Below are 55,956 nucleotides of genomic sequence, written 5' to 3' on the forward strand. Positions count from 1 at the left end.
TATGCGACCAGCCACATCGGATTGCGGTTCGGAACGTCGGCGTCGCGGAACAACGGTGTTTCGACAGATAGGACGAGAACATGAGTACTCCGGAACCGATCGTCATCATCGACGGTGCACGTACCCCGGTCGGCAGTTTCGGTGGGGCGTTCAAGGACGTTCCCGCCCACGAACTCGGCGCGACGGCGGTACGCGCGGCTCTCGAGCGTGCCGGGGTCGCCCCGGAGAACATCGACGAAGTGATCATGGGGTGCATCGGCCAGGTCGGTGCGGACGCCTACAACGCGCGCCGGGTCACCCTCGCTGCGGGACTGCCGGTCGAGACGCCCGCGCTCACCGTCAACCGGCTCTGTGGGTCCGGACTCCAGGCCGTGTGGTCCGCCGCTCAGGAGATTCGCTGGGGCACCGCCGACATCGCCGTCGCCGGTGGCGACGAAAGCATGTCCCGCATGCCGTTCTACGACTTCGGCGCCCGCAACGGTTACAAGCTGGGCAATCGCGAACTCGTCGACGGCACCGTCGGCATGCTCACCGACCCGTTCAGCAACCTCCACATGGGTGTCACCGCCGAGAACGTCGCCCGCGAATACGGCGTCACCCGCGACGAGCAGGACGCCTTCGCTGTCGAATCGCAGCGCCGCGCCGCCACCGACGCCGCCAAGGCTGCCTTCGCCGAGGAGATCACCCCGGTCGAGATCGGCGGACGCAAGCCCGTCACCGTCACCGAGGACGAGCATCCCAAGCCCGGCACCACCGTCGAAACCCTCGGCAAGCTGCGGTCCGCCTTCATCAAGGACGGCACGGTGACCGCAGGTAACGCCTCAGGTATCAACGACGGTGCCGCTGCCCTCGTGCTCGCACGCGAGTCGGTGGCACGCGAGCGCGGCCTCAGCGGCTCGGTGGTCCTCGAAGCCGTCACCACCGCGGCGATGGATCCGCAGCTCATGGGCTATGCGCCGACGTTCGCGCTGCGCAAGCTGTTCGCGCAGACCGGTACCTCCCCGGCCGACATCGGCATCGTCGAGCTCAACGAGGCCTTCGCGTCGCAGGCGATCGCCGTGATGCGCGACGCGAAGCTCGATCCGGAGAAGACGAACCCGTACGGCGGTGCGATCGCCCTCGGTCACCCCGTCGGCGCGACCGGCGCGATCCTCACTCTGCGTGTCGCGAAGGATCTCGTTCGCCGCGACCTCGAACTGGGCGTCGTCACGATGTGCATCGGTGGCGGGCAGGCGCTCGCTGCGCTGCTGCGCCGTGTGAACTGAGGAGAGAGCTTCACAGACCGGGGCCGGGCGACGAGATCGCCCGGCCCCGGTCTGTGTCACGACTCGGCGGGTCGGACGAGGCGGTTGCGTCCGTCCCAGTGCACCCGGGTGGTGACCGCCGATCCGTCCTCGAGCCGGCGCACCTCGTAGATGTCGAGGGCCGGCACACCCGGCACGCAGCCCCACAGTGCGTGCCCGGTCATCACGAAGTCGATGTCCTGGCGCACGAGCAGTCCCATGAGCTCACCGATGGTCGGTTCGTCGATCTTCGCGAAGGCATCGTCGAGCAGGACGAGCCGCAGGGCCAGATCGGTGTCGGGCAGACCGGACAGGTAACCGTCCGCGGCGGCGAACAACGAGACGTACGAGACGAACCTGGTCTCACCCTGGGAGATCTTGGCGCGGGTGGAGATCCTGCGTTCTTGATCGGGTTCGGGGCCGACGATCGTCACCTCGACGGTGTGCCACTTCCGGTAGTCCAGTGCCTCCGACAGATGCGTGGCGTATCCGGCCGACGGATCGGTCGCGTGCGACGCCTCAACCCGACGGCGCAGCAACTCGAGCAGTTCTTCGCTGTCGCCCGGTGACCGCGTTCCGGTCAGCAGACGGGTCACGAGCGCCGCGTCGGCGTCCTCCCGCACCGGACGCCACGCGATCCGCACTCCGATCCCGTGGGTCGTGCGACTACCAGCCAGGCTCGTGTTCATCGCAGCGACGAGTTGTTCGGCCTGGGTGATGCGCCGGCGTAGTTCGTCGGCGACGCCGCCCAGCACGAAACCGGTGAACACGTCGCGTTCACGCTGGGACAGCGCGCGGCTCTCGTCCTCGGCCCGCTTGGTGAGTTCCGCCAGCACCCCGGTGGGCGTGGAGTCGTCGCCGACGCCGCCGATCCCGACCACGTGCGCGGACTCGGTGACGGTGTGCCGGACTTCGAGGCGGTCGGAGATGTCGCGGTCGAATCGTTGCAAGGCCGCGAGAATCCGGTTGTCGCCCGTCCCGGTGCTCGCCGGCAGTACGTTCAGCAGTGCCTGGGCGGCGGTGCGGACGTGGTCCGGGTCGTCGAGGTGGGCGAGCGGTTCGGCCGGAACGTCGGCGGCCGCACTGATCTCGGGCAACTGCACCTGCGCCGACAACCGGCCCGCGGCCGCCGTGAGTTCGTCGCGGTCGCGGCGGAGACGTTCACGCACGGTCGCGCATCGTTGGAGGACTTCGGCGACGGCCTTGCCGAGATGTTCGCGGTGGGTGACGGTGCGTCGGCACTGCTCTTCCGTGCGTGCGCGTTCGGTGTCGGAGTTGCGCAGTTCCCGAGCGAGATCGGCCGTATCGACGTCGAGTGCCTCGGCCTGTGCGGCAACGACCGCAGCCTTGCCGTGCCACTCGTGCCAGCACGATTCGGCGTTCTCCTCCGCCTCGACCCGCACGCCGGAGGCTGATGCGAAACGGTCGACGGCGAGAGTGAACCTGGCTCGCGCGGAAAGGACCTCACCGATGTCGCGCGCCAACTCCAGGCAGGTCTTCTCGGCGACTGCGCAGGTGTCGACGACCTCCTCGAGATCCGGCACGTCTCGCGGCAGCGCGAAGTGGAGGCAGGTGGCGCGGTGGGTGTCGAGGTCGGTGGACCATTGGCTCCGCAGCGTCGCGGCGTGTTTTCTGAGTTCGGTCGCGGCGGCGGCGCTGCTGCGCGCACGCCGGTCGGCCTCCCGGTAGCGGTGTAGCGCCTCGTCGAGGGCGCCGGTGGTGGGGGCGGACGACGTGTGCGCGTACCACCGTGACGGATGTGCCGTCGCGTCACCGCGTCCGGCTGTCCGGACCTCCTCGGCCAGATCCAGTGCGGCGAGATCCGCGGTGATCTCGTCGATCCGGATGCGCCGGGCCGCCGTCGCGGCGTCGCGGGCCGCGGCGCCGATGTACCGGGTGGACTCGGCGGTGTGCCGGCCACGCAGTACCCCGTTGTGCCAGCGACCGTCCCGCGACACCGACGCGACCGCAGCGGCGTCTTCGAAACCGATCGCGGACAGCACAGCCGTGATCGCGGTGAGCGGTACCTCCGTGTCAGGGCTGGGGACGAGCACCGTCGACAGCGGTTGCCGCGGCAGTTCGCCGCGGGGAGAGACGAGTACCTGACCGGTGTGCGCGCGCAACCGGCCTTCGCCGTCGACGGTCGCGGTCAGGAAACCGGCTGCGAGCAGTGCCGCTTCGATGCCGATGCGGTCGTCGTCGCCGAGGGTGTCGGCGAACTCGACTGCCTGCCAGAGAGGTACGCCGTCGCTCTCGGATTGCCACGGCGCGCCCTCAGGCGTCCCGTCGTCGCTTTCGAGTGCTGCCTGTTCTTCTGTCAGTGCGCGGCGCCGGGACTCTGCCACGAGGTTCTGGGGAGGCGCGACCGCGGTCTCGCCCAGGACTTCCGGCGCCGCATCGGCCGCGGCGGCCGGGAGTGCGGCGAGTTCCGACAGGATCGGATCGGCCCGGCTGCCGGGGTCGGTATCGATGTCGGTGACGGACTCGAGGTGCGCCGACAAGCGGCGCATCAACGTCACGGCGTCGAGGTCGGGCAGGAGCGCGGACGTCGAATCCGAGGTGAGCCACTCACGCCACCCGTGCCGCAACGAGAGTGCGGCGTCGTCGAGCCTGGCCGCGGCGTCGGCTCGCGCAGCGGCGTCGCGTTCGGCTTCCCCCGCGGCTCGCTCGGCGGTTGTCTCCGCCTCGCGTACGCCGCGCCCGGAGAGATCGAGCCGCCGCGCTTCGCCGAGTCGGCGGGTGGCCTGTTCGCGCCGGCGCCTGGCTGCCGCTGCCGCCTGTTCGGCTGCCGCACGGGCATCCTCGCAGTGCTCGGGGACGAGTTTGACCCGGGCGACCGTCGGGCGCGGCGCGGACTCGGGTGTCGCGTCACGGTCGGTACGGATCGGGTGCAGGCCCGAAGCCTCCCGCTCGATCTCGAGACGGATGTCGGCGGGAAGCGCGCCGTGGGGAACCGTGGCGGTGGTGAGTTCACGTTTCGCCAGCGCGAGCCGCTCGGTGGCCTGCCCGACCGCCGCCGACAACTCGTCCAGAAGTTCTCCGGCACGGTCGGATTCGAGGCGCTCGTGGGCACGTGCCCGCGAGGCCGCGGAAATTGCCTGATCCGCGGCGAGTCCCAGAGCGTCGACGGCGAGCTGACGCTGGGCGAGATCGTCTGCGGTGCGGAACAGCTCGTGTGTCTCGAGTCCGCGCATCGCGCGCTCGAGTTCGGCGAGCTGATCGCGGCGTTCACGGAGTCGTGTCTCGGCCGCGGCGGCCTGGGTGTCGAGATCGGCAGCGTCGGCTTCGGCGGCCGCAAGTTCACGTTCGGTGTCGGACACCCGGTCGGCCGCGGCGACCGCAGCTTCGGCACTCGCCCGCAGCAGGTCGGCGGCGTAACGGCGGTAGACGGCGTGGAACTGGCGTACCCGCGTCAGAGACGCCTCGAGCTGCGCTTGCGCCCGGCGGCTCTCCCCGAGCAGATCGAGTTGGCTACCCGCTTCCAGCAGCATGTTGTCGGCGAGCGGAGGAAGGGCGTCCGAGAGGATCTGAGGCAGCCTGCCCTCGTCGATCCGGTTGCCGACGTCGGGTGACCGCAGCGTGTGGAGCAATTGCAGCAGCCCGGTGTAGCGATCGCGCCCACCTTCGCCGCGCAACCCGAAGACCAGGTCGCGGACGGTGTCCCGATGCCGCTCGGGTTCGCGGGTGAGCCTGTCCGCGCCGATCCGGCCGGCGAGATCGTCGCGCGAGAGCGGGGACCGGAGATCGTCGACGAGTTGCAGGTCGTGCCCGACACGAAGGTCGCTGGTGAAGAAGTGCACCTCGCTGCGATGCGCGGTCGCGCTGTACCGGATGTGCGCGCCGATGGTGAGATGGCCGGCGGGACGCGCCAACTCGATCCACAGGTACCCGATCCTGTTGGTCTGCCCGCCGGAGCCGGTGCGCATCAGTTCGTCGAGGTCGACCTTTGCGGCGCCGGTGGCATCCATCCGCTTGCGGTCGGCGTCGAGAAGAAACGGCAGGAGCATCTCGAGGGCACGCGACTTGCCCGAACCGTTGGTGCCGCGCAGGATCATCCGGCCGCCCGACAGCGCGAACTCGGTGTCGAGGTAGTGCCACACGTTGACGATTCCCGCTCGCGACAGGCGCCAGCGATCGGGACGGCTTACCGGAACGCCTTCGTCGAGAAGGAGAGCCTCGGAGGAATGGGTCATGTGGCAGATCTTTCGGCGGCAGTGGGGCGGTAACGGGCGGCGGGGGCGGCCAGCATCAGTCCGTCCTCGAAGGGTCGGGCGAGTCCGAGCCGCGCCAGCAGCGACGTGACGTCGCGTCGGAGCAGCGGGACGTCACGGACGTAGTCACGACGCCACGTGCGTGCATGTGTCGCCGCGAGTTCGCCGAGGACGGCGTCGAGGGTGCCGGTGTCGACGTGGAGGTCGTCACCCGGCTCGGTCTCGTACCGGTCGGTGAGTTCGGAGACCAGCAGCAGCGCCGCCTGCTCCAGCGTGCCCGCTCCGGGAAACGGCACGTCGGTGAGTTCCCCGTCGGGGTCGTAGGCCAGAGCACCTTCGGTGCGGACTTCGAGAACGAGTCCGAAGTCCTCGTCGAGGAGGCGTGTCAGCTCGGCCCGGTCGCGTACGAGCACGTCGAGAGCGTCCGCGTCCAGGTCGGCCCGGGCCACGAACGGGTTTTCCACCAGGCGGCGATACAACCGGCGGGTCGGCGGCTCCGGCACCGGTGACGACAGCACCGCTGCCGGTCCGGCTGCCTTGTGCAACGGACCCGACAACAGGTGGGGGAGCAGCGCCCGGTCCACTGTCAGCGTGACCTCGCCGGGGACGTCGGCCTCGTGGCCACCGTCCCCGTCGGACTCACCGAGCACGCCCCACTCCTGAAGTGTGTGCAACGCCGACACCAGGTGCCGGCGTTCGGACAGGGTGTCGCCGAGTTCGATGCCGTGTTCCTCCGCGTCGACGCGAATCCGGTCGACGAGGTTCGAGACGAGAACACGATCCTCCGTACCGGGCGCTAGGAGGGCCGCACACACCAGCGCCAGATACATGTACGCGGTGGCGCCGAACTCGTCCCCGTTGCCTCGACGCAGTGGACGGCTCGGCGCCGACCCCTCGATGGGTGCCTTCGTCAGCCGGACGAACGAGGTATCGACGACGAGCGTGTATCCCAGTCTGTCGGCGAACATGGACTTCAACGACGTGGCGTGCCGTCGGACGAGTTCGAAGGTCTCGGGGTCCTGCGCGGCGGTGAGTATCGGCTGCTGGAGGAGCACCCGGGCCGCGTGACGCCGGCCGGTGGTGTCCTGGGCGACGGTGCCCGTCGAGGTCGTCACGGCATCCCCGTTCTCTGCGAGTCGCTGTCGGTGTGCGCACGGGTACCGCCGGACTCCGAAGCCCGCAACGAGAGCGAGTGCACGGTGAGGTCACCGCTGGGGGAGTGCACCACGGTGTCGGTACCCGGCTCGGCGGTGAGCGAGAAACCGAGATCGTGATCGTCGACGTGCACGGTCCCGTCGACGGATCGATAGCGCGCGAGGAGCGCACCGAGAGCGTCGAGCAGCAGATCGCGGGCGAGATCGGAGATGTGCGCGCCGTTCAGGTCGCCCGCCGTGCAGAGTTCGTGCACCGCCTCGGCCCTCTCCCGCGATTCGCGTGCCGCGAGTGCGTCGGCACGCGAGCGATCGGGCGCCGGATCCGGGATGCGCGCGGTTCGCCCCCGGGGCGAACGGTCGCCACGTTCCCGGAGTGACACCGGGATCTGCACGGGATCGGCTTCCCACCACGAGGTACCCGGTCCGACCCGCGGGTCGGGTTCGTCGGGCCCGAGAAGCAGATGGCGGCTGGGGTACGCGCCGAACGTCGCTGCGAACAGCCGATGGGCCTGCTCGTCGGACGACTCGGCGAACCACCCGGCGAGGCGGAGGAGATCGGCGCGGTGAGAAAAACCCGGCGTCGCCGACGTGAGCCGCCGGGTGTGGATCAGCAGACGGCTCAGCGCGTGCGCCGCCGCGTCGCGCAACCGGCGCGGTCCCGAATCCTCGTCGAACCATTCGGCGAGTTCGTCCCAGTCGCTGCGGCTGCGCCCAGGCGACCTGACGACGCCCGCGGTGTCGGGGAGACCGGTGGCGGGCAGCGCGGCGAGGACCAGGTCGAGCCGGGGCATCAGATCGCCCAGCCGGGTGGCGACGACCGGAGCGTGCTTCGCGACGTCCGAGGTGACGACATCGAGATACTCGAGCAGCAGCAGCTTGAACTCGGTGTACTCGTCGTCGGACAGATCCAGCCGGGCGAGGACACCGCCGAGGTAGGTATAGAAGTCGGCGACACTGTCGGTGAAGTTCCGGTGGTGCGCGAAGAGCCCGGTGACGTGCCCGGCGAGTGCGTCGGGGTCGGCCACGGCGCCCGACTCGCCGACGAGGTCGTCGATGAGGGCGAGGGCATCCGCGATGCAGCCGAGGGATTCGCGCGCGACCTCGCGTGCTCCGTCGCGCGACGACGCCAGCACCGCGGCCTCGCGGTGTACCCGTGCCCCGGAAACGGTGGTGCGGTACCGGGCACGCGCCCGGACGAAGTCGGCGACGGCGTTTCCGCTGGGGTCCCGGCCGGAGGTCGCGAGATTGCCCCAGTGGACGAGTCGGCGGCAGCGTGCCTCGACCACGTCGGCGTGGAGCGGTGTGCCCTTCGAGGCGAGGACCGAGGTGATGTCCGCAGCGGAGAGTTCTGCGAGCAGCAGATCGGAGAAACAGTCCATCACCGCGGTGTAGTCGTCGGCTTCTTCGGCGACCAGATATCGGAACAGGTCTCGGCTGCCCCCATCACCCATCCGAACCCTCCTGTACCTGCGCCGCCACGGTACGGACAGGCTAGCGGTGGGCACCGTCCGGCCGGTGCTCGCCCGGCACCGCCTCGAGACGCGTGACAACGCGTGGGGTTCTCTTCACTACTCCTCGTGGGACGATCGCGGCGACGAGGCCTACCGATTAGTGTCGCAGCACACCCCCCGCTTATAGTTGCCCTGTGCAACACGAGTGGCAGGCCGGGACGCCGGCCCAGACCGAAGTGGCGCAGGTCTACGAAGAGTTCGTGCACCTCGTCCGCTTCCTGACAGCCGGAGAGCGTGCACACGGCAACGCTCTCAGCCTTGCCCAGCACTCCCTGCTCGGATTCATAGCCCGTCATCCGGGCTGCCGTGCCACCGAAGTGTCGGTGAACTTCGGTGTCAACCGCTCGACAGTGTCACGCCAGGTGCGGAACGCCGTCGACGCGGGATGGGTCGAGGCGGAAGCCGGACCGGTAAGGACCGGTAACCCGCTACGGCTCACCGAGCGAGGTCGGGCGATCCTCGACGACACCGTGGTGCGCAGGCACAGCGAGATCCGGGCGGGTCTCGCCGAATGGGAACAGGAAGATCTCGACCGGTTCGTGCACCTTTTGCGCCGCTTCCGAAGCCGCGTGGAATGGGGCACCGCCCGGACTCCCGACCAGAACGATGGAGATATCAGTGCGTGAGTACTCGACCCCTGCCCAGTACACCATCGGTGAGGACGAGTCCGTGGTCCACACGGTCTTCGAACACGCGGAGAAGACCCCGCACCGAGTGATGTATTCGCGCCCGGTGGGCGACGAATGGATCGCCGTGACGGCGGGCCAGTTCGGGGAGCAGGTCAGTGGCGTCGCGAAGGGCCTTATCGCCAACGGCGTCCAGCCGGGCGATCGTGTGGCTCTCCTGTCCGCGACCCGCTACGAGTGGTCGTTGTTCGACTACGCGATCTGGGCTGCCGGTGCCGTGTCGGTGCCGATCTACGACTCGTCGTCGACCGAGCAGATCCGGTGGATCCTCGAGGACTCCGAGGCGTGCCTGGCCATCGTCGAGACCCCGCGACACGAAGCGTTGTTCGTCGACATGCCCGACAGCCTGCGCCGGACCGTGCAGATCGAGGCGGACGCGATCAACATCCTGATCGCCGAGGGCGCAGAGGTCGACGACGCCGAACTGAAGGCGCGTCTGGCGGGTATCCGCTCGGCCGACCTCGCGTCGCTCGTCTACACGTCGGGCACCACCGGACGGCCGAAGGGATGCATGCTCACCCATGCCAACTTCCTCTCCGAGGTGCGCGCGATCCTCACCTCGACGGTCGGCGCCGTCGCGAAGCCGGGGAACCGCGGACTGACCTTCCTGCCGCTCGCCCACGTGCTGGCCCGCGCGGTGTCGCTCGCACTGTTCGAGGGGGGCGCTGCCCAGGCCCACTGGGCGGATTTTTCGACCGTCGCGGGGCAGTTCACCCGCTACTCGCCGAACATCATCCTCGGCGTGCCGCGCGTGTTCGAGAAGGTCCGAGACAGCGCCGCCGCCAAGGCTGCCGCCGGCGGAGCGCTCAAGGGCGGCATCTTCGCGTTCGCCGAGAATACCGCCGTCGCGTACAGCGAGTCCCTCGACCACGGCGGCCCGACCCTGCTGCTCAAGGCCAAGCACCGGCTGGCGGACAAGCTCGTCTACTCCAAGCTGCGTGCAGCGATGGGTAACGAATGCTGGTACGCCATCTCGGGTGGCGGTGCGCTGAGCCCCAAGCTCGGGCACTTCTTCCGGGGTGTCGGCGTCCCGATCTACGAGGGTTACGGTCTGACCGAGACCACCGCCGCGCACAGCGTCAATACGCCCGGGGACCAGAAGATCGGCACCGTCGGCCGGCCGATGGGCGGCAACGCTGCGCGCATCGCCGCGGACGGCGAGATCGAACTGCGCGGGAACGTTCTGTTCAACGGTTACTGGCGCAACGAAGAGGCCACCGCAGAGGTGTTCGACGACGGCTGGTTCCGTTCCGGAGACCTCGGGTCGATCGACGACGACGGCTACGTCTCGATCACCGGACGTAAGAAGGACCTCATCATCACCGCCGGGGGCAAGAACGTCTCGCCCGGTCCTCTCGAGGACCGGATGCGGTCGCACACCATCATCTCGCAGGCGGTCGTGATCGGCGACGGACGCTCGTTCATCACCGCGCTGCTGACCGTCGACCCCGACGTCTTCGAGAACTGGAAGACGGAGAACGGCAAGCCGAGCACGGCCACGATCGCCGATCTGCGTCACGACCCGACGCTCCGCGACGCCCTGCAGACCATCGTCGACGACGCGAACACGATGGTGTCGCACTCGGAGTCGATCAAGAAGTTCGTCGTCCTCGAGCGGGATCTCACCGAGGAAACCGGTGAACTGACGCCGACCCTCAAGATCAAGCGCAACGTCGTCACCGAGCGGTTCGCCGCCGATATCGAGATGCTGTACCGCAAGTAGTAGTCCGGCCACCGCGCAGCCACCCGATCCGGTGATCGGGTGGCTGCGTTGTCAGGACGACTGTTCGGCGGGCGGTGAGAGTGCCGCTGCGAGCGTCGCGAAGCGCTTGTTGTCCGCCAGATCGTCGAGCAGCACCGCCTTGCCGTGCTCGTCGGCGAGCGGGACCCGCCAGTTCGGGTACTCGTCGACGGTGCCGGGCTGATTCTGGCTGCGTCGCTCACCCACCGCGTCGGCGAGCGAAAGTCCCAGCAGTGCAGACGGACTCGTGGCGATCAGCCGGTGCAACGACTCCACCGTGACGGCGTCGCCGGGCTCGTCTCCGGAGACCGGGAATCCGCGCTCGGACGCGAGGCGCAGCACCGCATCACGCGCGACCGCCTCGTCGGCAAGTTCGGTGGCGAGGTCGCGCTCGAGCAGGCCGAGCGCCGACCGCAACGTGATGTGTTCGGCAGCCAGGTAACCGGATGTCGGCGGAAGGTCGTGGGTGGTGACCGAGGTCAGGCACAGCCTGCGGTACGTCTCCGGCGCGCGAGGAGTGTCGCCGTCCTTCTCGAACCACAGGATCGACGTGCCCGCGATGCCGCGCCGGAACAGATACTCCTGCACCCATTCTTCGAACACCCCGAGATCCTCACCGATCACCACAGCGTCGGCGCGTTGCGCCTCGAGCGCGAGAATGCCGATCAAAGCCTCGTGGTTGCTCCGCACATAGGCACCGTCGGCGGGGGAGAACCCCTCGGGCACCCACCACGTGCGGAACAGACCGAGAATGTGGTCGACCCGCACGCCGCCCGCATGACGCAGTGCCGACCGGACCACATCGCGGTACGGGCGGTAACCCACTTCCGCGAGGCGGTCGGGTCGCCACGGAGGCTGATTCCAGTTCTGCCCGTTGCGGTTGAAGTCGTCTGCGGGCGCACCTCCCGTGACACCGGAGGCGAGGACATCGCCGAGTGTCCACGCGTCGGCGCCGTCTCGTCGTACCCCGACTGCCAGGTCGTGCACGATCCCGATCCCGAGCCCGGCGGCGTGTGCGCTCTCCTGCGCCGAGGTGAGTTGCCCGTCGCACACCCACTGCAGCCAGCGATAGAAGTCGATCCGGCCGGCCAGTTTCTCCCGCAGTTCTTCGATGCCGGGGTGGTCGGGCGACGGTGCGTGGGTGCGCCACTGCGACGGTCGTGAACCGAACTTCTCCGCCAGCGCACACCACAGCGCGAAATCGTCGAGCGCTGTGCCTCTTTCGGCGCAGAAGGCGTCGAACCGTGCTTGCCGGGCGGGGCCGCGGGGAACGCGGTACACCTGCTCGAGCACGTCCAGCTTCGCCCGATACGTGGTGTCCCGATCCAGTTGCGTCGCCTTCTTGTTCACCTTCGTGAAGCGCGCTGCGTTCTCGTCCAGCTTGGCGCGCTGCTTGCGGGGCAGGTACGCGGATTCGGGAACGTCCTCCACTCGCACGTACAGCGGGTCGACGAACCGGCGTGACGACGGAAGGTACGGCGACGGCTCGTGCGGAGGTACCGGTTCGGCGGCGTGCACCGGATTGATCAGCACGAAATCTCCGCCGTACCCGGCAGTGACGGCCGCGAGATCGGCGAGGTCTGCGAAGTCCCCGATCCCCCACGACCGGCGCGATCGCACCGAATACAGCTGAGCTGCAAGACCCCAGCGTTGCCGTTGCAGGATCCGGTCGGCTGTCGCCAGACGAGTCGGCGTCACCACCAGAGTCGCTGTGCCCTCGATGTCGTTGCTGCGGGCATGCAGCGTGTGCCAGCCGAGAGGCAGCCGCGGTACTGCGAAGGTGGCGCGGCCGACGAGCCGGCCGTCCACGACGCGCGGGTCGACCCAGATATCGAGTTGTTCGGCCTCGATCTCGTCGCCGTCCTCACTGACGACCCACACCGAGACAGGGTCGCCGTGCGGCACGTGGACGGGAAAGGAGCGTTCCTCGTGCTCCGTGAGCACCAGGGACGGCGGCAGCATCTGCCGCCACGGCCGGTCGGGCACATCGGCGAGCGACGCGGCGATCTCCTCCGGGGTGCCGGCAGGTATATCCAGAGCAGCGAGGATCCGTTGCAGCGTCTGTTCGGAGACGTCGTGCTCGTTACCGTCCCAGCCGACGTAGGTGGTGGAGATCCCGTGGTGGCCGGCCAGTTCGCGCAGCTTTTCCGTCGACGTCACGATGACGAATCATGCCAGCAAAGCGGGCGCGTCGCAGACGCGGACCCGTTGACCTGCCCCGGCGTTCACTCCCCGAAACCGTCGAACAGGGTCGGTTCGTCGGGGTTGTCGAACAGGGCGGGCTGGTCGGGCGGAAGCGGCTTCGAGCGGGCGGCACGCTGCTTGGGATCGTCGCCTCGCCGCTCGACGAGTTCGAGTGCCGCCACCAGCGATCGGCCGGTGAGTTCCCATTCGTGCGCCTTCGCGTCGGCCTCGGCCACCCCGTCGTCCATGCCGGACGCGGCGCGCGCCAGCGCTTCGCTCGTCCAGCCGACCTGCTGTTCGTTGCTCAGGTCGAGGAACTGCCGCAACTGCTCGGCTTCCCAGTCGCCGATTGCCGCGACCGTCTTGGCGGGCACATCGATTCGGCCCTCGAGGTGGAAGTCGCGCAGTGCCAACAGCGGCAAGGGGAGATCCTCTTCCCCCTCGGGCGTCCACGGCGGATCCTCGAACGACTCCGGGACGCACTCATGGTCGGGTACCTGTTCGCGCAGCAGCATTCCGCCGACGTGGGAGGCGAAGCCGTTGTCGACGGTCTCGAGGAACTGGGCCAGCCCGTCGAGCGCCGACACCAGGTGTGCGGGCACGAACGGTGAGGCGGGCAGGTGGTTCACCACCGCGACGCGGTCGTCGACGAGGACGAATTTGAGGTGGGGCCATCGCCGGTTCAGATCGGACACCACTTCCGCAGCGCGGGTGCGGCCGGTGATGGAGTGGACGATCGGTGCGAACAGGTCGACGGTCGCGCCGCCCGGACCGACACCGACGAAGACCAGAACACCGTCGATCTTGAGGACCAGATCGCCGTCTTCGTCCCACGCGGGGCACTCGCCGATGCGGTCGTGCACGGTGGATTCGATCAACTCGCGGATGTGCTCCTCGCTCGCGGGCTCGACGGCGAGCTGGGGATGCGCAGCCGGACGGGCCTCGGGCTGGGGGCCGGGTGGATCGAACACCGGTGTGTGCCCGGCACCGAAGGTTTCGGACCGCAGGAACAGCGGGTGCGGTACGCCCCAGACCTCGCGCAGCGCGCGAACGGAGAGCTCTGCCAGCTGATCGGACCACGACAGCGGGCGGTCGATCCAGAACGCGGGAGAACCACCGTCCTCCGGGTCGTCCGCACCACGTGACGGTGCGTTCAGACCGAGATCGAGCAGGAACGCTTCGTCTTCCGGGCGCAATCGGCGGTCGTGCGCGAGATGGCTGTTGGACGGCACCTCGCAGCGCACCTGGTCCTCGTTCCACGCGTAGAACTGGACGCAGGGTCCGGCGGGCCCGGCCGACTCCTCGGCGAGCGGTTCGAGCACCAGGCCGTCACCGTCCTGCATTGCGGCGACGTGATCGGCCAGCCGCGCGCGGAATCCGCGCCACGCCAGGTCCACGTCGCGGTCGAACCGGTTGTGCGCCTCGGCCATGATCGGCCCCCTTCCTTGCTCCGGTCCCTTCTCAGGGCTTCGACCCGTGCCAAAAAACACTAGTCGCCCCCACCGACACCGTGCTCGGCACACCGGACGAAGCGCAGAGCGGAGCCGGAGGGTCCGGCAGCACACGATCCCTCACACCGGCGCGACCCGCCACCGGGACGGCGACGGAACGCGCCGGACGAGTGAGGATCGTCAGGCGAGGGAACGAACGAAGCGCCCGATCTCGGAGATCGCGCGGCCGCCCTCGGGGACCGCTCCGGCGGCAGCCTGGAACACGTGGATCTGCTTCTCCCAGACCTGCACCTGCGCGGGAACCCCCGCCGCCTCGAGTCGCTCGCCCATCGTCACGGCGTCGGTGTACACCATCTCTTCGGATCCGGTCTGGATGAGCGCGGGAGGCATGCCCGCGAGGTCGAGATCGACGGGCGAGGACACCGGTTCGTATCCGTCACCTCCGCGGCGCTCGGCGCGCCGGACGAGGGTGAGCAGAGCCGGGACTGCCCGACGCGGAAACAACGCGCACCGGTAGGAATTGGGATGTTCCATCTTGGGGAGCGGGTCGAGGTCGGTGAGCGGTGACAACGCGACGGTGCCGGCCACCCGCCCGAGCCCGAGGCGCAATGCCTCGTGCGCAACCGCGAAGGTGAGAAAGCCTCCCGCAGAGTCTCCCGCGACGACAATCCGTTCGATCGGATATCCGTGGGACATCAACCAGCGCAGACCCGAGATTCCGTCCTCGACCGCCCGGCGGATGGGATGCCGGGGAAGCATGCGGTAGTCGACGGCAAGCACCGGTGCCCGGGTCGATGCCGAGATCCTGGAAACGAGGTTGCGGTGGGTTGCGAGGCCGCAGCACACGAACGCGCCGCCGTGCAGATAGAGGATCGCCTGGTGCTCGCCCGCGTCGGGGGTGTAGAGGAACTCCGCTGCGCACTCGGCCAACCGGACGCGGTGGCGACGGGTGCCGTGAACGGGCCGGACCGTGACGGCGGCCCGGTCGACCAGCGGTGCCGGCCACGGCAGGGACGGGGTGACCGCCCATGCCTCGATGAACGGCCGGATGGTGCGCCGCACGGACATCGACAGCGCGCGCGACTGGAAGCTCACACCGGCGAATTCCTGCACGAGCGGGGCGGGGCGCAGCGGCGGTGATGCTGCCGCATCCGCGCTCGAGTCCGTCATGCCCGACACGCCCGGGACCCACCTGCCCGGAATCGTCGGGTCCGGTACAGCACTGCACATCACCGGCACCTCCTTGTACCGCTCTTGTACCGCTGCACCTGCGGGCAATACCTCTCGCCCCGGCGCCGGGGTGCCGCGCGTCCGGATCGGAACGCGCGAACCCCCGGATTTCGAGAGTACGCCGGACGTACGATGAATGTGACGCTCGTTACAATCCGAGCGCGACGATGGGGGGCGCAGTGGGGATCATGCCCGTGACCGATTCGGTCTTCTTGCTCGCCGAATCCAGAGAGCATCCGATGCACGTGGGATCGCTCGAGATATTCACCCCGCCGGAGGGTGCGGGACCGGACTACGTGTCCGACCTGTACGCGAAATTCCTCGAGACCGAAGTCGTCGACGAGGTGTTCCGCAAGCGGCCCGGGCATCCGGTGTCTAGTCTCGGATACCTGTGGTGGTCCGTCGACGAGGACGTGGACCTCGAATATCACGTGCGGCACTCGGCGCTGCCGGTGTCCGGGCGGTCCACCGACCTGTTCGCCCTCGTCTCCCGCCTGCACGGCACGCTCCTCGACCGGCATCGCCCGCTGTGGGAGATGTACCTCGTCGAAGGGGTCGAGGGCGGGCGATTCGCGGTGTACACGAAGACGCACCACTCGCTCATGGACGGCGTGACGGCTCTTCGGCTCCTGCATCGCACGCTCGACCCCGATCCGGATTCCGAGGCGCGGGTGCCATGGAACCTGCCGGAGCGGGCGCGCCCACGGACCGCACACACCGCCGCCGCACCGGCGAACGGCCTGGCACCCGTTCCGGCGGCCCTTCTCGTCGCGGCCCGCGGATTGGCCGGGGATGCCGCCGAGGCTGCCGCGGGCGTGTGGCGGGTGGCGCGGACGGTGCTGGGGCAGCGCAGCGTCGCGCTTCCGTTCGAGGCGCCCCGATCGATCTTCAACGTCCCGATCGGCGGCGCGCGGCGGTTTGCGTCGCAATCGTGGCCTCTCGACCGCATCGCCCGGGTCCGCGACGAAGCAGACGCGAGTTTCAACGACGTCGTACTGGCGATGTGCTCCGGCGCCCTCCGCGCTTTTCTCCTCGAACTCGACGCGCTGCCCGAGGATCCTCTCGTCGCGATGGTGCCGGTGTCGTTGCGCACCGCCGAGCGGATCGACGCCGGAGGGAACTCGGTGGGGGTGACGCTGTGCAATCTCGGCACCGATTCACCCGACCCGGTCGAACGACTCCGGGTGATCCGCGCATCGATGAGTGAGGGAAAGGCCCTGTTCCACGGGTTGACGCCGGTCGAGGCCCTGGTGTGGTCGGCGGCCAACATCGCTCCGCTCGGCCTGGCTCCCGTACCCGGATTCGTACGGTTGACACCGCCTCCGTTCAACCTCATCATCTCGAACGTGCCGGGACCGCGAGAACCCCTGTACTGGCAGGGGTCCCGCCTGGAAGGGGTGTATCCCACGTCGGTCGTGCTCGACGGGCAAGCGCTGAACATCACGGTCACCACCACCGCCGGCTCGCTCGACGTCGGAATCGTCGGCTGCCGCCGCACACTCCCGACCTTGCCCCGACTTCTCGCCCACCTCGAGCAGTCGCTCACCGATCTCGAGAAGGCGTTCGCCCCGGAGTGAGTGCGTCCCGAACCGTCCAGCGTCGAAGACGCGCGTCGGTGGCCGCCGGGGTCAGCTCGTCGGCGGCGAGTCGATGCGTGCCGATCGCGTCGGATCGGTGACGGTGAAGCCGCGATCCTCGTGCAGCACCGACACCAATTCGCGCTCCAATGCGACGAATGCGGGCTCGGTAAGCGTCCGGAGGGACCGTGGCCGGTCGAGCGGTACCCGCACCTCGTGACGAATCGTTGCCGGCCGGGCGGAGAGAACGAGCACCCTATCCGACAGCAGCACGGCTTCGCGGACGTCGTGCGTGATCATCAGCACCGTCCACCGGTCGCGCATTCTCACTTCCTGCAACCAGAGTTGCATCTCGGTGCGGGTGAGCGAGTCGAGAGCGCCGAACGGCTCGTCGAGCAACAGCACGTCGCGCCCCTGCAATACGGTCCGGGCGAGTGCGGCCCGTTGCCTCATTCCTCCGGACAACTCGGAGGGTCGCGCCTGCTCGAACCCGGCGAGCCCGAAGGCAGGAAACAACTGGCGCGCTCGGTCGCGGGCCCGCCGTCTCGGTGTGCCCTGTACTTCGAGTCCGAGGGTGCAGTTGTCGAGCACTGTGCGCCACGGAAACAGCAGATCCTTCTGTGGCATCAGTGCCGCACGGCCGGGTGCGGCGGGTGCTCCGCCGACGGTGACGGCTCCGGCGTCGGGCGTGTCGAGTCCGGCGATCAGGCCGAACAGGGTGGACTTGCCCGACCCGCTGGGCCCGATGACCGAGACGAATTCTCCTTCCGCTACGTCGAAGTCGATGCCGTCGAGAACGGTGTTGCCGCCGAAGGACCGGCGCAGTCCGGTCACCGCCACCGCGCTCATGATCGGGTCTCCGGCGACAGCGCCCACGGCGCGACGGCGCGTTCGGCGGCATACGTGAGCACGTACAGGAGCAGGGAGACGGCGGCTGTGACAGCGACCGCGGCGAGCACCAAGTCGGTGCGGAAGGAATTCTTCTGTGTCGCCATGTAGATTCCCAGACCCGAGGTGGCACCGACATATTCGGCGAACACCGCTCCGACCACGGCGTAGGTGATGCCGATGCGAAGCGACGTGAAGAACCGGGGAAGGGCCGACGGTAGACGTACGTACCGAAATTCCTGCCGACGACCGGCGCCCATGCTCCGCAGTAAGGCACTGGCGTCGCGGTCGGCTGCCGCGAAACCCTCGATCAAGCCGATCGTCATCGGGAAGAACGTGGCCAGGGCGATGACGAGGATCTTGGGGAGCAGGCCGAACCCGAACCAAATGATCATCAGGGGCGCGATCGCGATGATCGGGAGGGTCTGCGACACCACGAACAGTGGTACGAACGCGCGCCGCAGCGTGGGCGAGAAGTCCACCGCGACCGCCAGTATCCACGAGACCACAAGGGACACTGCGAATCCTGCGAGAGTGACCTGCAGAGTAGTGGCGGCGTGGCCGGCAAGATCGGCACGATGATCCCAACCCTGTGCCAGAACCCGGCTCGGGGGAGGCAGCACCTGCGGCCGGATGCCACTGGCTCGCACGTACCATTCCCACACGGCGACGAGGAGCAATGCGACCCCGACGGCCGGTAGCAGAGCGCGAAGACGGCCCGATACCGTTGTCCGGCGGGCTTTCTCAGTCGACGAGGTACGCATCGGTGAAGTACTCCGACCAGTCCGGTTCCTCGGTGAGCGTCGCACCGTCCGGTCCGGCGAGGAGCCCCGACTCGAAGAGGAAGCTCGAATACCCGGACCACCGTTCGAGGTCGAGTGTGCCGACCTCTCCGTTCGCGTCGCGCATGTAACTGCCGGACAGTATCTGCTGGCTCTCGAACACGAGCGCCTCGTCGGTGAAGGTGCCCGGCTCGGCATCGATGAGAGCCTGCGCACCGCGTCGGGGATCGTCGGCGGCGATCCGATACCCCTGCTGCAGGGCCTGGACGAATGCCTTCGCGCGGTCGGGGTGTTCCGCGAGCCAGGTCGCGTTGCCGTCGACGACGATCGAGTAGGCGTCGGGGAATCCGTAGTCCGTGGGCGCGAAGTATCGCATGGGAAGTCCGCGGTGTTCGGCCTCGAGACCTTCCCACGCGACGTAGGAGACGGTGAAGTCGGCGGTGCCGGAGTACACGGCCTCGTATGCGGACGTCCCGAGCACGACCGATTCGAATTCGCCTGTGCCGCCGTCGTTGCGTATGACCTGGCGCAGTGTCTCCTCGTCGCCGGGGTCACCGAAACCAGCGTAGGTGCGACCGTCGAGATCTTTGGGCGAGAGAAGGTCGGTGCGGTCGGCCCGCACGCCGATCGCGGTGGCCCGGTGCTGTAGGGGCGCCAGGACGGTCACGGTGTCCGACCCGGCGGAGCGAGAGAAAGTTGCCTGTGAGTGCGTCGAGATCCCGAACTCGGCATTGCCGGCATCGATCAGAAGGTCCGGAGTGGTGTTGTTGTAGGGCAGGATCTGAACGTCGAGACCGGCTTGCTGAAACAACCCTTCCTGGATCGCCACGTAGAGCCCGGTGTGGTTGGTGTTGGGCGTCCAGTCGAGGGCGAACCGGATGGTGTCGTCCGAGGCGGGTTCGTTCGAGCACGCGGGAACGGTGACCACAGCGGCGAGTGCGGTCAGCAGAATCGCGATGCGGTGCCCGAGCCTCATGAGGCGGGCCACGGCTGCGTCGCGAGCGCGTCGGCCCAGAACATCAGTTCGTAGCGCGTGGCGATGGTGAACGCTTCGGCCATCGCCTCGCGCTCGCTGTCCGTGGCGGCGGCCCCCGCGGCGTCGACGAGTTCACGCGCTGCGACGACCGAGTCCTGGAACGCCTCGTCGTCGTATGCGGACACCCACTGCGCGTACGGGTGCGCGGGATCGGCGGAGAGCACGTCCGAGGCACGTTCGGCCAGATCGCGTGCGACCTCGGCGTAGATCCAGAAACAGGGCAGCACCGCTGCGGCGCCGACCGGATACGGCTCGGTGGCGACGGTCGCGGTCAGGTACGACACGTACCCCAGGCACGCCGGGGAGTGGGTGACCGGCCCGGGCGCCGGGGGCAGCAACCCTCCGGTGAGCAGATTGCGGTGGAGCACGGCTTCCTCGGTGGCAGCGGTGGCTGCGCTGGTCGCCCAGAACGCGCCGGCGCCGGGATTCGGCGACTTGGCGGACAGCAAGGCCAGGGCCTTCGCGTATCCCGCGAGGTAGAGCGTGTCCTGTTCGATGTAGAAGCGGAATGCGTCGAGTGGCAGGGTGCCGTCGCCGAGCCGCCGCAGGAACTCCAAGTCGTCGATGGCGGCGCGGAGGGTGCCGGTTCGGTCCCACAAGGTGTCGGTGAAACGAGTGGTCGTCATTGAACTGCACGCAGGCAGGGTCATGCCGAAACATCCCTTCGTCAGAATTACCTGATCAGGTTCGACGGGTGTGTTCTCAGCCCCGCAAATGCGGAGCACCCCGTGTCGGTCTCCGCGACCATAGCACTCTCGTCCGGGGGCTCGAAGCCCCCGGCCTGCTCATCGGCATTCCACGCAATTCGGACCAAACTGTCTGTATGTTGGGGGGAACCGGAACGACCGTTCGACGAAGGCGGGGATGTGCACCAGCTCGAAACCACTTGGCCCGCAATGGCTGAACTCCCACGGTTGCTCGCAGACGCGGTGCAGTGCGAACCGGAGGGGGTCGCGCTGACCCGAGGGTCCACAGTGGTCACCTATACCGAACTGCATCGTGAGGTCGTGGCGCTCGATGCCGCCATGGGCGTACTGCTCGGTCCCGCCTCGCTCGTCCCGATCGCACTGGCCACGGTCCTGCCCGAGCTCTCCGAGACACAGACCGGAGAACTCCGCCGCGCTCTCGACGAGTTGATCTCCTCGCTCGTCGAGCACCGGTGGTCCTGCCGTCAGGCCTGCGCGTCCTGATCTTCCGTCGGTCCGGTGTCGCCGGAGTCGGTCTGCCCGCGTCCTGAGGATTGGTACGTTGGCGACTGATCGGTTCACCGGGAGGTCACGTGGCCACTGCAACGCTCACCGTCGACTGCAAGTACGGGCAGGTCCGCGGCTACCGCGACGGCTCGGTCTTCTCGTGGAAGGGCATCCCGTACGCGGCTCCCACCGGTGGTGCCCGCCGGTTCCGCTCGTGCGAACCGCCCCGGCCCTGGGAGGGCGTGCTCGAGTGCGACAGATACGGGCCTATCGCCCCGCAGAGCAGACAAAGCCCCATCCGCATCGAACCGGGGATGACAATGGGGGAGGACTGCCTCTCGCTCAACGTGTGGGCGCCCGAACCGGACGGCACCGCGCGGCCCGTGATGGTGTGGATCCACGGCGGCGCGTACGTGCTGGGATATTCGGGACAGAAGATCTACGACGGCCGCCTGCTGTGCGAGACCGGCGACGTCGTGGTGGTCACCCTCAACTACCGGCTGGGTCCGCTCGGATTCCTCGACCTGTCGTCGTTCTCCACGGACGAGACCACCTTCGAAAGCAATGTCGGCCTGCGTGACCAGATTGCTGCCCTCGAGTGGGTACGGGACTGTATCGCCGACTTCGGTGGCGACCCCGGTGACGTCACGCTGTTCGGAGAATCGTCCGGCGGCGGTTCCGTCACCACCTTGATGACGGTCCCCCGCGCGGAAGGGCTCTTCCATCGGGCCATCGCGCAATCGCCCCCGGCGACGTCCGTCTACGGCCGCGAACGGGCCGCCGCCGTCGCCGAACGATTCCTCGAGATTCTCGGGCTGCCACGATCCCGCGTCTCCGAGCTGCTGGCGATGCCGGTAGACACCCTCGTCGAGGCGTCGGAAGTTTTGGTCGGTGAAGTGCCGACCAAGGTGCCGGGCACCTTGGCGATGACGCCGGTCGTCGACCGTGATCTGGTGCCGAAGTATCCGGTGGCGGCATTCCAGAAGGGTCTGTCGCACCGCATCCCGCTCATCATCGGGTCCAACAAGGACGAGCCGTCGATCTTCAGATTCATGAAGTCGCCGTTGATGCCGGTGAACGACACCGCGATTCAGGCGATGTTCCGGGCGCTCTCAGACGACCGGCCCGACCTCGAACCCGACCGGCTCGCCGAGATCATCGCGGCATACCCGGATCTGACGAAAACCAGTGGCGCATTGGCTCTCTCGGGGGACGCGGGTTTCCGGATGCCGGTGGTCTGGGTTGCCGAAGCGCACAGCGTGCACTCTCCGACGTGGGTGTACCGCTTCGATCACGCCACGCCCATCCTGCGCGCTGCACGGATCGGCGCCGGTCACGCCACCGAATTGCCTTATGTTTTCGGCAATTTCGGAAGCCTCGGGCGCGACCCGACGTTCTGGTTGGGGGGACGGAAGGCGGCGTCCGAGGTGGCGGGCCGAATGCGGCGACGCTGGCTGGCCTTCGCGCGCCACGGTGTACCGGCAGCGCTGGACGGATCCGCGCATTGGCCGCGCTACGAGCCGGAGCAGCGGCTGACGCTCCTGCTCGACGCCCAGGACTCCGTGGTCGCGGACCCGGACGGAGCGTTTCGGCAGGCGTGGGGCAGTCAGGTGATGGGATTCAACTGACGGTGGCGCCGCACGGGCGCGGCGCCTGTCCGGTCAGTTGCGGTATTCCGGGTGCTCCGCGACGAACTTCTCCACGTACGAGCAGGACGTCCCGATCTTCAAGCCCTCGTCGCGGGTCGCGTCGAGCGCGTACCGCACGACATCGGCGGCGAGTCCGCGCCCACGGAAATTCGGGTCGGTGACGGTGTGGTCGAAATCGCGCAGGTCACCGTGCTGGGAATAATCGGCGTAGGCGGCGAGAGCGTCGCCGAGGTAGAGCGCGAAACGCGACTGCTCGGGCAGGTGTTCGATGCGGGTATCGGTGCTGCCGGGTTCGGTGTTCTGTGTCATGTTCTCACCGTACCGTCGTGTTCACCGCGGGTCGGTCTCCACGACGAGCGCGTCGTCGTCGGTCAGGGCGACGAAGGGAATCGCGTTGTCCCGCATGTACCGGAGGCTTCGCTCGATACCTTCGTCGGCAAGCTCGGACGAGCCCGCGTGCGGCACGATGGCATGGTCGATCCAGCCCAGACCCTCCCACACCACATCCGTTCCGCAGGTTGTCCGCACCTCTTCCGGATCGTCGGCGAACTCGAGCCCCCGCAGTGACGGGGTCACCACACATGCGCCTGCGCTGTAGCCGGCGTACGCCAGTTCGTTGCGACCCACGAGGTCGGTGAGCACGGCGTCCGCCCCGCTGCGCGCCATCTGTGCACGCAGCACGAACGTGTTGCCGCCGCGCACCCACACCGAGCCGAACGCGGCGAGCCGCGCGCGCAGCGAGCCGGGGTCGCCGAGATGATCGCGCAGATCGATCTCCTCGGGGACGAATCCTCGTGAACGCAGCGGCGCCGACTCGCTGGTGACCGCGGCGCGGCGGGCAGTCGGCGGCCACGCGTCGGCGGCGTTGGCGATCACGGCGATGCGTCCCGGCGGACCCACGACCCGCAGGAACAGGTCCGGATCGGCGCCCAGCCGGTACGACGAGAGAAACAGCCGCACGGGATCAGATCGTGAAGGCGAGATTCTCGACGAGACGGCGTCCGACCGCGGTGTCGCCGCCGAGCGTGATCTCGTCGAGTCGGTCGACGGCGCGCACCCGGCCACCGGCCAGCCGCACGAACAGGCCCGAGTCCATGGCGATCGTCGTAGTCGCCGGGCCGGACAGTGCGGGGACCGCCGCGGCACGTCCGTCGACCTCGACGTGGATGGTCCGTGCGAGCGCGCCGGTCAGTTCGACTGTGATGCGCGCGCCGTCGGGGGCCTTGCCGAGCTTGCCGAACACGAACGGCACGGCACCGAATATCTCGGCGGACCCGAGTTCTGCACGTGGGCCGCCCTCGTCGCCCGGCTCACCGATGGCGTCCCGGATGTCGAGTTCGTGCAGCCAGCAATCGAAGACGCGGATGCGCATGAAACGGCCGTAGGTCGCGCGGCCCACCGGGGTGTCGGCCGGCGCTGCGAAATCCTCCTGGGTCATCGCCGACAGCTGCTCGGTGCGGCGAGCGACGATCTGCCGGTAGTGTTCGAGCACTTCGGCGCCGGGAGTTCCGCGAAGGGACTCGACCCAGTGTTCGTTGAACGCGCCGATCTCGTTGCGCACGTGGGGGAGTGCGTGCACGTCGATGTTCACGTGCGGCGCGTCGATGCCGGCGAGCATCGACTCGGTCCCGATGAGGTGAGCCATGATGTCCTTGACCGTCCAGCCGGGAAGATTCGTCGGCGTGAACCATTCGTCCCCGTCGAGGCCGGCGACCAGAGAGTCGATCACCGCGAATTCTTCGAGCAGGAGCGGGCGGATGGTGTCGACGGGAAATTCGACTGCGTCGGCGGTTTCCGGTTGTGGCGTCATGGATTCTTCTCCTCGGAGGCGAGACGGTCGAGTCCTGCACGAATTGCCGCAGCAGTGGCGTCGGGATCGTGGGCCCGGCGACGGACGAGACCGACACCGAGACGAATCCGGTCGCCCTTCCTGCGGGGAAGCAGGTGCAGATGGGCATGGAAGACGGACTGGAACGCGGCACGGCCGTCGTTCAGAACCAGATTGGTGCCGTCGGTGGGGAGAGACGAACGGGTCAGTGCCCGGGCGAGGCGTTGCCCGGCACGGAACATCGACGCACCGAGTTCGGGATCGAGATTCTCGAGACGCGAGACATGCTCACGCGGCACGACGAGTACGTGGCCGTTTGCGACAGGGCGGGCGTCGAGGAACGCGACGACGTCGTCGTCCTCGTAGACCCGCGCGGCCGGTGCGGTACCGGCGACTATGTCGCAGAACACACAGGAACCCATCGGGTCACTCTAACGTCTCGACGCCGCCACCAGCCCCGGCAACCCCACTGCTGCCGTCGTCCGCCACACCGCCTCCACATGAGGGGACAACTCCGTGTCCTGGGGATTGATCTCGATAACGGGGACGCCGTGACGGGCCGCCAGTTCGGGTAGCTCCGCCGCCGGGTACACGATGCCGGAAGTGCCCACGACCAGCAGCACGTCCGCGACGCGGAGGGCGCCGACCGCAGCCTCCCAGGGTTGCCGAGGAAGCGCTTCACCGAACCACACCACGCCCGGGCGCGCTGCGCCGCCGCACGTTCCGCACGCCGGTGGCTCGAGACGCCTCACCGGTTCGGCAGGCGGTTCGGGCAGCTCCATCGGGAGGTCGCAACTACTGCACCGCGGGTCGAAGAGGCTTCCGTGCAGGTGCGCGAGAACCTTGCTGCCGGCACGCTCGTGCAGATCGTCGACGTTCTGAGTCACGATCGCCACCTTCACCGTGTGTGCCCAGTCGGCGAGCGCGTGATGACCCGCGTTGGGTGCGACGCTCCGCGCGAGTGCGACCCGCCACTGGTACCAGGCCCACACCACCGCGGGGTCGGCGCTCCACGCCTCCGGAGTCGCGAGAGCTGCTGCATCGAAGTCCTCCCACAGACCCGTCTGCGCATCGCGGAAGGTGGGGACACCGCTCTCGGCCGACATTCCTGCGCCGGTGAGCACCGCTACGCGGCGCGCGGTGCGCGTGAGATCGAGGACCGCGGCAGGAACATCCATGGAGCTCAGGGTAGAAGAGTGCCGGGGCCGCCGGGCCGTATCTCTTTCCGTCAGTCCTCGGACTGTCGGCGCTCCTCCGGAGAGTCAGTGCTCTCTCAGGTAGTCGGCGAGTACCCGCGCGCCGCTGTGCTCGACGTCGCGAGTTGCCGTGAGCAGCACGAGCGCGCGGCCGTTCGCCGCCTCGTCGAGACGGGCGATGGCGTCGGTCGCTGCCGGTGATGCGAGTTCTCGGCGGTACCGATCACGGAACTCCGTGAACAGGGAGGTGTCGTGTGAGTACCACTTGCGGAGATCTGTCGAGGGAGCGAGATTCTGGGCCCATTCGTCGTAGTGGAAGGCGTCCCGCCGGAGGCCTCGCGGCCAGAGCCGGTCGACGAGGACCCGGAACGGCACCTCGTCGCCCGGGTGGTCGTAGACCCGTTCGACGGTGACCGTGCGGTGTGGCATGGCGTTTCCTTTCCGCTTCACGCTCACAGTAGTTGCGGCAAGCTTGTGAAGTGAGGTGTGTCACATTCTTGCATCATCTTGCTGTTCGGACTCGATTCAGACGATTCGTGCAAGTTGCAGGTCGGGTGCCGTCCCGGTAGGTCTGCATGGAGTCACTACGAGTGCGGGCCGTCACATGGCCCATCGCCACGCACATCTCGCCGCCGATCGCGGCGCCGCGCATTTCATCGACGCAGGAGTCAGAGAAATTGAGTACCGAAGGATCGAATACGGGGAGCGGAGTGCACCGTCGTCCGACCATCGGCGTGGTTCGCGAAACCCACGACGGTGAGCGGCGTGTCGCGCTCGTGCCGAAGATCGTGCCGTCGTTGACCGCGAAGGGCTTCGACGTGGTCGTCGAAGCCGGCGCCGGTCTCGGCGCGCTCATTCCCGACGCCGCTTACAAGGAGGCCGGCGCGCAGATCGGCGACGCCTGGTCGGCCGACGTGGTCGTCAAGGTCGCGCCGCCCAGTGACGCGGAGATCGCCCGGCTCGGCTCGGGACGCCGCCTGATCGGTTTCCTCGCACCGCGCAACGCCGACAACCAGATCGGGGCGCTCGCCGCTGCCGGTGTGGAGGCATACGCCGTCGAGGCCATCCCGCGTATCTCCCGTGCGCAGGTCATGGACGCGCTGTCGTCGCAGGCCAACGTCGCCGGCTACAAGGCCGTCCTCGTCGCTGCCAACGAATCCACCCGGTTCTTCCCGATGCTCACCACCGCGGCCGGCACGGTCAAGCCCGCCACGGTGCTGGTCCTCGGCGTGGGTGTGGCAGGTCTGCAGGCGCTCGCGACCGCCAAGCGTCTCGGCGGCCGCACCACCGGATACGACGTGCGTCCCGAGGTCGCGGACCAGGTGCGTTCGGTCGGCGCCCAGTGGCTCGACCTCGGCATCGACGCCGCCGGTGAGGGCGGATACGCCCGTGAACTCAGCGACGACGAGCGCGCCCAGCAGCAGCAGGCACTCGAGAACGCCATCAAGGGCTTCGACGTCGTCATCACCACCGCACTGGTGCCCGGCCGCCCCGCGCCGCGTCTGGTGACCGCCGCGGCCGTGGAGGGAATGCGGCCCGGTTCGGTCATCGTCGACCTCGCCGGCGAGACCGGCGGCAACTGCGAGCTCACCGAACCCGGCAAGACCGTCGTCAAGCACGGGGTGACCATCTGCTCGCCGCTGAACCTTCCCGCGACGATGCCCGAGCACGCCTCGGAGCTGTACTCGAAGAACGTCGCCGCCTTGCTCGAACTCATGCTCGACGAGAACGGCACGCCGGCCCCGGACTTCTCGGACGAGATTCTCGCCGAGGCGTGCGTGACCCGCTCGAAGGAGACCCCCTAGATGTACAACGAACTGTTGGCGAACATCGCGATCCTGGTGCTGTCCGGGTTCGTCGGTTTCGCAGTGATTTCCAAAGTTCCCAACACACTGCACACCCCGTTGATGTCGGGCACCAACGCCATTCACGGCATCGTCGTGCTCGGTGCCCTGGTAGTGCTCGGCCACCTCCCGGCCGACGCGCCGTGGAGCATCAAGGTCATCTTGTTCGTGGCGCTGGTGTTCGGCACGCTCAACGTGGTCGGTGGCTTCGTCGTGACCGACCGCATGCTCGCAATGTTCAAGCCCAAGAAAGACTCCGGCAAGCCCGCCGCGACCGAGGGAGCCGACGCCCGATGAGTTACCTCGTGTCCATCCTCTACATCGTCGCGTTCGGCATGTTCATCTACGGTCTGATGGGCCTGACCGGCCCGAAGACCGCGGTGCGCGGCAACTACATCGCTGCCGTGGGCATGCTGCTCGCCGTCGTCGCGACCCTGATCGACATCCGCGACACCGGCAACTGGATCATCATCGTCGCCGGCCTGGTCGTCGGTGTCGTCCTGGGTGTCCCGCCGGCCCTGCGCACCAAGATGACTGCGATGCCGCAGTTGGTCGCCATGTTCAACGGCGTCGGTGGTGGCACCGTCGCCCTCATCGCCTGGGCCGAGTTCCTCGACACCGACGGTTTCACCCAGATCGACGGCGAGCCCACCGTCCACATCGTCATCGGTTCGCTGTTCGCCGCGATCATCGGCTCCATCTCCTTCTGGGGTTCGATCGTCGCCTACGTCAAGCTTCAGGAACTGCTGAACAAGAACGTCGAGAAGAAGCTGGTCGGCGGCGCGAAGCTGTTCCAGATCGCCAACGTCCTGCTCGCCGTGGCGTCGCTCGCGATCGCCGTCTACATCGGGATCAACGCCGATCCCGCCAATGATCCGACCGCCGGTATCTGGATCCTCGCGCTGCTCGTCGTCGCGGGCCTGATGGGTCTGTTCGTCGTGCTCCCCATCGGCGGCGCCGACATGCCGGTCGTCATCTCGCTGCTCAACGCTCTGACCGGTCTGTCGGCCGCGGCCGCGGGCCTCGCGCTGAACAACACCGCGATGATCGTCGCGGGCATGATCGTCGGTGCATCCGGCACGATCCTCACCAACCTCATGGCCAAGGCCATGAACCGGTCGATCCCCGCGATCGTGTTCGGTTCGTTCGGGGGTGACGGCGGAGTGGCCGGTGTCACCGACGCGACCGGCGGCACCGTCAAGTCGACGTCCTCGTCCGACGCGGCGATCCAGATGGCCTACGCCAACCAGGTCATCGTGGTGCCCGGCTACGGCCTCGCCGTCGCACAGGCGCAGCACGCGGTCAAGGAGATGGCGTCGCTCCTCGAACAGCGCGGTGTCGAGGTCAAGTACGCGATCCATCCTGTCGCGGGACGGATGCCGGGTCACATGAACGTCCTGCTCGCCGAGGCCGAGGTGTCCTACGACGCGCTCAAGGAGATGGACGACATCAACGGGGAGTTCAACCGCACCGACGTCACCATCGTCATCGGCGCGAACGACGTCACCAACCCCGCCGCGCGCAACGACTCGTCCAGCCCGATCTACGGAATGCCGATCCTCAACGTGGATCAGTCGAAGTCCGTCATCGTGCTCAAGCGGTCGATGAGTTCCGGTTACGCGGGCATCGACAACCCGCTGTTCACGGCGGACAACACCTCGATGTTGTTCGGCGACGCGAAGAAGATGGTCGCCGAGGTCACCGAAGAGCTGAAAGCTCTCTGACCTTTCTTTCCCGCACCGGCGCCCACGCGGATCACCGCGTGGGCGCCGGTGTCGTCGGTACAGACGACGCGCGAGCGAGACGGACGCCGTCCGCACAGAATCGGTCACGAGCGAAAGGGACCGAGCCTGACGGCTGACCCCTGGACCGCACCGTCAAACGCTGCCGAGGAGCGCGGGCACCGGGTCGCCGAGGAACCGGCCGATCCCGGCGAGCGCGCGGCCGGCCTGCTCGCCGTCGACGAGACGATGGTCGAACGAGAGCGACAGACTCACGACCTTGCGGACCGCGAGTGCCCCGTCGATCACCCACGGACGATCGGCGATGGCACCCACCGCGAGGATCGCCGCTTCCCCCGGGTTGAGGATCGGCGTGCCCGCTTCGATCCCGAAAACCCCGATGTTGGTGACGGACACCGTGGAACCGGTCAGCTCGGCCGGTGACGCCCGCCCGGTCCGTGCCCGATCGGCGGCCTCGGCGATCGCACCTGCCAGGTCCGGGAGCGGCAGGCGCGCGGTGTCGCGCACGACCGGAACCTTCAATCCGTCCGGTGTGGCGGCGGCGATCCCGAGATGTACGTCGCGGTGGACGACGATCTCCCCGGCCGCGTCGTCCCAGCGCGAATTGAGCGACGGCTCGTCGGCGATCGCGCGTATCAACGCCCGCGCGACGATCGTCAACGCCGTCAGATGCCGCCCGTCGAATGCCGGTTCGCTGCGCAAGCGCGTGACGAGGTCCACGGTGCCGGTCACATCGCAGGTGAGAAACACGGTCGCGTGCGGCGCGGTGAATGCGCTGCGGGTCACCGCGTCCGCCGTGCGCTTGCGGACGCCGCGGATCGGCACCCGGGTGGTCGGCGAAGTGGAGGCGGAGCCGTTGAGGGTGTGCTCGACGGCTTCCTTGCCGTCGGTCCCGGCCGCGCGCCGCACGTCCTCGGTCGTGATGACACCGCCGGGGCCGGTGCCCGGGACATCCGACAGATCGACTCCCCGCAGTGCCGCTTCACGCCGCGCGCCCGGCTTGGCGTCCGGCCGGTGTACCGGAACCGCGTCATGGTCCGGCGCAGTTTCGGGCGGTCGGCCACGTGCCGCGCGCCGGCTGACGGGCGCAGCCCCCGGGCCGTAACCGACGAGCACTGCCGGGCGCCCTTCGGACGGCGCTTCGGCTGTGGACCGGCCGGGAGTCTGTGTATCACCCTGCGGCGCAGCACCGACCGCGATCCGCAACAGCGGGCTGCCCACGGGGATGGTCTCACCGGGGGCCGCGAGAAGTTCGGCGACGGTGCCGGCGAACGGTGACGGAAGCTCCACGGTCGCCTTCGCTGTCTCCACCTCGCCGATGACCTGATTGAGCTCGAGTCGGTCACCGGTCTGAACGGACCACGACACCCACTCACCTTCGGTGAGGCCTTCCCCGAGATCCGGCAGGCGGAACTCCTCGACGGACTGTGACAACTCGACGGACTGTGACAACTCGACGGACTGCGACATCGTCTTTCCTTCCGTCATGCCGCGAGCGCGCGATCCACTGCGGCGAGGATCCGGTCGGGGTCCGGCCGGTGGTGCGATTCGAGCTTGGCGGGCGGATACGGAATGTCGAACCCGCCGACACGCAGAACCGGCGCTTCGAGTTGGTAGAAGCACCGCTCGGTGATGTGCGCGGCGATCTCCGCGCCGATACCGCAGAACACGGGTGCCTCCTGCAAGACGACCAGGCGGCCGGTGCGGCGAACGGACTCCTCGATCGTGTCGAAGTCGATGGGTGACAGCGACCGGAGATCGACGACCTCGAGCGATTGTCCCTCGGCGGCAGCGATATCCGCTGCTTGCAGCGCCGGCGGCACCATGGCGCCGAACGTCACGACGGTGGCGTCGCTTCCCGCGCGAAGGATGCGGGCACGGTCGAGAGGGAGATCGGGTCCGCTGTCCAGGTCGACCTCGCCGCGCTCCCAGTACCGGTGTTTCGGTTCGAGGAACACCACGGGATCGTCGAGTGCGACGGCTTGCTGGATCATCCAGTACGCATCCGACGGGCTGCCAGGGCTGACCGTGCGAAGACCGGCGGTGTGGGCGAAGTATGCCTCGGGCGACTCCGAATGGTGTTCGACCGCACCGATTCCGCCGCCGTAGGGGATGCGGATGGTGAGCGGCGCGGTGACTGCGCCCGCGGTGCGATAGTGGATTTTCGCGACTTGCGAAACGATCTGGTCGAAGGCGGGGTAGACGAAGCCGTCGAACTGGATCTCACACACGGGCCGGTATCCGCGCAGAGCCATCCCGAATGCCGTTCCCACGATGCCCGATTCCGCGAGCGGTGTATCCATCACCCGCCCTTCACCGAAGTCTTTCTGCAAGGTGTCGGTGACCCGGAAGACGCCGCCGAGCCGGCCGACGTCTTCGCCCATCACGATCACTTTCCGGTCCTGTTCGAGGACCCGGCGCAGCCCCGCGTTGAGTGCCGCTCCGAGCGCCATCGTCGTGGTGGTCATCGCACGGCCTCCTCATCGGTGTCGGTGAAACTCGCGAGATAGCCGGCGTATCCGGCGCGTTCCCGCGCGATCAGCGAATGCTCGGTGGCATAGACGTGGTCGAACATCGTCAGCGGGTGCGGATCGGGGAGTTCGAGGGTGCCGCGGCGCAACCGCATCGCCGCGTCCCCGGCGGCAGAGTCGACGTCGTCGAAGAATGCCGCGTCGACGAGGCTTTCGCGCTCGAGCAGTCGTCGCAGGCGATCCACGGGATCGCGGGCCTTCCATGCCTCGAGGTCGGCGGGAGCGCGGTACCTGCCCGGGTCGTCCGACGTGGTGTGCGGACCCATCCGGTAGGTGAGCGCTTCGACGAAGAACGGTCCGGAGCCCTCGCGTGCGTGCCGGGCCGCCTGACGGGTCACCGCGAGGACCGCCAGCACGTCGTTGCCGTCGACCTGCACGGCCGGCATCCCGAACCCCGCCGCGCGCTGCGCGAGCGGCACCGGGCTCTGCACCTGGGTGGGGGCGCTGATCGCCCAATGGTTGTTCTGACAGAAGAAGACGACACCGGCGCCCCAGGCGACAGCGAACCCCAGTGCCTCCGACATATCTCCTTCACTGGTGGCGCCGTCACCGAAATACACGATCGTGGCGATGTCGGCCCCGTCGAGTTTTGCTCCCATCGCGTAACCGGTCGCGTGCAGCCCCTGGGCACCGACGACGATCGCGGGGTTGGTCATGTTGACGTCGGCAGGGTTCCAGCCGGAGTGGGCGCAACCGCGCCACAGGGCTGTCATATCGGCGGGGTCGACGCCGCGACACCACGCGACGGCGTGCTCGCGATAGCTGGTGAAGACGTAGTCGTCGGCGTCGAGTGCGCGGGCCGAGCCGACCTGTGCGGCCTCCTGCCCGGTCATCGGCGCCCAGAGCCCGAGTTCCCCCTGCCGCTGCAGCGCGGTGGCCTCGGCGTCGAGTCGGCGGACGACCACCAGGTCGCGGTAGAGGTCGCGGAGCTGAGCGGGTCCGATGTCCGCGACCGACGCGCTGTACGCGGGATTGTGGACGCGTTGCCCGTCGGGCTGGATCAACTGGACAGGGTAGGTCTTGGGTACAACCATCGGGTCACCTCGTGGGTGTCGTCCGAGCGAGCCGGGTAGGCCGCACCGGAGTGTCAGTGCCGGATCAAGCAGTGGTGTACCTCACATAATCCTCCCGTGGGGTGACTGCGCAATCGATACCCGACACAGTGAGCAGAAAGCACAGTCGAGGGTCGGGCCGGAGTGGCAGACTGCGGAGAATGACCAGTTTGGACGGGACCGACGCACGGTTGCTGCTCGAGCTCGCTCGCACACCGCGTGCGACCGGTGTCGAGTTGTCGCAGCGACTCGGTCTTTCGCGCAACACGGTTCAGGCGCGGCTGAGCCGATGGGACTCCGAAGGGGTACTCGCCTCGTTCGAGCGTCGCGTCGATCCCGTCGCGCTCGGGTATCCGCTAGCCGCGTACGTCGACACCCGGGTAGACCAGCACCGGCTCGACGCGGTCGTCGACGAACTCGCACGGATTCCCGAGGTCACCGAGGTGTACGGGGTCACCGGCCCGATCGACCTGTCCGTGAAGATCGTCGCCCGCGACGCTGACGACCTGTACCGGCTCGCGGAACGGATTCTCGGGATTCCGGGCGTCGAACGTACCGACATGTCACTGGTGATGCGCGAACTGGTGCCTCAGCGCACCGCACCGCTGCTACGCCGGGCGGCCGGAGCCGACTGACGCTCGATGCCCGCCGAGCCGCTAGGTAGCTGTCGAGGTGACCAGCTGCATCAGCGCTTTGCGGATCTGTTCGGGGATGGGGACCGGCTTCCGGGTCTGCATGTCGATGTAGACGTGCACGAACCGGCCGGTCGCGGCGGGCTGCAGCGAGCCCTCCGATTCCCGGAAGATCGCGAGTGAGTAGGTGACGGACCGCGTGCCGAGGCGCTGAACTGCGAGTCCGACCTGGAGTCGGTCGGGGAACGACAGTTCGGCGAGATAGCGGCACGAGGTCTCCGCGACCACACCGATCGCGTCGAGTTCCCGGATATCGACCCCGGTCGTGGCCATGAGCCAGCCGTTCACCGCAGAGTCGAAGTACGAGTAGTAGGTGACGTTGTTGACGTGACCGTAGTGGTCGTTGTCGGCCCAGCGTGTCTGCATGGGCCAGAGCACCGGGAACTGCTCCGGATCAGGCTGTGCGGCGGGTCTCGTCGGCTGACAGTTGTTCACCCTTCGACGATAGTGCTCCCCGGACGGCAAGTCCGACCAACAGCGCCCAGAATGCAGAACCGACACCGAATATCGACAATCCGGATGCCGCGACGAGGAACGTCACCACGGCGGCCTCGCGGCCGTGCGGGTCGCCGAGCGCCGCGGAGAGAGCGCCGCCGAGGGTCGCCAGGAGCGCCAGACCGGCCACGGTTTCGACCACCCCCGCGGGAGCGAGGACGACCAGCGCGGCGAGGCCCGCCGAACACAGGGCGAGCACCAGGTACGACCAGCCTGCCGACCACGCTGCCACCCAGCGGCGCTCCGGATCGGGGTCGGCATCGGGCGCGGCGGCGAGCGCCGCACTGATGGCGGCCAGGTTGACGGCGTGGCCCCCCGCCGGAGCGCCGACCATCGTGCCGATTCCGGTCACCGTCATCACCGCACGCCAAGGCGTTCGGTACCCGAACGAGTGGAGCACGGCGGTACCCGGAATATTCTGCGACGCCATGGTCACGATGTAGAGCGGCAGCGCGATCCCCAGCAACGCCTGCCACGTCCAGGCGGGCGCCGTCAGTTCGAACCGGGGGACGAGTTCGGCAGGCGTCACCGAGGTGCCGGTACGGACGAGGTGCACCACGATCACCAGCGTCGCTGCGGCGAACGCGCCCGGGACCGCCCAGCGAGGTCGCACGCGTTGCAGCAACAGCCACACCAGCGCCACCGGTGCGATCACCGCGGGCGAGTCGGCCAGCGCGGTGACCGGTGCCAGGCACAGCGGCACGAGGATGCCCGCGAGCATCGCCTGCGCGAGGGAGACGGGAATGGACGCGATCAATCGTCCGAGCAGAGGCCAGAACCCGGTTGCCACGACGGCCGCGCCGACGACGACGAAGGCACCGACGGCCGCCGGCCAGCCGCCGGTCACCACGCCGGTACCGGCGAGCAACGCCGCGCCGGGTGTCGACCAGGCGAGCGTGATGGGCGTGCGAAACCGGCGCGACAGCCAGAGGATGCCGAGGCCCTGGGTCAGGCACAACGCGGCGAGCCCCGACGCCGCTTCGGCGGGCGAGGCACCGACCGCGCGCAGCCCGGTCAGCACGACGGCGAAGGAACTGGTGAAACCGACGAGCGCGGTCACGACTCCCGCGGTGATCGGCCGCGAGATCGGTGTGGCCCCGCCGAACGGCGTAGACGGAGTGTTCGGCGGGGATTCGGTCACGGAGCGGCATTGTGCCGGATCGCGAATGGTGATGCGGACCGATCATGTTCCGTGCCAGGATCGAAACATGCCGGATACCAACGTGCTCATCTCGGCGCCCGACCTGGCGCGGTTGATCGAACAAGGCAGGCCGCCGGTACTGCTCGATGTGAGGTGGGTTCTCGGCGACACCCACGGGATCGAGCGGTACTACCGGGGCCACATACCCGGAGCGGTCTATGTCGACCTCGAGTCGGAACTGGCCGCTCCGCCGTCGCTCGAACTGGGCCGCCACCCCCTTCCCCACATCGCGCATCTGGAACAAGCTGCGCGGCGCTGGGGCATATCCGACGGCGACCCGGTCGTCGCGTACGACGCGTCGGGGGATCTCGCGGCGGCGCGCGCATGGTGGTTGCTGCGCTGGGCGGGGCTGACCGATGTTCGCCTGCTCGACGGCGGGCTGCAGGCGTGGACCGCCGGTGGGCACGATGTGGCCGCGGGCCCGGGGGAGCACCCGCATCCGGGGAACGTGTCGTTGAGTTCCGGACATCTGCCCATCGTGGGCGCCGACGAGGTGGCGCGTTTTCCGTCGCACGGCGTGCTTCTCGATGCGCGTTCGTCCGAGCGTTTCCGCGGGGACGAGGAACCTGTCGATCGCCGCGCCGGACATGTTCCCGGGGCGATCAGTGCACCGACCACCGAGAACCTTCGGGAGGACGGCTCGTTCCGCCCCCCGGATCAGCTGGCGGCACGATTCGAGAGACTCGGCGTGACCGGCGGCGACGTTGCCGTCTACTGCGGTTCGGGGATCCACGCGGCGCACGAGATCGCCGCGCTGGCGATCGTGGGGATCGATGCGGCGCTGTATCCGGGGTCGTGGTCGCAGTGGTCGGCCGATACGCGCCGGCCTGTGGCGACAGGAAGCTGAGCCGGCATTTCGAGGGACGTCGCTACGGCGGCGGCCCGTAGCCGGTGGTGCTGTGTGAGCGGAACGCCGCACTCGTTTCCTGCTACAGATGCTGGTATAAATTCCGAACAATGACGCATTTCACACGTAAGACACGGAGAAGTGTTGCCCTGTCCTCCAGTGCCGCTGCTCTGGTGATCGCGGTTGCGGCCGCGCCCGCCGCGTCGGCAATGCCCGCGGACTCTGCCCCCTCGGCGTGCGTGTCCGCGACTCCGGTCGCCGACATCGCGGCGCTCACGGATCCTGCGGGTCTCGACACGTTCGACGACGCCCGGGCTCGTATCGCCGAGCTGCGCGAGGTGCTCACCCGGAGCGACGACTACCGCGGCGCCTTCGTCCTGGCGTTCGACGAGATACTCGAACTCACCGGTCCGACGCTGAACTCCGGCATCTACGACGACCCGGAGTGGGCGAGTGCACTGGCCGTCGAGGTGGTCCGGCTGTATCTGGCCAATCTGCACGAGTACGTCACCGGCGGAACCCCCGCCGCGCACTGGGCCGAGGCTTTGGCCGAGACGGAGAAGTGTGACCGCAGCCCGGGCCGCGTTCTGCTCGGCGCGATCGTCGCGCACCTCGTGATCGATTTCCCCGAGGCGCTCGTGACCATCGGCTCCACCCCCGAGCACACCCGCGACTTCTACACCTTCGGAGACGCCCTGGTCGACGCCTCCCCGGTCATCGCCGACGAGTTCGCGGCCACGTACGGCACGAATCTGCACGACTTCTTCACCGGATGGTTCGTCGGTGATCTCCTGGGCGAGACGGAGACGACGACCTTCATGTTCCAGTCCGCGCGAACGGCTTCCTGGGTCAACAACTTCGGGCTCCAGAACCCGGACACTCACGACATCACCCGGCTCGGGATGAATACGGCGTTCGGGGCGGCGAATGTCGTCCTCGACGGACTCGAAGCAGTGGGCACCATCTGATCCACCACGCCTCGATCACCGCAGCGCTACGCACCGCTCCCGGTCAGGACCGCGAATACTCGGACGCGCGGCGTACCTGATCGGGGGTCGGTGTGACGCCCGTGTACAGCGCGAACTGCAGGGCCGCTTGCAACGCGATCACCTCGTCGCCGGTGATCACCGGAATGTTCCGGCTACGGGCGAAGCGTACGAGCGGTGTCTCCGCCGGCACCGCGACCACGTCGAACACCACCGAGGCAGCCGCGACGACTTCTTCCGGCACGGGTAGGCGATCCGATTCGGGTGCCCCGGCCATCCCGACGGGCGTCGCGTTGACCAGCAGTCCCGGGGAGGCGGCGCCTGCGTCCGCGTGCCATTCGTATCCGTACTTGCGCGCGAGGGGACGTCCCGTTCGTTCGTTGCGCGCGACCACCACCCCGTCCGTGAACCCGCTGTGACGCAGCGCCGCGGTGACCGCCTTGGCCATGCCGCCGCTGCCGATGATCGTCACCGGCAGCGACGAGTCGACGTCGTGAGCGACGAGCAGGTCGGTCACCGCCTGATAATCGGTGTTGTACGCGTGGAGTGCACCGTCGTCGTTGACGATCGTGTTGACCGATTCGATGGCGCGCGCGGAATCGTGCAGCACGTCGACGAGCGGCAGGACGGCTTCCTTGAAGGGCATCGAGACCCCGGCGCCGCGAATGCCGAGTCCCCGGATTCCCGCGATCGCGCCCTCGATGTCAGTGGGCGCGAATGCCTTGTAGACGAAGTCGAGGCCGAGTTCGTCGTACAGATAGTTGTGGAATCTGGTTCCGATGTTGCTGGGGCGAGCCGACAGGGAGATGCACAGCCGGGTGTCCTTGGTGATGCGCGAGAGCATCCCTCCACCGTAGTGCCGGTGCGCGGCGCTGCTCCCGCCTCGCTTGAACATGCCATTCTCATTTCGGGAGAATCGTATATGCTGCCGCTATGGGAGACGACCTCGGCGCCGGTGGATTGAGATTCGAGCGGGAAGGCGCGATCGGCTGGTGCATCATCGACCGGCCCGCGGCCCGCAACGCCTTCACTCCGGCGATGTACTACGGACTCAAACGGGCGGTCCGGCTGGTCAACAGCGACCCCGACCTCGCGGCACTCATCATCACGGGCGTGGACGACGTCTTCGCGCCCGGCGGTGACCTCGGCGGCCGCTCCGAGCCCGGCGACGATCTGCCCGAAGGGCTCGCCGGCACCGACGTCGTGCCGTTCCTGACGATCCGGGACAGCCGCGCACCCGTGATCTCGGCGGTCAACGGAATCTGCCAAGCGGGCGGACTCCTCGTGGCGATGATGTCGGACATCGCCGTCGCGAGCGAACGGGCAACCTTCCGCGTGCCCGAACTGCTGCGCGGCATCCCCGACGCGACGTACGCGGCAGCTCTACCGGCTCATGTCGGCATCGCGGCGGCACGCGACCTGATCCTGTCCGCGCGGCGTTTCGACGCTGCGGAGGCGCTGCGCCTCGGAGTGATCTCGCGGGTGGTGCCGCACGACCAACTGCGTGAGGCCGCGCTGACCGCCGCGCGCGAGGTACTGCAGACCGCTCCGATCGCGCGCGCTCAGGTCAAGCGCATGCTCAACGAGCGTTACGGGCAGATCGACTATCAAACGATGTTCGGTGCGCTCGAGACGTCGCCCGAGCCGCGTGAGGGAATGCGCGCGTTCATGGAAAAGCGCGACCCGGAGTGGATTCCGCGCAATCTACCCGTTTAACCGAATCAGGTAGCGCGCCGGTCGTATTCGGATCCCGGCCGGCGCGCCGCCGTCTTGCTACCGCTCGGCCGGTGCGGTGAGGACGAGTGGGCCGACGTCGGTGATCGCGATGGTGTGCTCGCTGTGCGCGACCCGTCGGCGGAACGGATCGTCCAGCCGTCGGGATCGAAGACGATCCGGTCGGTCGTCGGGGTCAATCACGGTTCGAGGGCGAGGGTCATGCCCGGTCGGAGTACGAGGACGCAGGCCGGCTACGACGTCAGCGGCCCGGACGGCGACTGTCGGGCAGCGCAGGGAAACGCGACGCGCTGACCGATCCGACGGTGGCCCCGTCGTGCCCGACGATCCACGACCCGCCCGCGTCCGCGCACTCGGCGATCTTCTCGAACACCGCGAGCAGGAAGAAGATCGCTTCCTGTGGCGACGCTGTCGTGGCGAGCCGGTGCGATTCGCCCGGCTTCGTGCCGTCGAGCCACACCCCGCAGCGACCGTCGAGACGAAGGGTGGTCACGTGATCCCAGTCGACGAACCCGTACTTGACCTGCTCCCACGGCGTGCGTGTGCTGGGCGTCTGTTCGAGAACCTGCACCAGAATGGACATCGCGGCTCCTGGAGTGTGCGGACCTGTGCCGACCAGTGTCTCTCGCATGCTCGCCGTTCACCGGCAGTTGCGTCCGGCGCGCCAACCCTGCCATGAGCCGCGCCGGGACGGCTGGCACCATGGAGGGCATGTTGCACGGGCTGTGGTCACCGGGATCAGGCCTGATGCTGTGGCGCGATCCCGCGGTCGAAGCCGACGACGAGGTGTTGCCGTCGGCGCTGCGGCGGTGGATCGACAGGCCGTTCCGGCACCGCGTCGAACTCACTCTCCCGGGCGATACCGCGCCGCGGGTGCTGCCCGCCGTCGCCGTGGCACCGCCCGACGCGGCCGTTCTCCTTCTCGATCTTCCGCGACGCCCCAGCGGCGTCGCCGGCGACCTGCGTTACCTCGCCCACGTCGCTCGCGGCATCGAGCGCTGGGCGCAGGCGGGCCGGGTCGCACCCGAACTCGTCCGGGCGGAAAAGCAGTGGTGGGCGCGCTGGCAACTGCTCGGCGGCGAGAAGACGCGCGCGTGGTCGGCGGAGCTCGCCGCTGCGATGCCGCCCGTGCAGCGCCAACTCGGCCGGCCGGCGGCATTGCTCGACGACATGTGTGCCGAACTCACCGACCCGATCGTCCGGACCCTGCACGGATCTTCGACGTCACTGCACCCGCTGGTCGCGGCACTCGCCGAAGGCCGCCCGCATCCGCGCGGCACGCAGCGGATGGCCGATGCTCTGGACGAGTGGCGCGCCAGCCTCGCCGGGTACGAACCCGACCTCGTACTGCGTCTCGCCGAACCGGAGGACACCGACGACGAGGCCGACATCGGTGTCGCCGCGTTGTGGCGGCTGGAAGTGTGCCTGCGTTCCGAAGGGCAGGCGCCCGTGCCGGTGACCGTGGAAGGCACCGATCCGCACCTTCTGCAGATCGCCATCCGCAAGCTCGGCGCGGCCGTCACCGCCTACCCGCGACTCCAGGACGTTCCACGCGACGTCGACACCCTCGACCTGCTGCTGCCCACCCCGGTGGTGATCGACCTCGTCGAACACGGTGCCCGCGCGTTGCAGGCCGCGGGCGTGTCGCTTCTCCTGCCGAGGGCCTGGGCGACGGTCGACCCGTCGTTGCGCCTGCAGGTGGACTCGCCGGTCGCACCGGTCAGCGCCGACGACAGCATGGTCGGCATGAGTGCGATCGTGTCGTACGAATGGCAACTCGCAGTCGGCGACATGTTGCTCACCCGGACCGAGATGGACGAACTGGTCGCGGCGAACAGTGACCTGGTGAAGCTGCGCGGCAAGTGGGTGCGTGCCGACGCCGAGGCACTCGCGCGTGCCGCGCGTTTCGTCACCGCGCATTCGGAAGAAGACGGCACCCTGGGGTCGCTGTTCGCGCAGTTCACCGGCGACGATGCACCACCCGTCGAGGTCACCGACATCGCCGCGTCCGGTTGGGTCGAGACGCTGCTCGACGGGCAGGCTCAGCCCGAGGAGATCGGCCCACCGGCCGGGCTTGTGGCAGAACTGCGTCCCTACCAGCAGCGCGGCCTCGATTGGCTCGCGTTCATGAGCCGGCTCGGGCTCGGCGCGGTCCTCGCCGACGACATGGGGCTGGGCAAGACCGTGCAGGTTCTGGCTCTGCTCGCGCACGAACGCGAGACCGCTCCCGCCGGCCCACCCACCCTGCTCGTGTGCCCGATGTCGGTGGTGGGCAACTGGCAGCGCGAGGCGGAGCGGTTCGTCCCGGATCTGCGCGTGTACGTCCATCACGGAGCGCAGCGGTTGCGGGGAGAAGCCCTCGCCACCGCGGTCGCGGCCGGTGATCTGGTCGTCACCACCTACGCCATCGCAGCGCGTGATGTCGCGCAACTCGCCGAATTGCCCTGGCGCCGCGTTGTTCTCGACGAAGCGCAGCACGTGAAGAACACCGCGACCGCGCAGTCTCGCGCCACCCGGGCGATCCCCGCGGCTCATCGCATCGCTCTCACCGGAACGCCGGTGGAGAACCGGCTCGAAGAACTCCGGTCGATTCTCGATTTCGCGAACCCCCGCTTGCTCGGGAGCGCGGCCTCGTTCCGGGCGCGCTTCGCCGTACCCATCGAACGCGATCACGACGCGGCGGCCGCCGCACGACTGCGCGCCTTGTCGGCACCGTTCGTACTGCGGCGCGTCAAGACCGACCCGGACGTGATCTCCGACCTGCCCGAGAAGTTCGAACAGACGGTCCGTGCCAACCTCACGGCAGAACAGGCAGCGCTCTACCGCGCCGTGGTCGACGACATGATGCGCAAAATTCGCGACAAGGAAGGCATGGCACGCAAGGGTGCCGTCCTCGCCGCGCTGACCCGGCTCAAGCAGGTGTGCAACCATCCGGCGCACTACCTCGGCGACGGATCGCCGGTGATGCGCCGTGGCCGGCACCGCTCGGGCAAACTCGGGTTGGTCGAGGACATCGTGGAGTCGGTGCTTGCCGACAGCGAGAAAGTCCTGCTGTTCACCCAGTTCCGCGAATTCGGCGAGCTCATCGCCCCGTATCTCGCCGAACGGTTCGCGACGACCGTGCCGTTCCTGCACGGCGGCGTGACGAAGGCGAAGCGCGACGAGATGGTCGCCCGGTTCCAGGGCGACGACGGTCCGCCCATCATGCTGCTCTCGCTCAAAGCCGGTGGTACCGGCTTGAATCTGACCGCTGCCAATCATGTCGTGCATCTGGACCGGTGGTGGAACCCGGCGGTCGAGAATCAGGCCACCGACCGTGCGTTCCGTATCGGGCAGCGACGCAACGTGCAGGTGCGCAAACTCGTGTGCGTGGGCACTGTGGAGGAGCGGATCGACGAAATGCTCACCGGGAAACAGGAATTGGCTGATCTTGCGATCGGGGTGGGGGAGAACTGGATCACGGAGTTGTCCACCGAGCAGCTGCACTCGCTGCTGTCGCTCGGCGACGAAGCGGTGGGTGACTGATGGCCCTCGACAACAGGGTCGAGACCCGAACCAAGCGCGGCGCGATCGGGCGCAGCTGGTGGTCGAAGGAACTGATCTCGACCATGGAGCAGGTGGCCGACAAAGGCCGGCTCACGCGCGGTCGTGCCTATGCGCGGTCCGGGCAAGTGGTCTCGATGCGGATCGAGCCCGGCGCGGCGGTCGGGGAAGTCCAGGGCAGCCAGTTGCGGCCGTTCACCGCGACGGTCACCGTGCGGCGACTCGACGACGACGCCGTCGAGGAGCTGATCCGCGAGGTGCGAGCGTCGCCGGGCATGCTGGCGCGACTGGCGGCCGGTGCGCTCCCCGAAGAACTCGGACCGTCGCTGCTGCCTCGGCGCGCGGGCGAACTCGATTTCGACTGCACCTGCCCCGACGACGGCTGGCCCTGCAAGCACGCGGCGGCAGTCGCGTACCTTCTCGCCGAACACGTCGACGAGAAGCCTCTGGACGTGCTCACCCTGCGCGGGGTGGATTTGACGACGCTGATCGGCGGTGTCGACGCCGCAGCCCCCGACACCGGTGACTTCTACGGTGAAGACACCGAACTCCCCGATCTGCCGGCCGAACGGTTCCGGCCAGCGCTCGAGGATCTCGACCCGATGCTGCTGCGTCGTGCATTGCGAGCCGGGGGCACCGACGAAGCCGTGGTCATTCGCGCGATGACCGACCTCGAAGATCTCTACCGCCGGATGCGTTGACGGCTGCGACAGCGGTTCGGCCACTGCTTCCCGCTCTCAGAGCACCAGTGCCAGAACCAGTCCCGCGGCGACCAGAACATCCGGTCCCCGCAGCCACTGCCTGATCAGATCGACGGGTACCTGACCGACCGCCGTCTCCAGGAGGAAGCCGTCGTACCCGGTACGCGGGCGGGTACGTATCCGGTAAGCCGCGATGAACGCTCCCGCCGCGACGCCTGCTCCAGACCACCGGCCATCGGGCAGCGGCGCCCGTCGAGTTGCAGTGCGAAACGCGCACGACCCGTCTGCGGCCGGTGTAATCCGGACGGGGGACAGTACGGCGTGTCATTGGCACGTTGCCCGGCTACTGGGCTGCCAGCCGGGACCATGCGGCGGGCGTGTGAATGCGCCATCTCAAACTTCTCGGAGGGACTGCAATGCCAACCAAGTTGGGCACGCGTTGGGCTTCGGTAACGGAAAGATCATGGAGTACGAAGATGGCACCGCCGCGTACATCAAGAGCGGGGAGTTCACGCAGGCCTGCCGTGTCGACATCGCCGACGTCAGGGGCTTTTCTGTAACCCACAACGGCAAGATGCTCACGCGGATGCTTCACATCCTCGGCAACGGCACCACCCTGGCCTCGGTGGAGGTCAACCATGGCACGGCCGAGCTGATCGAGAAGTGGTTTCAGAGTCACCGGCTCTTCAACAGCAAGTCGACACCGACAATGGTCGTACCGGTACAGGCCGACCCACCGGCGCCGGCAGCAGCATCACCCTCGCTGATCGCCGATGAACTGCGGAAACTCGCCGATTTGCAGAGGGAAGGCATCCTCACCTCCGAGGAGTTCGCGGCGCAGAAGGCCAAGCTTCTCGCTCGCTGATCGGGGTCGGCGAGCGTCCGATCAGGGGCCGTGACGCCATTGCCACCGGCTGGATCAGGCGAAATCGACATAAGAGCGGGCAGGGAAGCGGTTTCCCGTACAGGACCACCGACCGGGGGACGAAGTCCGATCCTACTTTTCGGAGTGCTCTCCGGCGGACTCGTAGCTGATCACACCATCGCTCCGGGTGGAGATTCGCTGAACGAGTTCCCCGCTGGTGTAGTCGTCGACGAGGAGTTCGACGGAGCGGATCTCTGCGGTGAGGGGGTGATCGAAGGTGGCGCGGGCGTTCGCAGCACAGATCGTCTCGGATCCGGTGTCCGGGTACAGAGCGGCGATCACGGCCGCGGGGGTGAACCGCCCGCCAAGCCCATTGTCGACGCGCTGCCGGCCGCCCCACCACCGTTGCAGCGCCTGCGTCTGCGCGCGTTCAAGGGGAACTTCGACGTCCATGATGGTGAATCGTTCGTAGCCTGCAGCGCCGAGTTTACGGAGGAGACGTTCACCCAGGCCAGGCCAGCTGAATGTGCCTTCGATAACGATGTTTTCGCCGCGCTGCAAGCAGAGGTCCTGCAGTGCGTCGAGGATCTTCGTCGACTCTGTGTGCACCAGTGTGGCGAGTTCCCGGGGCATGACGGTCCCGCCGTCCGGCAGGGACAGGTCGAGGACGCTTCGGTAGACGCCGGTGTCGAGTGCGTCACGGATCAGGTGGTCCTTGATCCGGTCGGCGTCGAGGATCCGCCAGCCCAGTCCTGCGAGGCCGTGACGTTGAATGCTCGTTGACTTTCCCGCGCCCGGTACGCCAGCCGTGGCGACCGCGCAAAAGTGCCCATCGAAGGCGATGTCGCGCTGTTCGGCGAGGTAACTCTCGATGATCCGGTCCACGGTGCGACGCCGGTGTGGGTCGTTGGCGTAGAGCCGGTGTGAAGCTGTGGCGCCGTCGCGGTCGAGCGTGCCACCGCTGGCGCACATTCGCTCGAGTACAACCGCTGTCTTCGCTTGCAGGTCCGCCACTACACGCGCCCAGCAGCAGCGCGTCGGTCGGCGGTCAGGTTGAAAAGACGCTGGTAGTCGTCATCTGAGAGCAAGTCACGGGCCCGTTCGATCTGGTCCCAGGTGCCTGGCAGGTAGACCTCGCCGGTGGGGTCGGTCTGTCCGAACGTGTAGTCCCAGTGTTCGAGTTCGTTCATCATCGCGGCGTGGTCGATCATGCCTGCGGCGTATTCGAGGAGCACCTCGCGTGGGCTGCGCTCGCACACGTCGGGGGTGAGGCGTGCGGCCTTGGCCAGGCGGCTGACCTCGGGCTGTTCGACGCCGATCTCTTCTGCGATCTTGCGCTGAGTCCATCCGGCCTTTACTGCGTCGCTGACGGCGCGGAGCTTGAGGATTCTCGCCAGTTCGTTGCGTGCAGGTACTGCCCGCAGTCGGCGTTCGATGTCTGGTTCGTAGGAAACTGACATATGAATCATTCTCCTCAGCTGGTGATATACGAAACTGTATCAGCCCTGGAGCTGTATGCCATCGCCCGTCTTTCGGCCGTGCGCAAACGGAACCTGGACAGGACAAGCGCGACCAGTAGAAGGGCTGACCTTATCCGGCGAGTTCGCGGATCATGAGACGGTGCTGTTCCTCCGTCCGCCGGTCATGGGGCGGAGCTTGGTGCAGCAGCTGTGACCCTGGACATACATGGACTTCCAACTATAGGATGAGCGAAGACTTTGGACTTCCCGGCTGCCATGACACAGCCACCACTATCGAGTAAAGGACGGGTTTCGCGCATGAGCATTCGAGAACTGACCCACTTCGTCGGAGGCAAGCACGTCTCCGGCACCTCCGGCCGCTTCGCCGACGTCTTCGACCCCAACACCGGCGAGGTCCAGGCCCGTGTTCCGCTCGCCACGCGCGCCGAGGTCGAGAACGTGATCGCCGACGCCGAAATCGCACAGAAGGAATGGGCGTCGTGGAACCCGCAGAAGCGCGCTCGCGTCCTCATGCGGTTCCTGCAGCTCGCCCAGGACAACATGGACGAACTCGCCCGGCTGCTCTCGAGCGAGCACGGCAAGACGATCCCCGACGCGAAGGGCGACATCCAGCGCGGCCTCGAGGTCGTCGAAGTAGCACTCGGCGCTCCGCACCTGCTCAAGGGTGAATTCACCGAATCCGCCGGCGCCGGTATCGACGTGTACTCGATGCGGCAGCCGCTCGGCGTGGTCGCGGGCATCACCCCGTTCAACTTCCCCGCCATGATCCCGCTGTGGAAGGCTGCACCTGCCCTCGTGTCCGGCAACGCCTTCGTCCTCAAGCCGTCCGAGCGCGACCCCTCCGTGCCGCTGCGCCTCGCCGAACTCTTCCTCGAAGCCGGCTTGCCCGCGGGCGTGTTCAACGTCGTCAACGGCGACAAGGAAGCCGTCGACGTCCTGCTCGACGATCCGCGGGTCAAGGCACTCGGATTCGTCGGCTCGACGCCGATCGCCCAGTACATCTACGAAACCGCCGCGAAGAACGGCAAGCGCGCACAGTGCTTCGGCGGCGCGAAGAACCACGCCGTGATCATGCCCGACGCCGACCTCGACCAGGTCGCGGACGCACTCGTCGGCGCCGCCTACGGCTCGGCCGGTGAGCGCTGCATGGCACTGTCGGTCGCAGTCCCCGTCGGTGAGGAGACCGCCGACCGGCTCGTGGCCAAGCTCCGCGAGCGCATCGCCGAACTCCGCATCGGCACCAGCTTCGACGAGAAGGCCGACTTCGGTCCGCTCGTGACCGCCGCCGCCCGCGACCGCGTGCACGGGTACATCGCGAAGGGCGTCGAAGAAGGCGCCGAACTCGTCGTCGACGGCCGCGGATTCGTCCTCGAGGGCAACGAGGGTGGATTCTTCTCCGGGGCAACCCTGTTCGACCGCGTCACTACCGACATGTCGATCTACAAGGAAGAGATCTTCGGTCCCGTCCTGACCGTCGTGCGCGCCCGCGACTACGAGGAGGCCCTTCGCCTGCCCAGCGAGCACGAATACGGCAACGGCGTCGCGATCTTCACCCGCGACGGTGATACCGCCCGCGACTTCACGACCCGCGTCCAGGTCGGCATGGTGGGCGTCAACGTTCCGATCCCGGTTCCGATCGCGTACTACACCTTCGGTGGCTGGAAGGCGTCGGGCTTCGGCGACCTCAACCAGCACGGGGCGGACGCCTTCCGCTTCTACACCAAGACCAAGACCGTCACGCAGCGCTGGCCGTCCGGTGTCAAGGAAGGCGACATCGAGGGCGCTCACGTCGCGGACACCGACCACTTCGTCATTCCGACGATGGACTAGGCGGTACGCCGATGTTCACCCTCAGCGACGACGACCGGGCGATCCGCGACACCGCCCGCGACTTCGCCACCGAGTACCTGGCTCCCCACGCGGTGGAATGGGACCAGAACAAGCACTTCCCGGTCGACGTGCTGCGCAAGGCCGCAGCACTCGGCATGGGCGGGATCTACATCCGCGAGGACGTGGGTGGATCGGGGCTGCGCCGCCTCGACTCCGTCCGCATCTTCGAGCAACTCGCAACCGGGTGCCCGTCGATCGCCGCCTACATCTCGATCCACAACATGGTCACGTGGATGATCGACAAGTTCGGTGACGACGAGCAACGACACCACTGGGTTCCCCGGCTGAGTTCGATGGAATTCCTCGGGAGCTACTGCCTCACCGAACCCGGCGCGGGCTCCGACGCGGCCGCGCTCAGCACCAGAGCGGTGCGCGACGGGGACGACTACGTGCTCACCGGCGTCAAGCAGTTCATCTCCGGCGCAGGCACTTCCGACGTCTACGTCGTGATGGCCCGCACCGGCGACACCGGCGCGCGCGGTATCTCGGCGTTCATCGTCCCGAAGGACACGCCGGGCCTGTCGTTCGGTGCCAACGAGAAGAAGATGGGCTGGAACGCACAGCCCACCCGCCAGGTCATCCTGGACGGCGCGCGCGTGCCGGCGGCGAACCTCCTCGGTTCGGAGGGCGGCGGGTTCCGCATCGCGATGCACGGCCTCAACGGCGGCCGCCTCAACATCGCGGCATGCTCGGTGGGCGGTGGCCAGGCCGCGCTCGACCGGACGGTCGCCTACCTCGCCGAACGCAAGGCCTTCGGCGACCGGTTGCTCGATTCGCAGGCGCTGCAGTTCCGGCTCGCGGACATGCGCACGGAACTCGAGGCTGCGCGCACCCTGCTGTGGCGGGCAGCGGACGCACTCGACAACGAGGCGGCGGACGTCGTGGAACTGTGCGCGATGGCCAAGCGCTTCGCCACGGACGCCGGATTCGCCGTCGCGAACGATGCGTTGCAGCTTCACGGTGGCTACGGTTACCTGGCCGAGTACGGGATCGAGAAGATCGTGCGGGATCTGCGCGTGCATCAGATCCTCGAAGGAACCAACGAGATCATGCGGGTGGTCGTCGCGCGGAGCGTGGTGGCCGCAGCGCAGAACGGAGCGCAATGACCGGGCAGGAACCCGAGGTCCTCATCGAGGCGAAGAACGGACTGGGCCACATCACGCTCAACCGTCCCAAAGCGATCAACGCGCTCAACCACGACATGGTTCGCGTGATGGCGGAGGCGCTCACGGAGTGGGTGGCCGACGACTCCGTCCGCGCCGTCGTCGTCCGCGGCGCCGGGGAGCGTGGACTGTGCGCCGGTGGTGACATCGTCTCGATCTATCACGATGCCCGCGACGGCGGTACCGGCTCGCAGGAGTTCTGGCGCGACGAGTACATCCTCAACGCCGCGATCGGCCGCTACCCCAAGCCGTACGTGGCGATCATGGACGGCATCGTGATGGGCGGCGGGGTCGGCATCTCCGCGCACGGCAACGTCCGGATCGTCACCGAACGCTCGAGCATCGCAATGCCCGAGACCGGCATCGGGTTCATCCCCGACGTGGGCGGCACCTACCTCCTCTCGCGCACACCCGGCGAGATCGGCACGCACATCGCGCTGACCACCGGCCGGATGAAGGCGGGCGACGCCATCGCCCTCGGCTTCGCCGACCACTTCGTGCCGTCCGACGCCCTCGACAAGTTCGTCGCAGCGCTCGAGACCGGTTCGGTCGACGACGCACTGGCCGAATACTCCCGGCCCGCACCGGAATCGACGTTGCTCGCGCAGCGCGACTGGATCGACGCGGCATACTCCGCGGACACCGTCGAGGAGATCGTCGAACGCCTACGCAACAGTGACGTCGACGAGGCCCGGTCCACCGCCGAGCAGATCCTCGCCAAATCGCCTGTCGCTCTCAAGGTCACGTTGCGGTCGCTCCGTCACGCACGGACACTCGGCAGCCTCGAAGAGGTCCTGAACGAAGAGTTCCGGGTCTCGTCCGCGTCGCTGAAGTCGCACGACCTCGTCGAGGGGATCCGCGCTCAGGTGGTCGACAAGGATCGCAATCCGCAGTGGTCGCCCGCGACCCTCACCGATGTCACCGACGCCGACATCGACGCATACTTCCAGCCGCTCGGCGAGCTCGAACTCGGCCTCGCCGCTCCGAAGGAGAACGACCGATGAGTGAACTCCCCAACGTCGCCTTCCTCGGTCTCGGCCACATGGGTGGGCCGATGGCCGCGAATCTCGCCAAGGCGGGCTACGCGGTGACCGGGTACGACCCGGTGCCCGCCGCCCAGGAGGAAGCCACGAAGAACGGCATCACCGTCGTCGGGTCCGCGGTCGAGGCCGTCCCCGCCGCCGACGTCGTGATCACCATGCTGCCCAACGGCAAGCTGGTCCTCGACCTGTACGACGAGATCCTCGGCGCGGCAAAGCCGAACACGCTCTTCGTCGACAGCTCGACCATCGACGTCGCCGATGCGCGTGACGCTGCCGGTCGTGCGCAGGCAGCCGGTCACCGTGCCGTCGACGCCCCGGTGTCCGGTGGTGTGGCCGGCGCCGCAGCAGGCACCCTGGCCTTCATGGTCGGCGGCAGCGAGGAAGACTTCGCCGCAGCGCAACCGCTCCTCGACGTCATGGGCCGCAAGGTCGTGCACTGCGGCGGATCGGGCAACGGCCAGGCCGCCAAGATCTGCAACAACATGATCCTCGGTGTGTCCATGATCGCGATCAGCGAAGCATTCGTGCTCGGCGAGAAGCTCGGCCTCGACAACCAGGCGTTGTTCGACGTGGCGTCCAACGCCTCGGGGCAGTGCTGGGCGCTGACGAGCAACTGCCCGGTTCCCGGCCCAGTGCCCACGACTCCGGCCAACAACGACTACCAGCCGGGTTTCGCCGCGGCGCTCATGGACAAGGATCTCGGTCTGGCGTCGAACGCGGTGCGCTCCAACGGGGTCGAGGCCGAACTCGGGCTTCGTGCCGCCGAGCTCTATCATCGGTTCAACACCGGTGGTGGTGGCGGGCTCGATTTCTCCGCCATCATCAACGACATTCGTGACCGCTCGAACGCAGAGGACAGCAAGTGACCGATTTCGAGACCATCCTGCTCGAGCGCAAAGGCCGCGTCGGCATCATCACGCTCAACCGGCCCAAGGCGCTCAACGCACTCAACAGCCAGTTGATGCGCGAAGTGGTCTCGGCGGTCGAAGAACTCGACGCCGACCGTGAGATCGGGGCGATTCTGCTCACCGGTTCGGAGCGGGCGTTCGCCGCCGGCGCCGACATCAAGGAGATGGCACCCAAGACCTTCTCCGAGGTGTACGCCGAGGACTTCTTCTCCGACTGGGATCGGTTGTCGTCCGCTCGCACCCCGATCATCGCTGCGGTGTCGGGTTACGCGCTCGGCGGCGGATGCGAGCTGGCGATGTTGTGCGACTTCATCATTGCGTCCGACACCGCCAAGTTCGGTCAGCCCGAGATCAAGCTCGGTGTCATCCCCGGCATCGGTGGATCGCAGCGTCTCACCCGCGCGGTCGGCAAGGCCAAGGCGATGGACATGTGCCTGACCGGCCGCAACATGGACGCGGAGGAAGCCGAGCGTGCTGGCCTGGTCTCCCGGGTCGTGCCAGCCGCCGAACTCCTCGAGGTCGCGCTCGACGCTGCCACCACCATCGCGTCGATGTCGCTGCCGGCTGCGATCATGGCGAAGGAAGCGGTGAACCGGTCGTTCGAGACGACTCTCGCCGAAGGTGTGCGATTCGAGCGGCGGGTGTTCCACTCCACGTTCGCCACCGCCGACCAGAAGGAAGGCATGGCGGCGTTCGTCGAGAAGCGCGCGCCCGAGTTCAAGCACGGATAGTTCGACGCGAGAAACGAAGAACGCCGTCCCGATGTGGGGCGGCGTTTTCTCGTGCAACGGGCGCGTGATGGGCATTCACCACTTCGACGGCGCACCGCCGGTGTCGAAATCGCCTGCGTCGTGGCGCATCGTCGCGAGTATGCGCAACAGGGTGTCGATGTGCTCGGAGGGGATCCCCGGGCGGGCGAACACCTCGGTGTTGAGTTTTTCGGTCGCCTCGATCGCCAGGGCACGACCCGCATCGGTGAGTTCGACGAGCGTGGCGCGGCGGTCGCTGGGATGCGGGGTGCGGCGCACCAGATGCGCTGCCTCGAGCCGGTCGACGGCGTTGGTCACGCTCGTCGGATGCACTTGCAGACGCGCACTCGCCTTGGCCATCGGCAACGCTCCAGCCTTGGTGAAGTTCAGCAGGGTGAGTAGTTCGTACCGGGCGAAGGTCAGGCCGAAGGGTTTGAGCACCTCTTCGACCCGGGCCATCATGATCTGCTGCGCCCGCATCACCGAGGTCACCGCGGCCATTCCGTCGGCGACCTCGCCCCAACCGTGGGCAACCCACTGACGGTGGGCTTCGGCGATCGGGTCGAGGGGGAGTGGTGCGGGCATGCCTCCCATCATTCCATGCGGGAACGCGCAGGTAGGGAGGCACACCGGGTGCTCGGGCGGAAGGATCGGCAGGCGTCAGCGATACGCATACGCGGGGAAGCGCTCGTCGACGTCCTGTACCGACAAGCCGAACTCCTCGAGCGTGTAGCGATGTGCGGGTTTGCGGGCTCCGCTGCGGCTTTCGTCGTGCAACGACGCCATCGCGCGTTCGGCTTCGGCGGTGAACGGCATGTCGAACCGGTCGTAGAGCCCGCCCACCGTGCCCAGCGGGTCGGCCACGAAATCCCGGTAGTCGACGTCCACGAACTGCGCGGGGTCGTGCCGGGCCCGCGCGCTGGTGAAGTGGTCGTAACCGCGTGCCCACAGCTCGAGCTGGCTCCGGCCGATCGTGTCACCGACGAAGGCCTCGGACCACCCTTCGGTGGCCTGTGCCGCGAGACTGCACACGGAAGGGATCACCGTCCGGGGGTCGCGGTGCGTCACCACGATCAACGCATCCGGATACACGGTGAGGAGTTCGTCGAGCGCGAACAGGTGACTGGGATTCTTCAGCACCCATCGTTTTCCCTCGTCGGGCAGGCCGATGAGCTGGAGGTTCTTGCGGTGCCGCGCATAGGCGCCGGTCCAGTCCTGCCCGGCGAGCCACTGCGAATACGTGGGCAGGTGCGCGAGACATTCGTACGAGATCGACCGGAACGACTGGCGTAGCAACTGCCAGCATTCCTCCACCTCGGCCGCGGACATGTAGTGCACACCCATGAACTCGGGGTGCTCGACGTGGTGTTGCGCGAAGCCCGCCTCGATGCTCGCGAACACCGGATCGTGCTCCCAGGTCTCGCGAGGCGGCCGGGGCTGGGGCATCTCCGTCAGCCACATCTCGAGGCCTTGATGCGCGGGGTCCGCCGCGAGGAGCCGATGCAACGCGGTGGTGCCGGTGCGAGGGAGTCCGGTGACGAAAACGGGGCGGGTGACAGGAACGTCGACGTAGCCGGGATGTCGTGCCCACGCCGCTTCCGACAGCAGTCGCGCGACCAGCGCGCCGCGAAGGAATACCCGCGACATCTTGCTGCCCAGCGGGGTGAGGACCTCGTCCCGCGCGTACGACTCGAGCAGTACTTCCAGCGCGTCGCGGTAGTCGTCCTCGCCGAAGTCGGACAGTCCCGTCAGCCGGGTCGCGGAGGCATGAAGGTCGTCGACGGTGCCCACGGTGGTGCGTTCGCTCATCTGATGTCCGTTCAGTGGTGGTATTCGCCGCAGTTGACGTCGATGCATTGCCCGGTGACAGCCGAGGCCATCGAAGAGGCCAGGAAGATCACCGTGTCGGCGATCTCCTCGGTGGTCGGCAGGCGCCGGAGATCCGAGGCAGCGGCGGTGTGCTCGTAGATCTGCTCGACGGAGGTGCCGTACTTGCCGGCCTGGTGCTCGAAGTACCCTCGGAGCGTCGGTCCCCAGATGTACCCTGGTGCAACCGAATTGACCCGAATCCCTTGCGGTCCGAGTTCGGTGGCCAGGGACTGCGACATCGCCAGCAGTGCCGACTTGGCGAGTTTGTAACTGCCGTAACGCTCCTGGGAATGACGCAGGACCATCGAGTTGATGTTGACGACCGATCCGTCCGTCTCGGCGAGGGCGGACGTGAAGGAGCGGGTCAGGCGCAGCGCGCCGAGCACCGTCAGCTCCACGCTGTCGCGGATCTGCTGAAAGTCGGTTCCTGCCAACGGTTTCATCGACGGTACAGAGAATGCGTTGTTGACCAATGTGTCGATGCGGCCGTACTCGGCTGTAGCGGCCTCGGCGAGCGCCGCGACGGATTCGTCGTCGGTGATGTCGGTGGGAACCGGCAGTGCCCGGCGACCCAGCGCCTCCACCTCTGCCGCCACCTTCTCGAGCCGCTCCCGGGTGCGGGCGGCGAGGACGACGTCGGCGCCCTGGGACGCGCATCGCAGCGCGAGGGTGCTGCCCAGGCCAGGGCCGACACCGGAGATGACGACGACGCGATCCTGCAACAACCCGGCGGCGCTCATCCGAGCATCCGATCGGCGATCGCGGCCTGGCGTGCGGCGATGCGCGCCGCCCACTCGTCGGGGGTGATGCGGTTCGCGTCGTGGAACGGCAACGCGTCGGCGAGGCCCTCGAACGGAACGACCTGCGCCACCGGGCCGTCCGAGGCGGTGAGTTCGCGGTCGAGGCGCTGCCAGCGGAACTGCAGAATCCCGCGGCTGCGCCCGAGGGTCTCCACCCAGTTGACGAGGCCGGGATTGCGCGCGGAGACCACGATCCGCACCATCCCGTCCGGGTCCACGCGGGCTTGGGTGTTGTTGAGCGAGGTCTGGTGGTGGATGTAGTCGAGCGAGATGTACCAGAGGCTCCCGATCTGGAAGCCCAGATAGGGGGCATCGGTCGCGGGCAGGGTCAGGATCATCGCTTCGTCGTCGGCGAGGTCGAAGTGCCCCACCGACGAGTACTGCGTGTCGAGCCCACCCGGCGTACGCCGAGGCTCGGTGACGGTGTTGACCGGCAGCTTCAGGTAGAACCACTCGGGGAACTGCAACCACGTCTTCACCCGTGACACCAGTCCGCGACCTGCCCGTTCGTACCGTTTGACCGCGTCCTGGTGAGTGGGTGCCGGTGCCGGAGTGCCGAGGGTGTCGAGACGGTCGATGCGCAACGTGCCGCGGCGTTGCGTCCAGTCGCTGTAGACCTCCCGGACGACCAGCTGGGACGAGCCCGGTGCGAGAGTGAAGTAGTTGCGCTCGGGATCGGCCGGCCCGGGCCCGAAGCGAACCTCGAAGGTTCCGTCGTCCGCGATGCGCAGGGCGCGGTCGTCGAAGGCGGTGACGTTGCCGGGCACCGCGGCGTCGGTGTAGTTGCCCGCGAGCACCTGGAAGCTCAGATCGCATGTGCTGCCGCGGCGCCCGGTGACGACGTATTCGGCGTTGTCGCGTACGGCTGCGCCCCAGTACAGGGTGTCGGGGTTGTCGAGCCCCATCTTCGCGTACGGGCCGGTGCCGGTGATGAACACGGGGTGGGTGCTGCTGTGCGCCCAGGCGGCGTGAACACAGGCGGCGATGCCGCCGGCAAGGTAGCCGTAACCCTCGGTGAGGTCGTCCTCGGTCCGGATGTGCGGGGCGGTGGCGACGAGTTTCTCGGCCTCGGCTATCGCCGCGGTGAGTGGATCGGTGAGCACGTCGGTCTCCTGTGGTCCAAATATGTACCGCTGCGGTAGTGTCCGTTGCGCCGACGATAGAACGTGTTCCAGGGAGGGTCAATGGCCGGTCGCAGGGACGGCGCCGGGGCGTCCGGGGCGGCCACCGCTCGCCGCTCGCCCCCGACCGAGCGCGTCGTGCAGGTCCTCGATCACCTCGTCGCACGACCGGGCCGTCGGTTCGGACTGTCCGAACTGGCCCGTGAGCTCGACCTGAGCAAGCCGACTTGCCTGGGCATCCTCACCGCGCTGACCGACGCGGGCTATCTCATCCGTGATCCGATCGACAAGACCTACGGCCTCGGGCCGGCGTTGATCGTCGCGGGCCGGGCCGCACAGCGCGGATTCGCGTCCGGACCGGTCGCGCATCGGCACCTCACCGCTCTCAGCGCGGAGTTCGGGGTGATGTGCACCGCCTCGGCGGTGGTCGGCGACCGCATCGCCATCCTCGACGTGGTGGGCGGAACGGGCAGCGGCGCCGCAGCGAGGGTCGGCGAGGTCTACCCGTTCGCGCCGCCGGTCGGACTGATGTACGTGCTGTGGGACACCGACGACCGCATCGACCGGTGGTTGGGCCGAGAACCGACGCTGCCGGTGTCCGTCGACCGTGTCCGCCTGAAAGCCGTGATCGACGAGTGCCGCCGAACGGGTTATCTCGTCGAGTCGCTGACCCCGGGAGGCCGGCGTCCGTACGCGTTGATGGCTGGAGTCGTCTCCCACGACCTGGCGCCCGAGATGCGGGAGATGCTGGCGGAACTGGTGTCGAGTCCGGGCGAGCGAGTCGTGCTGCCCGGCACCCTCGGCCCGGACGGCACGCATCGGGTCAACCTGATCGCTGCACCCGTCTTCGATCCAGACGGTCACCAGTCGCTCGTGCTCGCGCTTCACCTCGAACGGGAGGTCGACCGTGCCGAGATCGAACGATGCGGCAGGGCGCTGGTGGCTGCTGCCGATGCCATCACCGCGGACCTCGGTGGGCGGCACGCCTCCTGATTCGGAAGGGGGCGGGACGTTGACCCAGAATTGAAACTCGTTCTATTCTGGCCGGGACCGTTTCGACCACTTCGGTACATATATGGACCGAATCCTCCGGGGCTGG

At 67.9% G+C, this 55,956-nt stretch carries 51 protein-coding genes, 1 pseudogene and 1 riboswitch; of the genes and pseudogenes, 22 read left to right on the plus strand and 30 right to left on the minus strand.

Features of this window, described 5'->3' with window-relative positions:
• The first annotated feature begins 80 nt into the window (after positions 1–80).
• Entirely contained in the window at positions 81–1,265 is a 1,185-nt protein-coding gene (locus RDCOP1_RS10730) for a thiolase family protein (RefSeq protein ID WP_072700185.1), read from the plus strand.
• Positions 1,266–1,321: 56 nt separating this feature from the next.
• On the opposite strand, the gene RDCOP1_RS10735 is transcribed toward RDCOP1_RS10730, so the two are convergent.
• The 3 genes from RDCOP1_RS10735 to RDCOP1_RS10745 are packed head-to-tail and all read right to left on the minus strand — an operon-like array spanning position 1,322 to position 8,099.
• Positions 1,322–5,476 (minus strand): TIGR02680 family protein, encoded by a 4,155-nt coding sequence (locus RDCOP1_RS10735; RefSeq protein ID WP_072700187.1) that lies wholly within the window; start codon positions 5,474–5,476, stop codon positions 1,322–1,324.
• Positions 5,473–6,609, minus strand: coding sequence for a TIGR02678 family protein (locus RDCOP1_RS10740; RefSeq protein ID WP_072700189.1), 1,137 nt, complete (start codon positions 6,607–6,609; stop codon positions 5,473–5,475). Before RDCOP1_RS10740 ends, RDCOP1_RS10735 begins: the two co-directional genes overlap by 4 nt.
• Complete coding sequence (locus RDCOP1_RS10745) at positions 6,606–8,099, minus strand: TIGR02677 family protein (protein ID WP_072700191.1); 1,494 nt, start codon at positions 8,097–8,099, stop codon at positions 6,606–6,608. Before RDCOP1_RS10745 ends, RDCOP1_RS10740 begins: the two co-directional genes overlap by 4 nt.
• 194 nt (positions 8,100–8,293) lie before the next feature.
• Between RDCOP1_RS10745 and RDCOP1_RS10750 the strand changes: the two genes are divergently transcribed.
• Positions 8,294–8,785 (plus strand): MarR family winged helix-turn-helix transcriptional regulator, encoded by a 492-nt coding sequence (locus tag RDCOP1_RS10750; protein WP_072700193.1) that lies wholly within the window; start codon positions 8,294–8,296, stop codon positions 8,783–8,785.
• Positions 8,778–10,568 (plus strand): AMP-dependent synthetase/ligase, encoded by a 1,791-nt coding sequence (locus RDCOP1_RS10755; protein WP_072700195.1) that lies wholly within the window; start codon positions 8,778–8,780, stop codon positions 10,566–10,568. Before RDCOP1_RS10750 ends, RDCOP1_RS10755 begins: the two co-directional genes overlap by 8 nt.
• Positions 10,569–10,619: 51 nt before the next feature.
• On the opposite strand, the gene malQ is transcribed toward RDCOP1_RS10755, so the two are convergent.
• From malQ to RDCOP1_RS10770, 3 genes are all read right to left on the minus strand, one after another.
• A complete protein-coding gene (gene malQ, locus RDCOP1_RS10760; RefSeq protein ID WP_072700197.1) occupies positions 10,620–12,746 on the minus strand; it encodes a 4-alpha-glucanotransferase in 2,127 nt (708 codons plus the stop codon).
• Positions 12,747–12,811: 65 nt separating this feature from the next.
• Entirely contained in the window at positions 12,812–14,200 is a 1,389-nt protein-coding gene (locus RDCOP1_RS10765; RefSeq protein ID WP_072700199.1) for a TY-Chap domain-containing protein, read from the minus strand.
• A 201-nt stretch (positions 14,201–14,401) separates the two neighbouring features.
• Positions 14,402–15,391 (minus strand): alpha/beta hydrolase, encoded by a 990-nt coding sequence (locus RDCOP1_RS10770; protein WP_072700201.1) that lies wholly within the window; start codon positions 15,389–15,391, stop codon positions 14,402–14,404.
• Positions 15,392–15,639: 248 nt separating this feature from the next.
• Between RDCOP1_RS10770 and RDCOP1_RS10775 the strand changes: the two genes are divergently transcribed.
• The gene (locus tag RDCOP1_RS10775) at positions 15,640–17,028 is read left to right on the plus strand and encodes a WS/DGAT/MGAT family O-acyltransferase (RefSeq protein WP_174555799.1); all 1,389 of its coding nucleotides are present in this window, start codon (positions 15,640–15,642) and stop codon (positions 17,026–17,028) included.
• Positions 17,029–17,079: 51 nt separating this feature from the next.
• Here RDCOP1_RS10775 and RDCOP1_RS10780 read toward each other — a convergent pair whose 3' ends face one another.
• From RDCOP1_RS10780 to RDCOP1_RS10795, 4 genes are all read right to left on the minus strand, one after another.
• Positions 17,080–17,877, minus strand: a complete 798-nt coding sequence (locus tag RDCOP1_RS10780) for an ABC transporter ATP-binding protein (protein ID WP_072700466.1) — start codon at positions 17,875–17,877, stop codon at positions 17,080–17,082.
• Positions 17,874–18,680: an ABC transporter permease gene (locus RDCOP1_RS10785; RefSeq protein WP_072700205.1), complete on the minus strand. Its 807-nt coding sequence runs from the start codon at positions 18,678–18,680 to the stop codon at positions 17,874–17,876. The genes RDCOP1_RS10780 and RDCOP1_RS10785 overlap by 4 nt, the downstream gene beginning before the upstream one ends.
• Positions 18,661–19,674, minus strand: a complete 1,014-nt coding sequence (locus tag RDCOP1_RS10790; RefSeq protein WP_072700464.1) for an ABC transporter substrate-binding protein — start codon at positions 19,672–19,674, stop codon at positions 18,661–18,663. The genes RDCOP1_RS10785 and RDCOP1_RS10790 overlap by 20 nt, the downstream gene beginning before the upstream one ends.
• Positions 19,671–20,384 carry a TenA family protein gene (locus tag RDCOP1_RS10795; protein ID WP_072700207.1) on the minus strand — a complete coding sequence of 238 codons (714 nt, stop codon included), beginning with the start codon at positions 20,382–20,384 and terminating at the stop codon, positions 19,671–19,673. Before RDCOP1_RS10795 ends, RDCOP1_RS10790 begins: the two co-directional genes overlap by 4 nt.
• A riboswitch (TPP riboswitch) is annotated at positions 20,377–20,473 on the minus strand. (Overlaps the previous gene by 8 nt.)
• Before the next feature lie 157 nt (positions 20,474–20,630).
• Here RDCOP1_RS10795 and RDCOP1_RS10800 point away from each other — a divergent pair.
• Together RDCOP1_RS10800 and RDCOP1_RS10805 are read left to right on the plus strand one after the other, a co-directional pair.
• Complete coding sequence (locus tag RDCOP1_RS10800) at positions 20,631–20,924, plus strand: hypothetical protein (RefSeq protein WP_072700209.1); 294 nt, start codon at positions 20,631–20,633, stop codon at positions 20,922–20,924.
• A gap of 89 nt (positions 20,925–21,013) precedes the next feature.
• Positions 21,014–22,555 carry a carboxylesterase/lipase family protein gene (locus RDCOP1_RS10805; protein ID WP_072700212.1) on the plus strand — a complete coding sequence of 514 codons (1,542 nt, stop codon included), beginning with the start codon at positions 21,014–21,016 and terminating at the stop codon, positions 22,553–22,555.
• 33 nt (positions 22,556–22,588) lie between these two features.
• Here the strand turns inward: RDCOP1_RS10805 and RDCOP1_RS10810 are convergent, their stop codons facing one another.
• The 6 genes from RDCOP1_RS10810 to RDCOP1_RS10835 form a co-directional block, all read right to left on the minus strand.
• Entirely contained in the window at positions 22,589–22,885 is a 297-nt protein-coding gene (locus tag RDCOP1_RS10810; RefSeq protein WP_072700214.1) for a GNAT family N-acetyltransferase, read from the minus strand.
• A 21-nt stretch (positions 22,886–22,906) separates the two neighbouring features.
• Entirely contained in the window at positions 22,907–23,536 is a 630-nt protein-coding gene (locus tag RDCOP1_RS10815; RefSeq protein ID WP_072700216.1) for a Type 1 glutamine amidotransferase-like domain-containing protein, read from the minus strand.
• 4 nt (positions 23,537–23,540) lie between these two features.
• Positions 23,541–24,386 (minus strand): maleylpyruvate isomerase family mycothiol-dependent enzyme, encoded by an 846-nt coding sequence (locus RDCOP1_RS10820; protein ID WP_072700219.1) that lies wholly within the window; start codon positions 24,384–24,386, stop codon positions 23,541–23,543.
• Positions 24,383–24,826: an HIT family protein gene (locus RDCOP1_RS10825; protein WP_072700221.1), complete on the minus strand. Its 444-nt coding sequence runs from the start codon at positions 24,824–24,826 to the stop codon at positions 24,383–24,385. Before RDCOP1_RS10825 ends, RDCOP1_RS10820 begins: the two co-directional genes overlap by 4 nt.
• Before the next feature lie 9 nt (positions 24,827–24,835).
• Positions 24,836–25,582, minus strand: coding sequence for an SIR2 family NAD-dependent protein deacylase (locus tag RDCOP1_RS10830; RefSeq protein ID WP_072700223.1), 747 nt, complete (start codon positions 25,580–25,582; stop codon positions 24,836–24,838).
• An 84-nt stretch (positions 25,583–25,666) separates the two neighbouring features.
• On the minus strand, positions 25,667–26,029 hold the full coding sequence (locus RDCOP1_RS10835) for a DUF488 domain-containing protein (RefSeq protein WP_072700225.1): 363 nt from the start codon (positions 26,027–26,029) through the stop codon (positions 25,667–25,669).
• A gap of 248 nt (positions 26,030–26,277) precedes the next feature.
• On the opposite strand from RDCOP1_RS10835, the gene RDCOP1_RS10840 reads away from it, so the two are divergent.
• Genes RDCOP1_RS10840 through RDCOP1_RS10850 form a run of 3 tightly spaced genes read left to right on the plus strand, consistent with a single transcriptional unit; the run spans position 26,278 to position 29,168 of the window.
• Positions 26,278–27,405, plus strand: a complete 1,128-nt coding sequence (locus RDCOP1_RS10840; RefSeq protein ID WP_072700468.1) for a Re/Si-specific NAD(P)(+) transhydrogenase subunit alpha — start codon at positions 26,278–26,280, stop codon at positions 27,403–27,405.
• Entirely contained in the window at positions 27,406–27,741 is a 336-nt protein-coding gene (locus tag RDCOP1_RS10845; protein ID WP_072700227.1) for an NAD(P) transhydrogenase subunit alpha part 2, read from the plus strand.
• Complete coding sequence (locus RDCOP1_RS10850; protein WP_072700229.1) at positions 27,738–29,168, plus strand: NAD(P)(+) transhydrogenase (Re/Si-specific) subunit beta; 1,431 nt, start codon at positions 27,738–27,740, stop codon at positions 29,166–29,168. The genes RDCOP1_RS10845 and RDCOP1_RS10850 overlap by 4 nt, the downstream gene beginning before the upstream one ends.
• 153 nt (positions 29,169–29,321) lie before the next feature.
• Here RDCOP1_RS10850 and RDCOP1_RS10855 read toward each other — a convergent pair whose 3' ends face one another.
• From RDCOP1_RS10855 to pdhA, 3 genes are read right to left on the minus strand one after another with little or no spacing between them, the layout of a single operon-like run.
• Positions 29,322–30,656: a dihydrolipoamide acetyltransferase family protein gene (locus tag RDCOP1_RS10855; RefSeq protein ID WP_072700470.1), complete on the minus strand. Its 1,335-nt coding sequence runs from the start codon at positions 30,654–30,656 to the stop codon at positions 29,322–29,324.
• A gap of 14 nt (positions 30,657–30,670) precedes the next feature.
• Positions 30,671–31,654: an alpha-ketoacid dehydrogenase subunit beta gene (locus tag RDCOP1_RS10860; protein ID WP_072700231.1), complete on the minus strand. Its 984-nt coding sequence runs from the start codon at positions 31,652–31,654 to the stop codon at positions 30,671–30,673.
• Entirely contained in the window at positions 31,651–32,751 is a 1,101-nt protein-coding gene (pdhA, locus tag RDCOP1_RS10865; RefSeq protein ID WP_072700234.1) for a pyruvate dehydrogenase (acetyl-transferring) E1 component subunit alpha, read from the minus strand. The genes RDCOP1_RS10860 and pdhA overlap by 4 nt, the downstream gene beginning before the upstream one ends.
• A 179-nt stretch (positions 32,752–32,930) precedes the next feature.
• On the opposite strand from pdhA, the gene RDCOP1_RS10870 reads away from it, so the two are divergent.
• A complete protein-coding gene (locus tag RDCOP1_RS10870) occupies positions 32,931–33,404 on the plus strand; it encodes an Lrp/AsnC family transcriptional regulator (RefSeq protein ID WP_072700236.1) in 474 nt (157 codons plus the stop codon).
• A 21-nt stretch (positions 33,405–33,425) separates the two neighbouring features.
• Here RDCOP1_RS10870 and RDCOP1_RS10875 read toward each other — a convergent pair whose 3' ends face one another.
• Complete coding sequence (locus RDCOP1_RS10875; RefSeq protein ID WP_072700238.1) at positions 33,426–33,896, minus strand: acyl-CoA thioesterase; 471 nt, start codon at positions 33,894–33,896, stop codon at positions 33,426–33,428.
• Entirely contained in the window at positions 33,856–35,043 is a 1,188-nt protein-coding gene (locus RDCOP1_RS10880) for a benzoate/H(+) symporter BenE family transporter (protein WP_111731661.1), read from the minus strand. The genes RDCOP1_RS10875 and RDCOP1_RS10880 overlap by 41 nt, the downstream gene beginning before the upstream one ends.
• Positions 35,044–35,164: 121 nt before the next feature.
• Here RDCOP1_RS10880 and RDCOP1_RS10885 point away from each other — a divergent pair, with 121 nt between their 5' ends.
• Positions 35,165–36,004 (plus strand): sulfurtransferase, encoded by an 840-nt coding sequence (locus RDCOP1_RS10885; RefSeq protein WP_072700472.1) that lies wholly within the window; start codon positions 35,165–35,167, stop codon positions 36,002–36,004.
• Between the two features lie 110 nt (positions 36,005–36,114).
• On the plus strand, positions 36,115–36,972 hold the full coding sequence (locus RDCOP1_RS10890) for a DUF5995 family protein (RefSeq protein WP_072700242.1): 858 nt from the start codon (positions 36,115–36,117) through the stop codon (positions 36,970–36,972).
• 43 nt (positions 36,973–37,015) lie between these two features.
• Here the strand turns inward: RDCOP1_RS10890 and RDCOP1_RS10895 are convergent, their stop codons facing one another.
• The gene (locus tag RDCOP1_RS10895) at positions 37,016–37,834 is read right to left on the minus strand and encodes a shikimate 5-dehydrogenase (RefSeq protein WP_072700474.1); all 819 of its coding nucleotides are present in this window, start codon (positions 37,832–37,834) and stop codon (positions 37,016–37,018) included.
• Positions 37,835–37,923: 89 nt separating this feature from the next.
• Here RDCOP1_RS10895 and RDCOP1_RS10900 point away from each other — a divergent pair, with 89 nt between their 5' ends.
• The gene (locus RDCOP1_RS10900) at positions 37,924–38,706 is read left to right on the plus strand and encodes an enoyl-CoA hydratase/isomerase family protein (protein ID WP_072700244.1); all 783 of its coding nucleotides are present in this window, start codon (positions 37,924–37,926) and stop codon (positions 38,704–38,706) included.
• A 57-nt stretch (positions 38,707–38,763) separates the two neighbouring features.
• Here the strand turns inward: RDCOP1_RS10900 and RDCOP1_RS21785 are convergent.
• Positions 38,764–38,945: pseudogene (locus tag RDCOP1_RS21785) on the minus strand (type I methionyl aminopeptidase); the annotation flags it as partial.
• Positions 38,946–38,965: 20 nt separating this feature from the next.
• A complete protein-coding gene (locus RDCOP1_RS10910) occupies positions 38,966–39,307 on the minus strand; it encodes a hypothetical protein (protein ID WP_072700246.1) in 342 nt (113 codons plus the stop codon).
• 128 nt (positions 39,308–39,435) lie between these two features.
• On the opposite strand from RDCOP1_RS10910, the gene RDCOP1_RS10915 reads away from it, so the two are divergent.
• The 3 genes from RDCOP1_RS10915 (at position 39,436) to RDCOP1_RS10925 (ending at position 43,833) form a co-directional block, all read left to right on the plus strand.
• The gene (locus RDCOP1_RS10915; RefSeq protein WP_494410392.1) at positions 39,436–42,249 is read left to right on the plus strand and encodes an SNF2-related protein; all 2,814 of its coding nucleotides are present in this window, start codon (positions 39,436–39,438) and stop codon (positions 42,247–42,249) included.
• On the plus strand, positions 42,249–42,968 hold the full coding sequence (locus RDCOP1_RS10920; protein WP_072700248.1) for an SWIM zinc finger family protein: 720 nt from the start codon (positions 42,249–42,251) through the stop codon (positions 42,966–42,968). The genes RDCOP1_RS10915 and RDCOP1_RS10920 overlap by 1 nt, the downstream gene beginning before the upstream one ends.
• 463 nt (positions 42,969–43,431) lie before the next feature.
• Positions 43,432–43,833 carry an SHOCT domain-containing protein gene (locus RDCOP1_RS10925; protein WP_111731579.1) on the plus strand — a complete coding sequence of 134 codons (402 nt, stop codon included), beginning with the start codon at positions 43,432–43,434 and terminating at the stop codon, positions 43,831–43,833.
• A gap of 132 nt (positions 43,834–43,965) precedes the next feature.
• Here the strand turns inward: RDCOP1_RS10925 and RDCOP1_RS10930 are convergent, their stop codons facing one another.
• Together RDCOP1_RS10930 and RDCOP1_RS10935 are read right to left on the minus strand one after the other, a co-directional pair.
• Positions 43,966–44,847, minus strand: a complete 882-nt coding sequence (locus RDCOP1_RS10930) for a zeta toxin family protein (protein WP_072700252.1) — start codon at positions 44,845–44,847, stop codon at positions 43,966–43,968.
• Positions 44,847–45,293, minus strand: a complete 447-nt coding sequence (locus RDCOP1_RS10935; RefSeq protein ID WP_072700253.1) for a hypothetical protein — start codon at positions 45,291–45,293, stop codon at positions 44,847–44,849. Before RDCOP1_RS10935 ends, RDCOP1_RS10930 begins: the two co-directional genes overlap by 1 nt.
• Before the next feature lie 318 nt (positions 45,294–45,611).
• Between RDCOP1_RS10935 and RDCOP1_RS10940 the strand changes: the two genes are divergently transcribed.
• From RDCOP1_RS10940 to RDCOP1_RS10960, 5 genes are read left to right on the plus strand one after another with little or no spacing between them, the layout of a single operon-like run.
• Positions 45,612–47,144, plus strand: a complete 1,533-nt coding sequence (locus RDCOP1_RS10940; RefSeq protein WP_072700255.1) for a CoA-acylating methylmalonate-semialdehyde dehydrogenase — start codon at positions 45,612–45,614, stop codon at positions 47,142–47,144.
• An 11-nt stretch (positions 47,145–47,155) separates the two neighbouring features.
• Positions 47,156–48,310, plus strand: a complete 1,155-nt coding sequence (locus RDCOP1_RS10945; RefSeq protein ID WP_072700257.1) for an isobutyryl-CoA dehydrogenase — start codon at positions 47,156–47,158, stop codon at positions 48,308–48,310.
• A complete protein-coding gene (locus tag RDCOP1_RS10950; RefSeq protein WP_072700259.1) occupies positions 48,307–49,371 on the plus strand; it encodes an enoyl-CoA hydratase/isomerase family protein in 1,065 nt (354 codons plus the stop codon). The genes RDCOP1_RS10945 and RDCOP1_RS10950 overlap by 4 nt, the downstream gene beginning before the upstream one ends.
• Positions 49,308–50,276, plus strand: coding sequence for a 3-hydroxyisobutyrate dehydrogenase (mmsB, locus tag RDCOP1_RS10955; RefSeq protein ID WP_072700478.1), 969 nt, complete (start codon positions 49,308–49,310; stop codon positions 50,274–50,276). Before RDCOP1_RS10950 ends, mmsB begins: the two co-directional genes overlap by 64 nt.
• Positions 50,273–51,049 (plus strand): enoyl-CoA hydratase, encoded by a 777-nt coding sequence (locus RDCOP1_RS10960; protein WP_072700260.1) that lies wholly within the window; start codon positions 50,273–50,275, stop codon positions 51,047–51,049. Before mmsB ends, RDCOP1_RS10960 begins: the two co-directional genes overlap by 4 nt.
• A 75-nt stretch (positions 51,050–51,124) precedes the next feature.
• On the opposite strand, the gene RDCOP1_RS10965 is transcribed toward RDCOP1_RS10960, so the two are convergent.
• From RDCOP1_RS10965 to RDCOP1_RS10980, 4 genes are all read right to left on the minus strand, one after another.
• Positions 51,125–51,652, minus strand: coding sequence for a MarR family winged helix-turn-helix transcriptional regulator (locus RDCOP1_RS10965; protein ID WP_072700480.1), 528 nt, complete (start codon positions 51,650–51,652; stop codon positions 51,125–51,127).
• Positions 51,653–51,727: 75 nt separating this feature from the next.
• The gene (locus tag RDCOP1_RS10970) at positions 51,728–52,876 is read right to left on the minus strand and encodes a sulfotransferase family protein (RefSeq protein WP_072700262.1); all 1,149 of its coding nucleotides are present in this window, start codon (positions 52,874–52,876) and stop codon (positions 51,728–51,730) included.
• An 11-nt stretch (positions 52,877–52,887) separates the two neighbouring features.
• Positions 52,888–53,676, minus strand: a complete 789-nt coding sequence (locus RDCOP1_RS10975; RefSeq protein ID WP_072700264.1) for an SDR family oxidoreductase — start codon at positions 53,674–53,676, stop codon at positions 52,888–52,890.
• A complete protein-coding gene (locus tag RDCOP1_RS10980) occupies positions 53,673–54,839 on the minus strand; it encodes a hypothetical protein (RefSeq protein ID WP_072700266.1) in 1,167 nt (388 codons plus the stop codon). Before RDCOP1_RS10980 ends, RDCOP1_RS10975 begins: the two co-directional genes overlap by 4 nt.
• 81 nt (positions 54,840–54,920) lie before the next feature.
• Here RDCOP1_RS10980 and RDCOP1_RS10985 point away from each other — a divergent pair, with 81 nt between their 5' ends.
• Entirely contained in the window at positions 54,921–55,850 is a 930-nt protein-coding gene (locus tag RDCOP1_RS10985; protein ID WP_072700268.1) for an IclR family transcriptional regulator, read from the plus strand.
• Positions 55,851–55,956: the final 106 nt, after the last annotated feature.

Origin of the sequence: Rhodococcus coprophilus NBRC 100603, from assembly GCF_001895045.1 — a bacterium.
Taxonomy (GTDB): Bacteria; Actinomycetota; Actinomycetes; order Mycobacteriales; family Mycobacteriaceae; genus Rhodococcus; species Rhodococcus coprophilus.

Bases quoted from the DNA above. Each gene is read 5' to 3' on its own strand.
- RDCOP1_RS10730 (WP_072700185.1), top strand. From the start codon at position 81: ATGAGTACTCCGGAACCGATCGTCATCATCGACGGTGCACGTACCCCG.
- RDCOP1_RS10735 (WP_072700187.1), bottom strand. From the start codon at position 5,476: ATGACCCATTCCTCCGAGGCTCTCCTTCTCGACGAAGGCGTTCCGGTA.
- RDCOP1_RS10745 (WP_072700191.1), bottom strand. From the start codon at position 8,099: ATGGGTGATGGGGGCAGCCGAGACCTGTTCCGATATCTGGTCGCCGAA.
- RDCOP1_RS10765 (WP_072700199.1), bottom strand. From the start codon at position 14,200: ATGGCCGAGGCGCACAACCGGTTCGACCGCGACGTGGACCTGGCGTGG.
- RDCOP1_RS10770 (WP_072700201.1), bottom strand. From the start codon at position 15,391: ATGACGGACTCGAGCGCGGATGCGGCAGCATCACCGCCGCTGCGCCCC.
- RDCOP1_RS10775 (WP_174555799.1), top strand. From the start codon at position 15,640: ATGCCCGTGACCGATTCGGTCTTCTTGCTCGCCGAATCCAGAGAGCAT.
- RDCOP1_RS10780 (WP_072700466.1), bottom strand. From the start codon at position 17,877: ATGAGCGCGGTGGCGGTGACCGGACTGCGCCGGTCCTTCGGCGGCAAC.
- RDCOP1_RS10785 (WP_072700205.1), bottom strand. From the start codon at position 18,680: ATGCGTACCTCGTCGACTGAGAAAGCCCGCCGGACAACGGTATCGGGC.
- RDCOP1_RS10790 (WP_072700464.1), bottom strand. From the start codon at position 19,674: ATGAGGCTCGGGCACCGCATCGCGATTCTGCTGACCGCACTCGCCGCT.
- RDCOP1_RS10795 (WP_072700207.1), bottom strand. From the start codon at position 20,384: ATGACCCTGCCTGCGTGCAGTTCAATGACGACCACTCGTTTCACCGAC.
- RDCOP1_RS10800 (WP_072700209.1), top strand. From the start codon at position 20,631: ATGGCTGAACTCCCACGGTTGCTCGCAGACGCGGTGCAGTGCGAACCG.
- RDCOP1_RS10810 (WP_072700214.1), bottom strand. From the start codon at position 22,885: ATGACACAGAACACCGAACCCGGCAGCACCGATACCCGCATCGAACAC.
- RDCOP1_RS10820 (WP_072700219.1), bottom strand. From the start codon at position 24,386: ATGACGCCACAACCGGAAACCGCCGACGCAGTCGAATTTCCCGTCGAC.
- RDCOP1_RS10825 (WP_072700221.1), bottom strand. From the start codon at position 24,826: ATGGGTTCCTGTGTGTTCTGCGACATAGTCGCCGGTACCGCACCGGCC.
- RDCOP1_RS10830 (WP_072700223.1), bottom strand. From the start codon at position 25,582: ATGGATGTTCCTGCCGCGGTCCTCGATCTCACGCGCACCGCGCGCCGC.
- RDCOP1_RS10835 (WP_072700225.1), bottom strand. From the start codon at position 26,029: ATGCCACACCGCACGGTCACCGTCGAACGGGTCTACGACCACCCGGGC.
- RDCOP1_RS10845 (WP_072700227.1), top strand. From the start codon at position 27,406: ATGTACAACGAACTGTTGGCGAACATCGCGATCCTGGTGCTGTCCGGG.
- RDCOP1_RS10850 (WP_072700229.1), top strand. From the start codon at position 27,738: ATGAGTTACCTCGTGTCCATCCTCTACATCGTCGCGTTCGGCATGTTC.
- RDCOP1_RS10855 (WP_072700470.1), bottom strand. From the start codon at position 30,656: ATGTCGCAGTCCGTCGAGTTGTCACAGTCCGTCGAGTTGTCACAGTCC.
- RDCOP1_RS10860 (WP_072700231.1), bottom strand. From the start codon at position 31,654: ATGACCACCACGACGATGGCGCTCGGAGCGGCACTCAACGCGGGGCTG.
- pdhA (WP_072700234.1), bottom strand. From the start codon at position 32,751: ATGGTTGTACCCAAGACCTACCCTGTCCAGTTGATCCAGCCCGACGGG.
- RDCOP1_RS10870 (WP_072700236.1), top strand. From the start codon at position 32,931: ATGACCAGTTTGGACGGGACCGACGCACGGTTGCTGCTCGAGCTCGCT.
- RDCOP1_RS10885 (WP_072700472.1), top strand. From the start codon at position 35,165: ATGCCGGATACCAACGTGCTCATCTCGGCGCCCGACCTGGCGCGGTTG.
- RDCOP1_RS10890 (WP_072700242.1), top strand. From the start codon at position 36,115: ATGACGCATTTCACACGTAAGACACGGAGAAGTGTTGCCCTGTCCTCC.
- RDCOP1_RS10895 (WP_072700474.1), bottom strand. From the start codon at position 37,834: ATGCTCTCGCGCATCACCAAGGACACCCGGCTGTGCATCTCCCTGTCG.
- RDCOP1_RS10900 (WP_072700244.1), top strand. From the start codon at position 37,924: ATGGGAGACGACCTCGGCGCCGGTGGATTGAGATTCGAGCGGGAAGGC.
- RDCOP1_RS10910 (WP_072700246.1), bottom strand. From the start codon at position 39,307: ATGTCCATTCTGGTGCAGGTTCTCGAACAGACGCCCAGCACACGCACG.
- RDCOP1_RS10915 (WP_494410392.1), top strand. From the start codon at position 39,436: ATGTTGCACGGGCTGTGGTCACCGGGATCAGGCCTGATGCTGTGGCGC.
- RDCOP1_RS10920 (WP_072700248.1), top strand. From the start codon at position 42,249: ATGGCCCTCGACAACAGGGTCGAGACCCGAACCAAGCGCGGCGCGATC.
- RDCOP1_RS10925 (WP_111731579.1), top strand. From the start codon at position 43,432: ATGGAGTACGAAGATGGCACCGCCGCGTACATCAAGAGCGGGGAGTTC.
- RDCOP1_RS10935 (WP_072700253.1), bottom strand. From the start codon at position 45,293: ATGTCAGTTTCCTACGAACCAGACATCGAACGCCGACTGCGGGCAGTA.
- RDCOP1_RS10940 (WP_072700255.1), top strand. From the start codon at position 45,612: ATGAGCATTCGAGAACTGACCCACTTCGTCGGAGGCAAGCACGTCTCC.
- RDCOP1_RS10945 (WP_072700257.1), top strand. From the start codon at position 47,156: ATGTTCACCCTCAGCGACGACGACCGGGCGATCCGCGACACCGCCCGC.
- RDCOP1_RS10950 (WP_072700259.1), top strand. From the start codon at position 48,307: ATGACCGGGCAGGAACCCGAGGTCCTCATCGAGGCGAAGAACGGACTG.
- RDCOP1_RS10965 (WP_072700480.1), bottom strand. From the start codon at position 51,652: ATGCCCGCACCACTCCCCCTCGACCCGATCGCCGAAGCCCACCGTCAG.
- RDCOP1_RS10970 (WP_072700262.1), bottom strand. From the start codon at position 52,876: ATGAGCGAACGCACCACCGTGGGCACCGTCGACGACCTTCATGCCTCC.
- RDCOP1_RS10975 (WP_072700264.1), bottom strand. From the start codon at position 53,676: ATGAGCGCCGCCGGGTTGTTGCAGGATCGCGTCGTCGTCATCTCCGGT.
- RDCOP1_RS10985 (WP_072700268.1), top strand. From the start codon at position 54,921: ATGGCCGGTCGCAGGGACGGCGCCGGGGCGTCCGGGGCGGCCACCGCT.